This window comes from Pseudomonas sp. BRG-100, from assembly GCF_000737955.1.
GTDB classification, from domain to species: domain Bacteria; phylum Pseudomonadota; class Gammaproteobacteria; order Pseudomonadales; family Pseudomonadaceae; genus Aquipseudomonas; species Aquipseudomonas synxantha_A.
The window spans coordinates 5118268-5175049 of the sequence record NZ_JPRX01000001.1; the positions used below are offsets into that span (position 1 = coordinate 5118268).

The following is a 56782-nucleotide window of genomic DNA, read 5'->3' on the forward strand; positions in this document are numbered from 1 at the left end:
AGTCGCGGTTTTTTTTATTGGCGCCAGAAAAGCCAATGAAACCGGGCTTCTGTGCCTGCATAAGCCCTTGAAATACAAGGGCTGGCACAGGGCTACTAAAAAAAATCAAAAAAATCCTCAAGCAACCGGCTGCCACGACGATAACTATTACGTAGGTTCTCTAGGCCACACCCGGCGGTCGCCAGGGCCGGAAGCCGCAGTATCCAAACCACGAGGATTTCGTCATGGCATTATCAGTAAACACCAACATCACCTCCCTGGGTGTCCAGAAGAACCTGAACAAAGCTTCCGACGCCCTGAGCCAGTCGATGAACCGTCTGTCCTCCGGCCTGAAAATCAACAGCGCCAAAGACGACGCTGCCGGCATGCAGATCGCCAACCGTCTGAACAACCAGGTCAAAGGCCTGAACGTTGCCATCGCCAACGCCAACAACGGCGTGTCGATCGCCCAGACCGCTGAAGGCGCGATGCAAGAATCCACCAACACCCTGCAGCGTCTGCGTGAACTCGCCCTGCAAGCGTCCAACGGTGACAAAAGCGACGCTGACCGTGTTTCCCTGCAGCAGGAATTCACCGCTAAAGTGGGCGAGCTGAACCGTATCGCCAGCACCACCACCTTCGGTGGTCGTAACCTGCTCGACGGCTCGTTCAGCAACGTAGCCTTCCAGATCGGTGCCAACGCCAACGAGACTATCTCGTTCGGTATGACCGACATCAGCTCGACTGCGCTGAAGGGTAACTACAGAGAAGCTGCTGTAAACGGTACTGCTATGACTGGCCTGGCTGCTACTGCCACTGGTTCGGTTGTGACTGATAAAGCTGTTACTACGGGTACCGCTGCTGCCGGTGTTCTGGCTGGTGAAGCCATCAACATCAACGGCATCGATATTACTCTCGGTACTGCTGCTGCTGGTACCGCTGCCGCTACCTCTGCTGTCACTGCCATCAACGCACAAACTGCAACCACCGGCGTAACCGCCAGTGCCGATGCTACCGGTAAAGTCAGCCTGGTCTCCGACAAGGCTATCGTTCTGGCGGCACCGACTGCCGGTACTGACGGTCTGAGCGCTCTTGGTTTGACTGCTGGTTCTAAGGCTGTCTCCACTGACATGACCGCTGCCGGTTCGATCACTGTAAACGGCAACGCTGTAGCTTGGGGTGTCGGTGATACCAAGGCTTCCCTGCTGACCAAGCTCGAAACCGCAGCAGGTGGTACCGCCACGGGTGCTTCCGCCACTTTCGGTGCAGACGGTCGCTTCAAAGTAACTTCGGGTAACGGTGCTGACATCAAGCTGGCCAACACCTCCGCCGGTTCCCTGTCCCAACTGGGCCTGTCGGCTGGTACTACCCAAGCCAAACTGACCGCTGACACCTCCATCGATGTGAACGGTGTTGAAGTCAAGTTCAAGAAGGGTGACACCGCTGACGCGATCGTTTCTTCGATCAACAGCGCCAGCACCGGTGTTCAAGCCAGCAAAAACGCTGACGGCACCCTGAACCTGTTCGCTGACAAAGACATCACTATCAAAGACGGCAGCGCCGGCACTGGTCTGGCTGCACTGGGCCTGACCACCGTTGCTGCCGCCGGTACCAAAACCGCCGTCACTATGGAAACCAGCGTTTCCGACCTGAACATCCTGACTGCCGCTGCTTCGCAGCAGGCTACCCAGGCTCTGGACGATGCCATGCAGCAGATCGACAGCCAGCGTTCGCAGCTGGGTGCCGTACAAAACCGCTTCACCAGCACCGTGGCCAACCTGCAGAGCATTTCGCAGAACTCCTCCGCTGCCAAAGGCCGCGTAGAAGACGCTGACTTCGCTTCTGAAGCCGCTGAGCTGACCAAGCAACAAACCCTGCAACAGGCTTCCACTGCGATCCTGTCCCAGGCCAACCAACTGCCATCCGCTGTACTGAAGCTGCTTCAGTAATAGCGCTAGCGGTTAAATAACGGGAGGGTGCGTTTAACGACGTGCCCTTCCGTTTTTTCAGTTTGGAGGTGGTGACATGGACATGAGCATCAAGCTGACCTCGTCTTACCCCGCAGGCACGGCCCCGGCCAACCTTGGCGCAGTGGTGACCCAGGCCAAGCCTGTGGCCAGCAATGAGCCGATCAAGAGTGAAGAGCCTCAGCGCGTGGCGCTGGAGAAGGCTGTTACCGATATGCGTGAGTTTGTGCAGGCTTCACAGCGCAACCTGGATTTTTCCATCGATGACTCTACCGGCAAGGTAGTGGTCAAGGTGATCGCCACCGACAGTGGTGAAGTGATTCGACAGATTCCATCGGAGACCGCGCTGAAACTGGCGCAGAACCTGAGCGATGCCGGCAGCCTGTTGTTTGATAGCAAGGCTTGAGTTGGCACGAAACATGTTTCTGATTGCGGTCTAGGCGTTTAAGCGCCAAAAAAACGGCCGCCGCAGGACAAGGAGAATGAAAAATGGCTAGTTCAACGATTTCCGGCCCTGGTTCGGGCTACGACACGCAAGCTATCGTCAAGGCGTTGGTGGGGGCTGAACAAGCGCCTAAACAACAGCAGATCACCAACGAGCAGAAAACTGCCACCGTCCAGTTGTCGGCAGTTGGTTCGATCAAGACGGCGTTGGAGGCCTATCAGGCGGCGATCACCAAGTTGAATAACCCCTCCGCGTTCAATGGGCTGGCGGCAAGTTCTTCGGAAGAGAAAAACGCCAAGGTGACGTTGGGTGACGGAGCATCCAGTGGCAAGTACGTGTTGCAAGTCGATAACCTGGCAACCGCTTCAAAAGTTACCACTGCGGTGAATGCTGAGGGTGCCTCGGGCAAGGCCAACACTACAGACGAAGACCAAACGCTGACCATCAACCAGTCGGGTAAAAGCTTCGATGTGGTGATTCCAGGTGGCGCGACCCTGCAACAGGTGCGAGAGTCAATCAATACCCAGCTCTCGTCGCAGGGTATCAGTGCCAACGTATTGAGCGACTCCAATGGTGCGCGACTGGTACTGACCTCGACCAATATGGGCGAAGGCACCGACATCACCCTCAGCGGTGATTCGCAACTGGCCAGCGGGTATGACAAAGGCACGCCGCCGACCAACGCCAAGTACTCCATCGACGGCATTGCAATGTCATCCAGCAGCAACAAAATCACGTCGGCGATCAGTGGCGTCACGTTGGAGCTGTTGGACACCATTGATGTGAAAAAACCGACGACCATTACCGTGGCCAGTAACACTGACACGTTGAAAACCTCGGTACAGTCCTTCGTCAGTGCGTACAACACGCTGATGACCGCCATCAATACCCAGACCAAAGTTACTGCAACCGGTGACGCGTCGACTACCACTGCCGGTGCGTTGACCGGCGATGCATCAATGCGTCAATTGGTGAACAGCCTACGCTCCGAACTGGTCAACGGCTCCGGCGCGGGCACCATGACCAGCCTGGCCCAGATGGGTATCACCACCGATCAGAAAACCGGCCTGCTGAGCCTGGATGACAAGACGTGGGACAAGGCGGTAGTCAAAGGCGCTGGCGATATTGCCAAGCTGTTCACCGGCGACACTGGTTTGATCACGCGCATGAACAAGGCGACGAAGAGCTACGTGGGCACCACCGGCACCCTGGCAACCCGGGCGACGGATCTCAACAACAAGTTGACCGACTTGACCAAAGAGACGGCCGACCTGACACGACGTATGGACGCCTTGCAAAAATCCCTGACCGCCAAGTACACGGCCATGGACACCATGATCGCGCAGATCAACGCCAGCAGCTCCAGCATCCTGACCACCCTCAACTCGCTGAACAATCCGAAATCGAACTGATGGGCGGCGCGCTTTCAGGCCCTGATTCAGGGCCTTGGCGCATGGTTGGGAATTAAAGTTTTCGTCGCCACGGTCGAAAAACTGGTTAAGCAAACCTATTCGATTGTCGCCAGTAACGAGGTAGCAACATGAACCCGATGAGAGCCCTTCGCCAATACCAGAAGGTCAGTTCCCATGCCCAGGTCTCCGAAGCCAGCCCGCACCGCCTGGTGCAGATGCTGATGGAAGGAGGCCTTGATCGCATGGCGCAGGCCAAGGGCGCATTGAACCGTGGGGATATTGCCCAGAAAGGGCTGATGCTGGGCAAGGCGATTGAAATTATCTCTGGCCTGCGTGACGGCCTGGAGCCAGAAAAGGCCGAAGATCCGGCAGCAGTGCACCAGTTGGACGCCTTGTATGGCTATATGAGCAATCGTTTGGTCGAGGCCAACCAGGTGAATGACGCCGAGATAATCGACGAAGTCGCCCGCCTGCTGATCACCGTCAAGACCGGCTGGGATGCCATCGCTCCACAATAAGGCCGATCGCCTTGAGGGACACATCATGAGCCATGCACTGCAACGCATCGACGAAACCCGCGAAGCCCTTCTCGGCGCGCTGGCTGAGCGCAATTGGGAAGCCGTGGGCGAGTTGGACCTGGGTTGCCGCGCGGTGATTGATGAGGTGCTCAGCGAAGCGCCGGTGGACGAGGGCGCCTTGCGCGAGAAACTGGAAAGCCTGTTGGTGGTGTATCAGCAGTTGCTGGAGGTCACGACCGGCGAGCGCCAGGCGATTTTCGAAGAGATGTCGCAGATCAACCAAGCGAAAAATGCGTCAAAGGTTTACCATCTCTTCGGTTGAACGGGCGCAGTTAATCCGCACGGCGCGTCATATATTTGACTGTGCCAGCATTTTTGACTTAACTAGTGCTGTTTTCAGATTTCAGACGTCTAGTAGGTAACAAATCTTACAGGCGTCTTGATTGCCCTCATTCCGGGGCAGGAAGTTTTACTAGGGAAGTTGCTATTGCATGTGGCGTGAAACCAAAATTCTGCTGATCGATGACGATAGCGTCCGCCGCCGCGATTTAGCGGTGATTTTAAATTTTCTTGGTGAAGAAAATTTACCCTGCGGCAGCCACGATTGGCAGCAGGCGGTCAGCTCGTTGGCGTCGAGCCGTGAAGTCATCTGTGTATTGATCGGGACGGTAAACGCTCCTGGCGCAGTTCTGGGCCTGTTAAAGACACTGTCAACCTGGGATGAGTTCCTTCCGGTGTTGCTGATGGGCGATATTTCTTCTGTGGACCTGCCGGAAGACCAGCGCCGCCGCGTGCTTTCCACCCTGGAAATGCCGCCCAGCTACAGCAAATTGCTCGATTCGCTGCACCGCGCCCAGGTCTATCGCGAGATGTACGACCAGGCCCGCGAACGTGGCCGTCACCGTGAACCCAACCTGTTTCGCAGCCTCGTCGGCACCAGCCGGGCGATCCAGCACGTGCGTCAGATGATGCAGCAAGTGGCCGACACCGACGCCAGCGTGCTGATCCTCGGCGAGTCGGGCACCGGCAAGGAAGTGGTCGCACGTAACCTGCACTATCACTCCAAGCGTCGCGACGGGCCTTTTGTGCCGGTCAACTGCGGGGCGATCCCGGCAGAGCTGCTGGAAAGCGAGCTGTTCGGCCACGAGAAGGGCGCCTTTACCGGGGCGATCACCAGCCGTGCCGGGCGTTTCGAGCTGGCCAATGGCGGCACGCTGTTCCTTGACGAAATTGGCGACATGCCACTGCCGATGCAGGTCAAGTTGCTGCGTGTGTTGCAGGAGCGCACCTTCGAGCGCGTGGGCAGCAACAAGACCCAGAGCGTGGACGTGCGCATCATTGCCGCCACCCACAAGAACCTCGAAAGCATGATCGAGGTCGGCAGCTTCCGCGAAGACCTGTACTACCGCCTCAACGTATTCCCCATCGAGATGGCCCCGCTGCGCGAGCGCGTGGAAGACATCCCGTTGCTGATGAACGAGCTGATCTCGCGCATGGAGCACGAAAAACGCGGCTCCATTCGTTTCAACTCCGCTGCGATCATGTCCCTGTGCCGCCACGGCTGGCCGGGTAACGTGCGTGAGCTGGCCAACCTGGTGGAGCGCATGGCGATCATGCATCCGTACGGGGTGATCGGCGTGGTCGAGTTGCCGAAGAAATTCCGCTACGTCGATGATGAAGACGAGCAGATGGACAGCCTGCGCAGTGACATGGAAGAGCGCGTGGCCATCAACGGTCATACCCCGGACTTCGGTGCCACCGCCATGCTGCCGCCCGAAGGTCTTGACCTCAAGGACTACCTCGGCAACCTGGAACAAGGGTTGATCCAGCAGGCCCTGGACGATGCGCATGGCATCGTTGCCCGCGCCGCCGAGCGTCTGCGCATCCGCCGCACCACCCTGGTGGAGAAGATGCGCAAGTACGGTATGAGCCGCAAAGAAGGTGATGAACAGGCGGATGATTGACGCCTGTTTTTCAACTAGCTGATTTATAGGTAGATTTTTTTCGGCACGGGTATTGCTACAGCCCTCGCAACGTTCCGTTTAACTGACGGTCAGCCAAGCGAGAGAGCATCATGCCCCACGCCGCCCAACTATCTTCGGCCCCTGCCATCCAGGGGCTGGTTTCGCCTGTAGAACCGCCGACCCGCCAGGGCCTGGAACAAGCGTTCTCGCAGTTCAACCAGATGTCGAGCCAACTGACCGACTCCTACAGTCTGCTTGAGGCGCGGGTGTCCGAGCTTAAAGGCGAGCTGGCGGTGGTCAGCGCCCAGCGCATGCAAGAGCTGGCGGAAAAGGAACGCCTGGCCAACCGTCTGCAAAATCTTCTGGACCTGTTGCCCGGTGGCGTAATCGTCATCGACGACCAGGGCCGTGTGCGCGAAGCCAACCCGGCGGCCTGCGACCTGCTGGGCCTGCCGCTGGAAGGCGAGCTGTGGCGCCATGTCATCACCCGCTGCTTTGCGCCGCGAGAAGATGACGGTCACGAAGTCTCCCTCAAGGACGGACGCCGCCTGTCTATCGCCACTCGCTCCCTGGATGCCGAGCCAGGCCAATTGGTGCTGCTCAATGACCTGACGCAAACCCGTCACCTGCAAGACCAGTTGGCCCGTCATGAGCGGCTGTCGTCGTTGGGCAGGATGGTCGCCTCGTTGGCGCATCAGATCCGCACGCCCTTGTCGGCGGCGTTGATCTACGCCAGTCATTTGACTGATGAGCAATTGCCTGTAGCCACTCAGCAACGATTTGCCGGGCGCCTCAAGGAGCGCTTGCATGAATTGGAGCACCAGGTGCGCGACATGCTGGTGTTTGCCCGCGGCGAATTGCCGCTGACCGACCGTGTCACGCCTGCCGGGTTGATGCAGGCCTTGCAAGCAGCGGCGGCGACCCATGTACAGGGCGCCAACCTGCGTTGGCAATGTGATAGCCACCAAGGCGAGTTGCTGTGCAACCGCGACACCCTGGTCGGCGCCTTGCTCAACCTGATCGAAAACGCCACTCAGGCCAGCGGCCCGGATGCACGTCTCAAAGTGCACCTCTACGCCCGCGAACAAACCCTGCGCCTGTGTATCAGCGACAGCGGCAGCGGCATCGACCCCCAGGTGCTGCAACGCCTGGGCGAGCCGTTTTTTACCACCAAGACCAACGGCACTGGCCTGGGCCTGACCGTGGTCAAGGCAGTGGCACGCGCCCATCAGGGAGAATTGCAGTTGCGCTCCCGGTTGGGGCGCGGCACCTGTGCATTGATGACCTTGCCGCTGTTTTCCAGCGCGGCGAGCGCGGAGTAAAAAAATTATGGCTATCAAGGTTTTATTGGTGGAAGACGATCGCGCCCTGCGTGAAGCATTGGCTGACACGCTGCTGTTGGCGGGCCATGACTACCGGGCGGTCGGCTCTGCCGAGGAGGCCTTGGCGGCGGTCGAGCAGGAAGCCTTCAGCCTGGTGGTCAGCGATGTGAACATGCCCGGCATGGACGGCCACCAGTTGCTCGGCCTGCTGCGTGCGCGCCAGCCGCAGCTGCCGGTGCTGCTGATGACTGCCCATGGCGCCGTGGAGCGGGCGGTGGACGCCATGCGCCAGGGTGCGGCGGATTACCTGGTCAAACCGTTCGAGCCCAAGGCGTTGATCGAGCTGGTCGCCCGACATGCCCTGGGTGTGATGTCGGCGGGCGAGGGTGACGGCCCGATAGCCTTTGAACCGGCCAGCGCGCAATTGCTGGAACTGGCAGCGCGGGTGGCGCGCAGTGATTCCACTGTGCTGATTTCCGGCGAATCCGGCACCGGTAAAGAAGTGTTGGCACGCTACATCCACCAGCAGTCCAGCCGTGCCCAGCAACCGTTCATTGCGATCAACTGTGCGGCGATCCCCGACAACATGCTCGAAGCGACGTTGTTCGGCCATGAAAAGGGCTCGTTCACCGGCGCCATCGCGGCCCAGGCCGGCAAGTTCGAACAGGCCGACGGCGGCACCATCCTGCTCGACGAAATCTCGGAAATGCCCCTGGGCCTGCAAGCCAAGTTGCTGCGTGTGTTGCAGGAGCGTGAAGTGGAGCGCGTGGGGGCACGCAAGCCGATCCAGCTGGATATCCGCGTGGTTGCCACCACCAACCGCGATCTGGCGGGCGAAGTGGCAGCGGGGCGCTTCCGTGAAGACCTGTTCTACCGGCTGTCGGTGTTCCCGCTGGCCTGGCGCCCTTTGCGCGAGCGCCCGGCGGATATCATCCCCTTGGCTGAGCGCCTGCTGAACAACCACGTCAAAAAAATGAAGCATGCCCAGGCGCGGTTATCGCCGCAGGCTCAGGCGTGCCTGGTCAGCTATCCGTGGCCGGGCAACGTGCGCGAGCTGGACAATGCCATCCAGCGCGCGCTGATTTTGCAGCAGGGCGGGTTGATCCAGCCCCAGGATTTTTGCCTGGCCATGGGCAATGGTGCTGCGCCGTTGCCCAGCCTGGCGCCAGCGCCGGTGGTTGCCGAGGCAGAATCGGCCGGTGCCCTGGGCGATGACCTGCGCCGCCGTGAATTCCAGATGATCATCGACACCTTGCGCGCCGAGCGTGGCCGCCGCAAAGAAGCGGCCGAGCGCCTCGGCATCAGCCCGCGCACCTTGCGCTACAAGCTGGCGCAGATGCGCGATGCTGGTATGGATGTGGAAGCTTATCTTTTCGCCACATGACCGGTAACAAGTTCTACAAGCTTTGTCGCCTTTTCTTACGAGTTGCTCCAGAGCTGGCACCCTTGTTGCTACCACCCCTAGTAACCGCTGCGTAGTGTCAAAAAATTGCGGGTCGTCGGAGAGAGAAGGTCATGAGCCAGGGTATTGAGTTCAATCGGTTGATGTTGGATATGCGCGCCATGCAAATGGATGCCATGGCTCAACCGAAATCCGTCGCGCCAGCGCCGGAATTGGGCCAAAGCAGTTTTGCCGACATGCTCGGTCAGGCAATCAATAAAGTCAGTGATACCCAACAGGCCTCCAGCCAGTTGGCAACGGCGTTCGAGATCGGTAAAAGCGGCGTGGACCTCACCGATGTGATGGTCGCCTCGCAAAAGGCCAGTGTGTCCTTCCAGGCCTTGACTCAAGTGCGTAACAAGCTGGTTCAGGCTTATCAAGACATCATGCAGATGCCGGTTTAAGGACGAGATTTAAGTCATGGCAGAAGCACTCTCCGACAACCTCCCCGCCAAGGCAGACGGCAAGCCGCCGTTGTTTGGCCTGTCGTTCCTGGAAAACCTCTCGCAAATGACCATGCTGCGTCAGGTGGGCCTGATGGTCGGCCTGGCGGCCAGCGTGGCGATTGGTTTTGCCGTGGTGTTGTGGTCGCAACAACCCGATTACCGCCCACTGTACGGCAGCCTGTCGGGCATGGATTCCAAGCAGATCATGGAAACCCTCGCCGCTGCCGACATCGCTTACACCGTGGAGCCCAACTCCGGCGCCTTGCTGGTCAAGTCTGATGACGTGGCCCGTGCACGGATGAAACTGGCCGCCGCTGGTGTCGCGCCGTCCGACAGCAATATCGGTTTCGAGATTCTCGACAAGGACCAGGGCCTGGGCACCAGCCAGTTCATGGAAGCCACCCGTTATCGCCGTGGCCTGGAAGGCGAACTGGCGCGCACCATCTCCAGCCTGAATAACGTCAAGGGTGCCCGTGTGCACCTGGCGATTCCGAAAAGCTCGGTGTTCGTGCGTGATGAACGCAAACCCAGCGCTTCGGTACTGGTCGAACTGTTTGCCGGCCGCTCCCTGGAGCCTGGCCAGGTGCTGGCGATCGTCAACCTGGTGGCCACCAGCGTTCCCGAATTGAGCAAGTCGCAAATCACCGTGGTCGATCAGAAGGGCAACCTGCTCTCCGACATGGCCGAAAACTCCGCGCTGACCCAGGCCGGCAAGCAATTCGACTACAGCCGCCGCATGGAAAGCATGCTCACCCAGCGCGTGCACAACATCCTGCAACCGGTGCTGGGCAACGACCGCTACAAGGCTGAAGTGTCCGCCGACGTAGACTTCAGCGCTGTCGAATCGACCTCAGAGCAGTTCAACCCTGACCAGCCGGCCCTGCGCAGCGAGCAGTCCACCAGCGAGCAGCGCACCGCCGCCAATGGCCCGCAAGGTGTGCCGGGGGCCTTGAGCAACCAGCCACCGTCGGCCGCCTCGGCACCGCAGACCACTGGCGGCGCCGCTGCCACTGCTGGCGCGATCCAGCCTGGCCAGCCGCTGCTGGATGCCAACGGCCAGCAGATCATGGACCCGGCCACCGGCCAGCCGATGCTCGCACCGTACCCGGCGGACAAGCGTAACCAGTCCACCAAGAACTTCGAACTCGATCGCTCTATCAGCCACACCAAGCAGCAACAGGGCAAGATCAATCGCCTGTCGGTGTCGGTGGTGGTCGATGACCAGGTCAAGGTCAACCCAGCCGATGGCGCCGTGACCCGTGCGCCCTGGACCGCCGACGAATTGGCGCGCTTCACCCGCCTGGTACAGGACGCCGTCGGTTTCGACGCCAGCCGTGGCGACAGCGTCAGTGTGATCAACATGCCGTTCTCCGCCGAGCGCGCTGAAGTGATCAGCGACCCTGCGTTCTACACCCAGCCGTGGTTCTGGGACATCGTCAAGCAAGTGCTGGGGGTGTTGTTCATCCTGGTGCTGGTGTTCGGCGTGCTGCGCCCGGTGCTCAACAACATCACCGGCGGCGGCAAGAAACAGCTTGCGCTCGCAGGTGGCGACGTCGAGTTGGGTGGCATGGGCGGCCTGGATGGCGAACTGGCCAACGACCGCGTCAGCCTTGGCGGCCCGCAAAGCATCCTGTTGCCAAGCCCGAGCGAAGGCTATGACGCTCAGTTGAACGCAATCAAGAGTCTGGTGGCAGAAGACCCGGGCCGTGTGGCCCAGGTCGTGAAAGAGTGGATTAACGCTGATGAATGATCGAGCCGCTGTGGCCAAGCTCTCCCGGGTCGACAAAGCCGCCGTGTTGCTGCTGTCCCTGGGTGAAACCGACGCTGCCCAAGTGCTGCGCCACATGGGCCCCAAAGAGGTCCAGCGTGTCGGCGTGGCGATGGCGCAGATGCGCAACGTGCACCGCGAGCAAGTCGAGCAGGTGATGAGCGAGTTCGTCGAGATCGTCGGCGACCAGACCAGCCTGGGCGTCGGCTCCGACAGCTACATTCGCAAGATGCTCACCTCGGCGCTGGGCGAAGACAAGGCCAACGGCCTGATCGACCGCATCCTGCTGGGCGGCAACACCAGCGGCCTGGACAGCCTCAAGTGGATGGAACCACGTGCGGTCGCCGACGTGATCCGCTACGAACACCCGCAGATCCAGGCGATCGTTGTGGCTTACCTGGACCCGGACCAGGCCGGTGAAGTGCTTGGCCACTTCGACCACAAAGTGCGCCTGGACATCATCCTGCGCGTGTCGTCGCTCAACACCGTACAACCGGCGGCCCTCAAGGAACTCAACACGATTCTGGAGAAGCAGTTCTCCGGCAACTCGAATGCCTCGCGCACCACCCTGGGTGGCATCAAGCGCGCGGCCGACATCATGAACTTCCTCGACAGCTCGGTCGAAGGCCAGTTGATGGACTCGATCCGCGAGATCGACGACACCCTGTCCGGTCAGATCGAAGACCTGATGTTCGTCTTCAACAACCTTGCCGATGTCGACGACCGTGGCATCCAGGCGCTGTTGCGTGAAGTCTCCTCCGACGTGTTGGTGCTGGCCCTCAAGGGCTCGGACGAAAACGTCAAAGAGAAAATCTTCAAGAACATGTCCAAGCGCGCATCCGAACTGTTGCGTGACGACCTGGAAGCCAAGGGCCCGGTGCGCGTCAGCGATGTGGAAACCGCGCAGAAGGAAATCCTCACCATTGCCCGCCGTATGGCCGAAGCCGGAGAAATCGTTCTCGGCGGGAAGGGCGGCGAAGAAATGATCTAAGGCGCCTTGCATGTCGAACAAAGATGAGACGCCCAGCGATCTGATTCGCGCGCGGGATGTCGGCGGGTTCGACATCTGGTCGTTGCCCAGCTTCGACCCCCATGTGCCGGAGCCCGAGCCTGAGCCGGTCGAAGAGCTTCCGGTGGAAATGGAAGAAGTGCCGCTGGATGAAGTCCAGCCACTGACCCTCGAAGAGCTTGAAGCCATCCGCCAGGAAGCCTACAACGAAGGCTTTGCGGCGGGTGAGAAAGACGGTTTTCGCAGCACCACCCTCAAGGTCCGCCAGGAAGCCGAGGCAGCGCTGGGCACCCAGCTGGCCAGCCTGGAACGCCTGATGGGCAACCTGTTCGACCCGATTGCCGAGCAGGACACCCAACTGGAAAAATCCATGGTCGACCTGGTGCAGCACATTGCCCGCCAGGTGATCCAGCGTGAACTGGTGCTGGACTCCAGCCAGATCGAAAGCGTGATGCGTGAAGCTCTCAAGTTGCTGCCCCTGGGCGTCGGCAATGTGCGGCTGTACATCAACCCCCAGGATTTCGAGCAGGTCAAAGCCTTGCGCGAGCGCCATGAAGAAACCTGGCGCATCGTCGAGGACGCTTCGTTGCAACCCGGTGGGTGCCGTGTCGAAACCGAACACAGCCGCATCGATGCCACGGTGGAAACCCGCATCAGCCAGATCATGGCCAAATTGTTGGATCAACTGCATGAGCAAGCCCTGCATCCGGCAGCGCCTGACGTGAGCGTTGACCTGGACGCTCCCGATGCGCCTTGATCGCACCAGCTTTGCCAAGCGCCTGAGCAGCTACGCCGAGGCAACCGAATTGCCCGGCCAGCCGATCCTTGAAGGGCGCTTGTTGCGCATGGTTGGCCTGACCCTTGAAGCCGAGGGCTTGCGCGCCGCCATGGGCAGCCGCTGCCTGGTGATCAATGACGACAGCTACCACCCGGTGCAGGTCGAAGCCGAGGTGATGGGTTTTTCCGGCAACAAGATTTTCCTGATGCCGGTGGGCAGCCTGGCCGGTATTGCCCCGGGTGCTCGCGTGGTGCCGCTGGCCGACACGGGCCGCCTGCCCATGGGCATGAGTATGCTCGGCCGCGTACTCGACGGCGCCGGGCGTGCGCTGGATGGCAAGGGCGGCATGAAGGCCGAAGACTGGGTGCCGATGGACGGCCCCACCATCAATCCGCTCAACCGCAATCCCATCAGCGTGCCGCTGGACGTGGGCATTCGCAGCATCAACGGTTTATTGACGGTCGGCCGCGGCCAGCGCCTGGGCCTGTTCGCCGGTACCGGCGTGGGTAAGTCGGTGTTGCTGGGCATGATGACGCGCTTTACCGAGGCCGACATCATCGTGGTCGGGCTGATCGGTGAGCGGGGCCGTGAGGTCAAGGAGTTCATTGAGCACAGTCTCGGTGAAGAAGGGCTCAAGCGCTCGGTGGTGGTAGCGTCGCCTGCGGACGATGCGCCACTGATGCGCCTGCGCGCAGCCATGTACTGCACACGCATCGCCGAGTATTTCCGTGACAAGGGCAAGAATGTGCTGCTGCTGATGGATTCGCTCACGCGTTTCGCCCAGGCCCAGCGGGAAATCGCCTTGGCCATTGGTGAGCCACCGGCCACCAAAGGCTATCCGCCGTCGGTGTTCGCCAAACTGCCCAAGCTGGTGGAGCGCGCCGGTAATGCCGAGGCCGGCGGTGGTTCGATCACTGCGTTTTATACCGTGTTGTCCGAAGGCGACGACCAGCAAGATCCGATTGCCGACTCGGCGCGGGGCGTGCTCGACGGCCACATTGTGCTGTCGCGACGCCTGGCAGAAGAAGGGCACTACCCGGCCATCGACATCGAAGCGTCCATCAGCCGGGTGATGCCGGCGGTGGTCACCCCTGAGCATATGGCCCGTGCGCAGCAGTTCAAGCAACTGTGGTCGCGTTACCAGCAGAGCCGCGACCTGATCAGCGTCGGGGCCTATGTGGCCGGCGGCGATCGCGACACCGACCTGGCCATTGCCTTGCAACCACAGCTGGTGAACTACCTGCGCCAGGGCCTCAATGACAAGATCAGCATGGGCGAAAGCGAAGCGCATCTGCAGTCCATCTTCGCCCCCGCGCCAGGCGGTTAAGCCATGGCCAACAGCCGCGCCGCGCGCCTGGCCCCGGTGGTGGAAATGGCCGAAAAGGCCGAGAAAACCGCCGTGCAACGCCTGGGTTACTTTCAAGGCCAGGTGCGCCTGGCAGAGAGCAAGCTGGGCGACCTGGAGCGCTTTCGCCTGGAATACCAACAACAGTGGATCGAGCGCGGCAGCAAGGGCGTGTCGGGCCAGTGGTTGATGGGGTATCAGGGCTTTCTCAATCAGCTTGAAACAGCCGTCGGCCAGCAGCGCCAGAGCCTGGCCTGGCACCAGAACAACCTCGATAAAGCCCGGGAAAGCTGGCAGCAGGCGTTTGCCCGCGTGGAAGGTTTGCGCAAGCTGGTGCAGCGCTATATCGACGAAGCGCGGGCGATTGAAGATAAGCGCGAGCAAAAGCTGCTTGATGAATTGTCCCAACGCCTGCCCCGCCAGGAACAATTCTAACTAACGACGCAGGGGAAATGTGGGAGGGGGCTTGCTCCCGATAGCGGTGTGTCAGCCAGCAAATCCATTGCTGACACATCGCTATCGGGAGCAAGCCCCCTCCCACATTTGATTCGATGTGTTGCTCAGATCCGGTTCGCCTGCTAAACCTTGTTGCACAGTGCCAATGACAAGGAAGCAGTCACATGTCAATCGAGTCCGATGTATCCCTGGATGGGAAGAAGTTGACGATCGCAATCAAGGGCCGGTTCGATTTCGGCAGCCACCAAGACTTTCGCAATGTCTACGAGCATGTTTACCCCAAGCCGGAGACTGTTGTGGTGGACTTGAGGGGGACCACCTACATGGACAGTTCGGCCCTGGGCATGCTCTTGTTGCTGCGTGACCACACGGGTGGCGATACGTCCGATATTCGCGTGGTTAATAGCAACCCCGACGTGCGCAAGATCCTCGCCATTTCCAACTTCGACAAACTGTTCGATATCAGTTGAGCGCCTTGGCCCCGGTCCTTGAGGCGCTGACTATCCTGATCGCCGAAGACAGCGCCGCCGATCGGCTGTTGCTGTCGACCATCATCCGCCGCCAGGGCCATCAGGTGCTGACTGCCAGCAACGGTGCCGAGGCGGTGGAGATCTTCCGTCATGAGCGCCCGCAACTGGTGCTGATGGATGCGCTGATGCCGGTGATGGACGGCTTTGAAGCCGCCCGGCAGATCAAGCAGTTGGCGGGGGAGGCGCTGGTGCCGATCATCTTCCTCACCTCCCTGCGCGAAAGCGAAGCGCTGGCCCAATGCCTGGACGCCGGCGGCGATGACTTCTTGCCCAAACCTTACAACCCCCTGATATTGGCAGCGAAGATCAACGCCATGGATCGCCTGCGCCGCCTGCAGGCCACGGTCTTGCAACAACGCGACCTGATCGCCAGGCACCACGAGCACCTGATGCATGAGCAGCGGGCAGCCAAGGCGGTGTTCGACAAGGTTGCCCACTCCGGCTGTATCAATGCCGCACCCAATATCCGCTACCTGCAATCGCCCTATGCCTTGTTCAACGGTGATTTGCTGCTGGCGGCCTACACGCCGTCCGGTGACATGCACGTGCTGCTCGGCGATTTCACCGGCCATGGCTTGCCGGCCGCCATTGGCGCCATGCCGTTGGCCGAAGTGTTCTACGGCATGACTGCCAAGGGCTACGGCCTTACGCAGACCTTGCGGGAGATGAACGCCAAGCTCAAGCGCATCCTGCCGGTGGACATGTTCTGTTGCGCCACCTTGTTGTGCCTGAGCGCCCAGCGGCGTGCGGTCGAGGTGTGGAACGGCGGTATGCCCGAAGGCTATGTGCATGAAGTCGCCACTGGCAAGCGCACGCCGCTGATGTCGCGGCATCTGCCCCTGGGCGTGCTGTCGGCGGAAAGCTTTGATGACAGCACCGAGGTCTGGCCCATGGCCTTGGGCGACCGGGTGTTTCTGCTCTCCGATGGCGTGCTGGATACGGCTGACGCCAATGATCAACTGTTCGGCGCCGAGCGGTTGCAACAGGTGTTCGCTGCCAACCGCGAGCCTGACCGCCTGTTTGAGGATATCGAGCACGCCCTGGCTACGTTTCGGGGGCTGGCGCGCGATGACGTCAGCATGGTCGAGATCACTCTGCTCTCCGGCCAGGCGCTGCGAGTGGCCGAGCCGATGTATGCCGACAGCGGCCAGTCGTGCCCGCTGGATTGGTCGGTGGGTTTCGAGTTTCGCGCCCAGACGCTGCAGCGCTACAACCCGCTGCCGTACCTGCTGCAACTGCTGCTGGAGATCCATGGGTTGCGCGAGCAGAGCGGCGCGCTGTACAGCGTGATGGCGGAGTTGTATTCCAATGCCCTGGAACATGGTGTGCTGGGCCTGGACTCACGGCTCAAGCGCGATGCGCAAGGTTTTGCGCAGTATTATCATCAGCGCAATGAGCGTCTGGCGCAGCTGAGCAGTGGCTACGTGCGCGTGGATGTGCAGGTGGTACCGACCGACAAGGGCGGCAAGATGACCCTGTGCATCGAAGACAGCGGGCCGGGTTTTGATGTCGAACAGGAGCTGGCGCGGCCCTTGGAAGTTGACCGTCTGTCTGGCCGAGGGCTGAACCTGGTGCGTCAACTGAGCAGCGCTGTACGCTGGTCCGAGGGCGGGCGCCGTGTCTGCGTGGAGTTTTGCTGGGAAGCTCTGGCATAATCCGCTGATTCTTGATCAAGGAGCGAGCAAGTGGCTGAGATTCATCTGGACCCCGACGTGTTGTCGGGTTTGCAGGACGTCATGGAGGGTGAGTATCCCAAACTGCTCGACACCTTCCTCGATGACTCGCAAAAGCGCATCGAAGCGCTGCGCGACGCGCGCGACGATGCCAAGGCATTGGGACAGATTGCGCACAGTTTCAAAGGCAGCAGTGGCCACCTTGGGGCGGTGCGGCTGGCGCAGCTGTGTCAGCGCCTGGAGGCTGAGTCCGTCAAGCCATCATCGGATCTGGGCGAATTGGTTGACCAGATCGATCATGAGTTCGCGTTGGTCCGGCCGCTGTATGAGTCGGAGCGCCAACGTTCAGTTTCTGAATCATCGCGCTAAACCTGGCCCGACTCTTGCTCTATCTCCACAGACTGCATCCCCGACCCCATGCAGTGGAGAACCTTACCCATGCCAGTCGCCCCCAATTCGCTCCTTCAGGCTGCCCCTGCGGCCAAGCCGTCAGCGCCTGCCGCTAACCCGCCGGTAGCGGTTGCGGCCCCGCGAGACAAGGGCGCAGGCTTTGCTCAAGTGTTTGCCAGCCAGGGCTCCAAGCCGACGCTGAAGGGCGACGACACCCCCAATAAGGTCACGCGTGACAAGCCTTCCGATACCGGCGCCAAACCGGTTGCCGGCAGCGACAAGCCTGCCGCCAGCAAGCCGGCGGTTGCCGATAGCGGCAATCCCTTGCCTGCCAAGCCGTCGGCCAAGCCCGATGACAGCGCCGGCACCGAGGGCGATAAACCCAGCGATCCAGTTCTGGCGCAGTCACCTACGGTAGACCCTGTTGTCGACCCTGCGGTAATCGCCGCCGCGACGCCGGTGGCGGTGCCTGTACAAGTGTCGGCGGTTGACGAGGACGCCAAGGCCCAGCCGGTGGTCGCCGTGGTCGAGGAGGCCTTCGACCCGCAGGCTGATCCCCTGGATGCGATGCCGGCCGTACGCCTGGCGATGGAGCAGGGCGGTCATGTGTCGGCCAGCAGCCAGACGCCGCAGAAAAGCGCAGCCGCTCCTACGGATCAACCGACCGCCGCGCAGAGCTTTGCCGCTGGCCTGGCCACGATGGTCGACCAGCAAGCCACCAAGGACAGCACCGACCAGGGTGGCGACAAGGCGTTTGGCGCGTTGATCGATGACGGCCTCAAGGACCTCAAGAACGCCAGCAGCGACACCCGCGTGGACGATTTCGCCAACCGCCTCGCCGCGCTGACCCAGGCCGCCACGCCCAAAACCGCCAACGCCTTGCCGCCGGTTGCCAATGCACCGCTGGCCATGCACCAGAGCGGCTGGACCGAAGAGGTCGTCAACCGCGTGATGTACCTCTCCAGCGCCAACCTCAAGTCGGCCGAGATCCAGTTGCAGCCGGCCGAGCTTGGGCGTCTGGATATCAAGGTCAACATGACGGCGGACCAGCAGGCCCAGGTCAATTTCATGAGCGGCCATGCGGTGGTGCGTGAAGCGCTGGAAAGCCAGTCTGGCCGCTTGCGTGAGATGTTTGCCCAGCAGGGGATGGGGCAGGTGGATGTGAATGTGTCCGACCAGTCCCGTGGGCAGGACCAGCAGCAACAGCAGGGCCAGGCGCGGGGGGTGAGCGGCAGCGGCAGGCGTGCTGACAGCGGCGACGCTGGTGGCCCTGTGGACGTGGCCGAAGTGGCGGGGCCCGTGAGCCAGAGCGTGATCGGCTCCAGCGCGGTCGACTACTACGCCTGACTTCCTGTCCAAACCCGGTCAGTGTGGGAGCTGGCTTGCCTGCGATGGCGGTGTATCAGTGACACATATGTGAACTGACCCACCGCCATCGCAGGCAAGCCAGCTCCCACATTTGATTTGGGTTGCCTTCGCGCCAGACAACTCTGGCATAACACTTGCTCTTGCCTTCCCGTAGATCTATGAATCCCCGAATAGTGACGGATTATTGGCATGGCGAAGAGCGACGACGCAGCAACTCCCCCCGCAGCAGGCAAAGGCAAGCTCAAGCTGATCCTGTTGATTGTGCTGGGCCTGCTTTTGGCTATCGGTGCCTCGATTGGCGGCACCTGGTACATCATGCACAGCAGTGCAAGCAAGCCGGCACCCGCCGCCGATGCCGCCACCAACGTCAAGCAACCGGCAATCTTCGAGCAGATGCTCCCGGCGTTTGTTGCCAATTACAACGTCAACGGTCGCCAGCGCTACCTGCAAGTGAGCATTACCTTGCTGGCGCGCAACCAGGCGGACCTGGATGCCCTCAAGGTGCATATGCCGGTGATCCGCAACAACCTGGTGATGCTGTTCTCCGGGCAGGCCTTCGACAGCCTGGCCACCCCGGTCGGCCAGGAAATGCTACGCCAGAAGGTCACTGCCAGCGTGCAGGAAGTGGCCCAGAAAGAACTCGGCAAAGTCGTGGTCGAGCAGGCGCTCTTCACTAACTTCGTATTGCAGTAGGATCACGACATGGCCGTGCAAGACCTGCTGTCCCAGGATGAAATCGACGCGCTGTTGCACGGCGTGGACGATGGTCTGGTACAGACCGAAATGGCTGCCGAACCCGGCAGCGTCAAAAGTTATGACCTGACCAGCCAGGATCGCATCGTCCGTGGACGTATGCCGACCCTGGAAATGATCAATGAACGTTTCGCCCGCTACACCCGTATCAGCATGTTCAACATGCTGCGCCGTTCGGCGGACGTGGCGGTGGGCGGCGTGCAGGTGATGAAGTTCGGTGAATACGTGCACTCGCTGTACGTGCCCACCAGCCTCAACCTGGTCAAGATCAAGCCGCTGCGCGGCACCGCGCTGTTCATCCTCGACGCCAAACTGGTGTTCAAGCTGGTGGACAACTTCTTCGGCGGCGACGGCCGTCACGCCAAGATCGAAGGGCGTGAATTCACCCCCACCGAACTGCGTGTCGTGCGCATGGTGCTGGAGCAAGCCTTCATCGACTTGAAGGAAGCCTGGCAGGCGATCATGGAAGTCAATTTCGAGTACATCAATTCGGAAGTGAACCCGGCCATGGCCAACATCGTCGGCCCCAGCGAGGCGATTGTGGTGTCGACCTTCCACATCGAACTCGATGGCGGTGGCGGTGACCTGCACGTGACCATGCCGTACTCGATGATCGAGCCGGTGCGCGAAATGCTCGACGCCGGTTTCCAGTCCGACCTCGACGATCAGGACGAGCGCTGGGTCAAGGCCCTGCGCGAAGACCTGCTGGATGTCGACGTGCCCCTGAGCGCCACCGTGGCCCGTCGGCAGTTGCGCCTGCGCGATATTTTGCACATGCAGCCCGGGGATGTGATCCCTGTCGACCTGCCGGAAGAACTGATCATGCGCGCCAATGGCGTGCCGTCGTTCAAGGTCAAGCTCGGTTCCCACAAAGGCAACCTGGCGTTGCAAGTGGTTGAGCCGATCAACCGACGCTGATTCAACCCTAATTCATGATTGTTTGCTGCGCCGAGGACATGTAATGGCTACCGAACACGAAAACACTTCCGCCGAAGACCAGGCCCTGGCTGACGAGTGGGCCGCGGCCCTGGAAGAAACCGGCGATGTTGGCCAGGACGACATCGACGCACTGCTGGCCGCCGACGCCGCCACTGCGCCTGCCGGCAAGCGCCTGCCGATGGAAGAATTTGGCAGCGTGCCGAAGAACAACGAGCCGGTGACCCTCGACGGTCCGAACCTGGATGTGATTCTTGACATCCCCGTGTCGATTTCCATGGAAGTGGGCAGCACCGAAATCAATATCCGCAACCTGCTGCAACTCAACCAAGGCTCGGTGATCGAGTTGGACCGCCTGGCCGGTGAGCCACTGGACGTGCTGGTCAACGGCACGCTGATCGCCCACGGCGAAGTGGTGGTGGTCAATGAGAAGTTCGGCATCCGCCTGACGGACGTGATCAGCCCGAGCGAACGCATCAAGAAGTTGCGCTGAGATGAAGTACTCGATGGCGGGACTGTTGCTGGCGCTGCCATTGAGCGCCTGGGCGGTGGAGCCGGTCGCGCAAGCGGCTGCGGCACCGGTGGTCGGCAGCGTCGGCGGGCAATTGACGCAGCTGGTGCTGGGCCTGTTGCTGGTGATCGGCTTGATCTTTGTGCTGGCCTGGCTGATGCGCCGCGTACAGCGCATCGGCCCGGGCAATGGCCAGGTGATCGAGCTGGTCGGTTCGCGCGCCCTCGGCCCGCGTGATCGGCTGGTGCTGGTGCAAGTCGGCGAGGAGCAGATCCTGCTTGGCATCACCCCCGGACGCATCACCCCGCTGCATGTACTCAAGACTCCGGTGGACGCGGCCAAGACCGAGACCGCCACGCCAGAATTCGCCCAGCGCCTGATGGAGTTGCTGGGCAAGGATCAGAAGGATAAGAAGTAATGCGCGTTTTGCTGACGCTCATGCTGTTGCTGGCCGCGCCGCTGGCCCTGGGCGCCGACCCGTTGTCGATCCCGGCGATCACCCTGGGCACCAACGCGGCCGGCGCGCAGGAATATTCGGTCAGTTTGCAGATCCTGCTGATCATGACCGCGCTGAGTTTTATCCCGGCGTTCGTGATGTTGATGACCAGCTTTACGCGGATCATCATCGTGTTCTCGATCCTGCGCCAGGCCCTGGGCCTGCAACAGACGCCGTCGAACCAGATCCTCACCGGCATGGCCTTGTTCCTGACGCTGTTCATCATGGCGCCGGTGTTCGACAAGGTGAACCAGCAAGCCCTGCAACCTTACCTCGCGGAAAAACTCAACGCCCAGGACGCCATCGACAAAGCCCAGGGCCCGATCAAGGACTTCATGTTGTCGCAAACCCGCTCCAGCGACCTTGAGCTGTTCATGCGCCTGTCCAAGCGTACTGACATCGCCACTCCGGACCAGGCACCCTTGACCATTCTGGTGCCGGCGTTCGTCACCTCCGAATTGAAGACCGCGTTTCAGATCGGCTTCATGATCTTTATCCCGTTTTTGATCATCGACCTGGTGGTGGCGAGCGTGCTGATGGCCATGGGTATGATGATGCTGTCGCCGTTGATCATCTCGTTACCGTTCAAGATCATGCTGTTTGTGCTGGTGGACGGCTGGGCGCTGATTATTGGCACCCTGGCCGGCAGTTTCGGAGGGGTATAGGGCCATGACCCCAGAAGTCGCCGTCGACCTGTTCCGCGAAGCGCTGTGGCTGACCACCCTGATGGTCGCCGTGCTGGTGGTGCCGAGCCTGTTGGTCGGCCTGCTGGTGGCGATGTTCCAGGCGGCCACCCAGATCAACGAACAAACCCTGAGCTTTCTGCCGCGCCTGTTGGTGATGCTGGTGACCCTGATCGTCGCCGGCCCGTGGCTGGTGCAAACCTTCATGGAATACATCCTGCAGTTGTACGGCAGTATTCCGCAGTTGATCGGCTGAGCCGATGCAGTCCTTGCTGGCGTTGACCGACACCCAGATCAGCACCTGGGTGGCCTCGTTTATCCTGCCGTTGTTCCGCGTCACGGCGATGTTGATGGCCATGCCGGTGTTCGGCACCACCCTGGTTCCGCGTCGCGTGCGTTTGTACTTTGCCGTGGCGATCACCGTGGTGATTGTGCCGGGCCTGCCACCGATGCCGCCGGTCAACGCGCTGGACCTCAGCGCCTTGCTGTTGATCGCCGAACAGATCCTGATCGGCGCCATGCTCGGGTTTTCCCTGACCCTGTTTTTCCAGGCTTTCGTGGTGGCCGGGCAAATCATCTCGATCCAGATGGGCATGGGTTTCGCCTCCATGGTCGACCCCACCAACGGCGTGTCGGCGGCAGTGATCGGGCAATTTCTGACCATGCTGGTGACCTTGCTGTTCCTGGCCATGAACGGACACCTGGTGGCGTTCGAGGTGCTGACCGAGAGTTTCACCACCTTGCCGGTGGGCGCAGGCTTGGTGGTCAACCACTTCTGGGAACTGGTGGGGCGCCTCGGTTGGGTACTCGGCGCGGCGCTGTTGCTGGTGTTGCCGGCGATCACGGCGCTGCTGGTGGTCAATATCGCGTTTGGCGTGATGACCCGTGCGGCGCCGCAACTGAACATCTTCTCGATTGGTTTCCCGCTGACCCTGGTGTTGGGCATGGGGATTTTCTGGGTCGGCCTGGCCGACATTCTCAATCAGTATCAACCGCTGGCCACCGATGCCCTGCAGTTCTTACGTGATCTGGCACGGGCGCGCTGAGCCATGGCCGAAAGCGAGAGTGGTCAGGACAAAACAGAAGACCCCACGGAGAAACGTAAAAAGGACTCCAGGGAAAAGGGCGAGATTGCACGCTCCAAAGAGCTCAACACCTTTGCCACCATGATCGCCGGTGCCGGTGCCTTGCTGATCTACGGCGGGGGCCTGGCGCTGGACTTGCTGGAGATGATGAAACACAACTTCAGCTTGCCGCGCGAAGTGTTGCTCAACCCCGACGCCATGGGCCAGTACCTGCTGCACTCAGGCAAAATCGCCCTATTGGCGGTGCAACCGATCTTGATCACCTTGCTGCTCGCCGCGCTGATCGGCCCCGTTGCCCTCGGCGGCTGGTTGTTTGCCGCGGGCAGCATGGCGCCCAAGTTCAGCCGCATGAACCCGGGCGCTGGGCTCAAGCGCATGTTCTCCGCCAAGGCCCTGATTGAATTGCTCAAGGCCCTGGCCAAGTTTTTCCTGATTCTGTTCGTGGCGTTGGCGGTGTTGTCCTCCGACATCGACGACTTGTTGCGTATCGCCCATGAGCCGCTGGAGTCGGCGATCATCCACAGCGTGCAGGTGGTGGGCTGGAGCGCGCTGTGGATGGCCCTCGGGCTGATCCTGATCGCCGCCGTGGATGCGCCGATCCAGCTGTGGGAAAGCCACAAGAAACTGCTGATGACCAAGCAGGAAGTGCGTGACGAACACAAGGACCAGGAAGGCCGGCCCGAGGTCAAGCAACGCATTCGCCAGCTGCAGCGCGAAATGTCCCAGCGCAAGATGATGGCTTCGGTACCCGACGCCGACGTGATCATCACCAACCCGACCCACTACGCCGTGGCCCTCAAGTACGACCCGGAGAAGGGTGGCGCACCGATGCTGTTGGCCAAGGGCAGCGACTTCACCGCCCTGAAAATCCGCGAAATCGCCGTGGCCAACGACATTCTGCTGCTGGAATCGCCGGCGCTGGCGCGCTCGATTTTCTATTCCACCGACCTCGACCAGGAAATCCCTGCCGGGTTGTACCTGGCCGTTGCACAGGTACTGGCCTACGTTTACCAAATCCGCCAATACCGCGCCGGCAAGGGCAAGCGGCCTGATCCGCTCAAGGATTTGCCGATACCACCGGATTTGCGTCGCGACACCTGATTCTTCTCTGACCTGTCAACTTTGACAGTAGCCATTACGCCGCCTTCACTGTTTGATACAGCTATGAGGCGCGCAGCCATGCGCGGCTCGGGAGGCGGTGATGGATAGGGGCACGGTCAGGTGGTTCGATGCGGTCAAGGGCATTGGTTTTATTGCTCGGGATCGCGATGGCAATGCGGTTGCCGTCCAATCGACGAATGTCAAATGCGCCGAACCCCCGCAAGCGCCTGCCGAGCAGCGCAAACCCCGCAAACGCAAAAAGTCAGGGGATGCATGATCCGCAACATTGCCATGCCTACACTCACTGGAAGCCCGCGTCTACCTGTCAACTTTGACAGTAGCCAAAGGGCGTTGCCCGCTGTTTTATTACCCTCCATGCACTGCGCGTATGTAGTAAACGAGATGCAGGGAGAGCGGTTGTGAAGGTGGTTACGGGTACGGTCAGGTATTACGTCTGGCTCAGAGGCGATTGGTTGATCAAGCCAGATGGCGGGGGAGAGGATGTGTTTATCAATGGCAGAGACTGGCGTTGCACTGCGCTGTGGTTTGGCAAGCGCATGGAGTTCCAAATGGTCCATCGACCCGAGGGTATTTATGCGTTGCCCGTCAAACTGTGCAACCCAGGTGAACCGGGTCTCAAGTGAAGTGTAGGGAGAATGGCAATGGCAACTGGCACGGTGAAGTGGTTTAACGCGGAGAAGGGGTTTGGTTTTATTACCCAAGATGATGGAGGGCCCGATGTGTTTGCCCATTACTCGGCAATTGCGACGGCTGGGTACAAAAGCCTGGAGGAGAATCAAAAAGTAGAGTTTGACATCACGCAAGGTCCAAAAGGCCCACAGGCTGAGAATATACGGCCAGTTTAGAAACTGAATCACAGGTGGGAGCTGGCTTGCCTGCGATGGCTGACTCACAGCCAATATCCCAGTGGCTGACACACCGCAATCGCAGGCAAGCCAGCTCCCACCCTTGTCCGTATTATCCGCTGCTTGCTTTGCCCGCCACTGTGGCGCCAAGGTGCAGGCGATCAGCCAGTAATTGCGCCAGTTCGATCAACTGCGCAACGCCAGTGGTGTACGGAGACTAGAGAGCCGGTTTCCTAGGGGCAACCCCAAATCCTTGTCAGAAATTTCCTCGATAGCCCCGGCTGTACACAGATCAAATGTGGGAGGGGGCTTGCTCCCGATAGCGGTGAATCAGCCAAACATCAGTGCCTGACACTCAGCAATCGGGAGCAAGCCCCTCCCACATTTGGATTGATTTACACCCGGTGGCCCGGGGTGTTTGTGAGGTTCTCCGGGCCCAAAAGCAAAGTTGGAAGGCTTCTTGCAACCCCGCCTCCAAGTCGCCTCCCAGCGTCAAAACTTTGCTTCAAGGACACGAGGAATACCGGTGGTAGATCGCTCTCAAATGCTCAACACGGCCCGTGGCACCCTGACTGACCTGTCGCGGGGCAATCTGGGTGTGCCGTTGTTGTTGCTGGTGATGCTGGCAATGATGATGTTGCCGATGCCGCCGTTCCTGCTCGATGTGTTCTTCACCTTCAACATTGCCCTGTCTGTCGTCGTGCTGCTGGTCTGCGTGTACGCGCTGCGGCCGCTGGATTTCGCGGTATTCCCGACCATTCTGCTGGTGGCGACCCTGCTGCGCCTGGCGCTGAACGTGGCGTCCACGCGGGTGGTGATGCTTCACGGCCAGGACGGCCATGCCGCTGCCGGCAAGGTGATCCAGGCGTTCGGCGAGGTGGTGATCGGCGGCAACTACGTGGTCGGTATCGTCGTGTTCGCGATCCTGATGATCATCAACTTCGTGGTGGTAACCAAGGGCGCCGGGCGGATTTCCGAGGTGAGCGCGCGGTTTACCCTCGACGCTATGCCCGGTAAGCAGATGGCCATCGACGCCGACCTCAACGCCGGCCTGATCGACCAGAACCAGGCCAAGTCGCGCCGGGCGGAAGTCGCCCAGGAAGCCGAGTTCTACGGCTCCATGGACGGTGCCAGCAAATTTGTGCGCGGTGACGCCATCGCCGGCCTGCTGATTCTGTTTATCAACCTGATCGGCGGCATGGCCGTCGGTATCTTCCAGCACGGCATGACCTTCGGTGATGCGGGCAAGGTGTACGCCTTGCTGACCATCGGTGACGGTTTAGTGGCGCAATTGCCATCACTGTTGTTATCGACAGCTGCGGCCATCATGGTTACCCGCGCTTCGGGCTCCGAAGACATGGGCAAGCAGATCAGCCGCCAGATGTTCGCCTCGCCCAAGGCCCTGGCCGTGGCGGCGGGCATCATGGCGATCATGGGCATCGTGCCGGGTATGCCCCACTTCTCGTTCCTGAGCATGGCGGCCCTGGCCGGCGGCGCAGCTTACCTGTTCTGGAAAAAGCAGAACGCGGTCAAGGTCCAGGCCCAGCAAGAGATTGCCCGCCAGCAGGATCTGCTGCCATCCCCGGCCCGCGCCCAGGAAACCAAGGAGCTGGGCTGGGACGATGTGACCCCGATCGACATGATCGGCCTGGAGGTCGGCTACCGCCTGATCCCGCTGGTGGACCGCAACCAGGGCGGGCAATTGCTGGCGCGGATCAAGGGCGTGCGCAAGAAGCTGTCCCAGGACCTGGGCTTTTTGATGCCCACCGTGCATATCCGCGACAACCTCGACCTGGCCCCCAGTGCCTACCGCCTGACCCTGATGGGCGTGATCCTGGCCGAAGCCGAGATCTACCCGGATCGCGAGCTGGCGATCAACCCCGGGCAGGTGTTCGGCACGCTCAACGGCATTACCGCCAAAGATCCGGCTTTTGGCCTGGAAGCGGTGTGGATCGAAGTCAGCCAGCGCAGCCAGGCGCAATCGCTGGGTTACACCGTGGTGGATGCCAGCACCGTGGTTGCCACGCACCTCAACCAGATTCTCTACAAGCACTCCCACGAGCTGATCGGTCATGAGGAAGTCCAGCAATTGATGGGCTTGCTGGCCAAATCCTCACCGAAACTGGCCGAAGAGCTGGTGCCGGGTGTCCTGACACTGTCGCAGTTGCTCAAGGTGCTGCAAGCGCTGTTGGCCGAGCAGGTGCCGGTACGTGACATTCGCAGCATTGCCGAGGCCATCGCCAACAATGCCGCCAAGAGTCAAGATACTGCCGCTCTGGTGGCGGCGGTGCGCGTCGGATTGTCCCGTGCAATCGTGCAAAGCATTGTAGGCATTGAGTCCGAGCTGCCTGTGATCACCCTGGAACCCAGGTTGGAACAAATATTGCTCAATAGTATTCAGAAGGCAGGGCAAGGCCAGGAAGAGGGCGTTTTGCTGGAGCCGAGCATGGCTGAAAAGCTGCAGCGTTCGTTGATCGACGCCGCACAGCGCCAGGAAATGCAAGGCAACCCGGTGATCCTGCTGGTGGCCGGCCCGGTTCGGGCGATGTTGTCGCGGTTTGGACGCCTGGCTGTACCGAATTTGCACGTGTTGGCTTACCAGGAAATTCCTGACAATAAGCAAGTGACTATCGTCGCGACAGTTGGGCCCAATGGCTGAGGTAGTGGGTTATGCAAGTTAAGCGTTTTTTCGCCGCCGATATGCGTCAGGCCATGAAACTGGTCCGTGATGAGCTGGGCGCCGATGCCGCGATTATCGGTAACCGTCGGATTGCCGGCGGTGTCGAGCTGACGGCTGCCCTGGATTACACCCCCCAGGCGCTGGCCCCGCGCGTGCCGAACATGGAACTCGAAGACGAGCTGCGCAAGACCGCCTCGCGCATTGTGTCGGCCCAGGCTGAACTGAGTATGCGTGGCGACAGCGATGCCAGCACCAATCGCCAATTGTTCGCCGGCCTGCCGTTGACCGCCGCCGAGCCGCTGGTAGAGCCGACATTTGTCGAACCGCCGCGTCCAGCCGCGCCCGCCCCGGCTGCTGCTGTCGACCAGCGTGTGTTCGATTCGATGCGCTTTGAACTCAATGGCCTGCGTGAACTGCTGGAAGTGCAGCTGGGCTCGTTGGCCTGGACGCAACTGCAAGGCAGCAAGCCCCAGCAAGCCAACCTGTGGCGCCGCCTGCAACGCATCGGCTTGTCCGGCCCTTTGTCCCGCGACCTGCTGGCCTTGACCGCCGAAGTCGAAGAGCCGCGTCAGGCCTGGCGCATGTTGCTGGCGCACTTGGCGCGCATGATCGCCACCCCGGAAATCGAACCCCTGGAAGAGGGCGGTGTGATTGCCATGGTCGGCCCCGCCGGCATGGGCAAGACCACTACCCTGGCCAAGCTGGCCGCACGCTACGTACTCAAGTACGGCGCACAGAATATCGCCCTGGTGAGCATGGACAGCTACCGCATCGGCGCCCAGGAGCAGCTCAAGACCCTGGGCCGCATCCTCAATGTGCCGGTGACGCACGTCGATCCGGGCCAGTCCCTGGCCAATGCCCTCGACCCGCTGCTGCGCAAGCGCGTGGTGCTGATCGATACCGCCGGCCTGCAAGCCAGCGACCCGGCCCTGCGTATGCAGCTCGAAAGCCTGGCCGGGCGTGGCATCAAGTCGAAAAATTACCTGGTGCTTGCAACCACCAGCCAGAAACAGGTTCTTACCGCCGCGTACCATAGTTACAAACGCTGCGGTCTGGCCGGCTGCATCCTCACCAAGCTCGACGAAACCGCGAGCTTGGGCGAAGTGTTGAGCCTGGCCATCAGTCATGAATTACCGGTCGCCTACCTGACCGACGGGCCGCGGATCCCTGATGATCTGCATCTGCCGCGCCGTCATCAGTTGGTCAGCCGTGCCGTCAGTGTGCAAATGCAAGAAGAGCCTAGCGAGGAAGCGATGGCCGATATGTTCGCCGACCTTTACCACCACCCGGCAAAACGGGTCGGTTGAGGCAGGATGAACACCGTGAAATGTACCTACATCGATGGTCTGCAAGCGTTTCAAGCGGCCAAGCCATGTAGCCTGCGTCTAAGCAAGACAAGGTAAAGAAATAAAATGGGCAGCATGCATCCCGTACAGGTGATCGCGGTGACCGGCGGCAAAGGTGGCGTCGGCAAAACTAACGTGTCAGTGAATTTGTCCCTGGCCCTGGCAGAGCTTGGCCGTCGCGTCATGCTGCTGGATGCTGATTTGGGCTTGGCGAACGTGGACGTTCTGCTGGGGCTGACACCCAAACATACCCTTGCCGATGTGATCGAGGGCCGCTGTGAGCTGCGCGATGTGCTGCTCCAGGGGCCCGGTGGCATTCGTATCGTGCCGGCTGCCTCGGGCACCCAGAGCATGGTGCACCTGAGCCCCGCGCAACATGCCGGGCTGATCCAGGCCTTCAGTGATATCGGCGACAACCTCGACGTGCTGGTGATCGACACCGCCGCCGGGATCGGCGAATCGGTGGTCAGCTTTGTGCGCGCCGCGCAGGAGGTGCTGCTGGTGGTGTGCGACGAACCTACTTCCATCACCGACGCCTATGCGCTGATCAAACTGCTTAACCGTGACTACGGCATGAACCGCTTTCGCGTGCTGGCCAACATGGCCCAGAGCCCGCAGGAAGGGCGCAACCTGTTCGCCAAGTTGACCAAGGTCACGGATCGCTTCCTCGATGTGGCTTTACAATACGTCGGCGCAGTTCCCTATGACGAGTGTGTGCGCAAGGCCGTGCAAAAGCAGCGTGCGGTCTACGAAGCGTTCCCTCGTTCGAAATGCGCACTGGCGTTCAAGGCCATTGCCCAGAAGGTCGATACCTGGCCGTTGCCCGCCAATCCGCGTGGGCATCTGGAGTTTTTCGTCGAGCGTTTGGTGCATCAGACGAGTGCGGGACCGGTGCTATGACATCCAGCGGCTACAACCTTTACAAAAAGTCGGCACGTGACAGCCAGGGCGAATTGATCGAGCGCTATGCGCCTCTGGTCAAGCGCATTGCCTATCACCTGTTGGCGCGCCTGCCGGCGAGCGTGCAGGTCGAGGACTTGATCCAGGCTGGCATGATCGGCCTGCTTGAAGTGTCGACCAAATACGACGCGAGCAAGGGTGCGAGTTTCGAGACGTATGCGGGTATCCGTATTCGTGGCGCAATGCTCGACGAGGTGCGTAAAGGCGATTGGGCGCCGCGTTCGGTACACCGCAATACCCGCATGGTCAGTGATGCAATTCGTGCAATTGAAGCAAAAACCGGTCGTGACGCTAAAGATCATGAAGTTGCGGCCGAACTCCAATTGAGTCTCGACGATTACTACGGGATTTTGAACGATACCTTGGGCAGCCGCCTGTTCAGTTTCGACGACCTTTTACAGGACGGCGAACACGAAGGGCTGCACGAGGACGGCGCGAGTGCACATCTTGAACCGTCGCGCGATCTGGAAGATGAACGTTTCCAGAAAGCGTTGGCGGACGCGATTGCCAACTTGCCGGAGCGTGAGCGCCTGGTGCTGGCGCTGTACTACGACGAAGAGCTGAACCTCAAGGAAATCGGTGAGGTCCTGGGGGTCAGCGAGTCGCGTGTCAGCCAATTGCATAGCCAGTGCGCAGCCCGCTTGCGGGGGCGATTGGGAGAGTGGCGCGCGCGCTGACAGGCAGTGTGGGGACACTGCAGACGCTACCGCGAAACCGCAGGGTTTTGCGGGTGAGTACCGTGGTGCCCTGGGCAGTCCTTTTTGTGTAACGCCTGTTGATTGAAATGGCGCGTCCAGGTGCTGGGCGCGTTTAAGACTGCTTGGAGGTCGAATTGAACAAGAACATGAAAATCCTCATCGTTGATGACTTCTCAACGATGCGGCGGATCATTAAAAATCTGTTGCGTGACCTTGGGTTCACCAACACGGTCGAGGCGGATGACGGCATTACGGCGATTCCGATCCTCAACAGCGGGAGCATCGACTTTCTGGTAACCGACTGGAACATGCCGGGTATGACCGGTATCGACCTGCTGCGCCATGTGCGTGCCGATGAAAAACTGCGCAGTCTGCCTGTGCTGATGGTGACCGCCGAAGCCAAGCGTGAACAGATCATCGAAGCCGCCCAAGCCGGGGTCAACGGTTACGTGGTCAAGCCATTCACGGCACAGGCCTTGAAAGAGAAGATCGAGAAAATCTTCGAACGCATCCACGGCTAATGCCATCGCGGGGGAGCTATGGAGCATAACGAAACGTCACAGGGCGACTTTGAGTCGACCCTGAAAAAACATGCTCACCAGTTGGTCGACAGCCTGGAAAAAGGCCAGTTCGCCGATGCGGTGCAGTTGATCCATGAGCTTAACCAGACCCGTGACCGCGGCCTGTACCAGGAAGTGGGCAAGCTCACACGCGAGCTGCACAGTGCAATCGTCAATTTCCAGATTGACCCGCGCATGCCCCAGGCCGAAGAAATTTCACAGATCACCGACGCCACTGAACGCCTGTCGTATGTGGTCAGGCTGACCGAGGCCGCGGCCAACCGCACCATGGACCTGGTGGAAAACGCCACGCCTCTGGTCAACGGCATGGCCAGCGAAGCCCAGGCCCTGAGCCTTGACTGGGGCCGCTTCATGCGCCGTGAAGTGGGCGCTGAGGAATTTCGTGAGTTGGCGCGTCGGGTCGACGGTTTCCTGTCGCGCAGCGAGCAAGAGAACCGCACAGTGGCCAGCAACCTCAACGACATCCTGCTGGCCCAGGATTACCAGGACCTCACCGGCCAGGTGATCAAGCGCGTGACCCAGTTGGTCACCGAAGTGGAAAGCAACTTGCTCAAATTGGTGCTGATGGCCGGCCAGGTCGACCGTTTTGCCGGCATCGAACACGACCGCGAAGCGATCCTCTCGGAAAAAGATCCACAAAAACATCTCGCCAAGGGTGAAGGTCCGCAGATTCATGCCGATAAACGTGAAGACGTTATGTCAGGTCAGGATGACGTAGATGACCTGTTATCCAGTTTAGGCTTCTAAGGAGCACACCCATGAGCTTCGGCGCCGATGAAGAAATCCTTCAGGATTTCCTTGTAGAGGCCGGCGAAATTCTAGAGCAACTGTCCGAGCAACTGGTCGAGCTGGAAAGCCGACCGGATGATGCGAACCTGCTCAATGCAATTTTTCGCGGTTTTCACACTGTAAAAGGGGGCGCCGGCTTCCTCCAGCTCCATGAACTGGTGGAGTGCTGCCACATCGCCGAGAACGTGTTCGACATCCTGCGCAAGGGTGAGCGTCACGTTGATTCGGAATTGATGGACGTGATTCTCGAAGCACTGGATGCGGTCAACGGCATGTTCAGCCAGGTGCGTGAACGTGCGCCGATCACGGCGGCTACCCCGGAACTGCTGGCCGCCCTGGCGCGCCTGGCTGAACCGGCTGCCGCTGCGCCGGTTGCGCAAGCGGCGCCTGAGCCGGTGGTAGAAGCCGAGCCGGACGTGACCGACAGCGAGTTCGAACAGTTGCTCGACTCGCTCAATGCGGTCAAGGCCGAAGCCGAAGGCCCGGCGGCGCCTGTCGCCACGCCGACCAGCGAAGACATTACCGACGCAGAATTCGAATCCCTGCTCGACCAGTTGCATGGCAAAGGCCAGTTCGCGGCCGATGCCGTGGCCCCTGTGGCGCCGCCGCAAGTGCCGGATGCCAATGCCAGCACCGACATTACCGACGATGAGTTCGAAGCACTGCTCGACCAACTGCATGGCAAAGGCACCTTTGTGGCCGAAGCCCTGCCGGAAGTCGCGGCCACGGCTGCCGCCCCGACCACCAAGGCCGGGCCTGCCGACGACGGGCTGATCTCCGATCACGAGTTCGAAGCCCTGCTGGACGAGCTGCACGGTAAAGGCAAGTTCACCGAAGTCGCGCCGGCTGCCGCCGCAGCGGTCGCCACTGCCGCACCGGCGGCCGCCAAAGCGCCTGCGCCAGTCGCCAAACCGGCACCGGCACCCGCGCCGGCACCTGCCCGTGCAGCGGCACCGGCCGCGGCGGAAAAGCCCGCCAGTGAAGCCGAAACCACCGTGCGCGTCGATACCGCACGCCTGGACGACATCATGAACATGGTCGGCGAACTGGTGCTGGTGCGTAACCGCCTGGTGCGCCTGGGCCTGAACAGCGGCGACGAAGCCATGCAAAAGGCCGTGTCGAACCTCGATGTGGTCACCGCCGACTTGCAAACCGCCGTGATGAAAACGCGGATGCAGCCGATCAAGAAAGTCTTTGGCCGCTTCCCGCGCCTGGTCCGCGATCTGGCGCGCCAGCTCAAGAAAGAAATCAACCTGGAACTGGTGGGCGAAGAAACCGACCTGGATAAAAACCTGGTCGAGGCCCTCGCCGACCCGCTGGTCCACTTGGTGCGCAACGCTGTCGACCACGGGGTAGAAACCCCGGAAGAACGCGAAGCCGCCGGCAAGTCGCGTAACGGCAAGGTGATCCTGGCTGCAGAGCAAGAGGGCGACCACATCCTGCTGTCGATCACCGATGACGGCAAAGGCATGGACCCGACCATCTTGCGCAATATCGCGGTCAAGCGCGGCGTGATGGACAAGGACGCCGCCGACCGCCTGACCGACACCGAGTGCTACAACCTGATCTTCGCCCCGGGCTTCTCGACCAAGACCGAGATTTCCGACGTGTCCGGCCGTGGCGTCGGCATGGACGTGGTGAAAACCAAGATCAGCCAGCTCAACGGCTCGATCAACATCTACTCGACCAAGGGCCAGGGCTCCAAGATCGTCATCAAGGTGCCGTTGACCCTGGCGATCATGCCGACCCTGATGGTGATGCTGGGCAACCAGGCGTTCGCTTTCCCGCTGGTCAACGTCAACGAAATTTTCCACCTCGACCTGTCGCGCACCAACGTGGTGGACGGCCAGGAAGTGGTGATCGTGCGCGACAAGGCATTGCCATTGTTCTACCTCAAGCGTTGGCTGGTGGCGTCGGCCAAGCATGAAGAGCAGCGTGAAGGCCATGTGGTGATTCTGTCCGTGGGCACCCAGCGCATCGGCTTTGTGGTCGATCAACTGGTGGGCCAGGAAGAAGTGGTGATCAAGCCTTTGGGCAAGATGCTGCAGGGCACCCCGGGCATGTCGGGCGCGACCATTACCGGTGACGGTCGGATCGCGTTGATTCTCGATGTTCCAAGCATGCTCAAGCGTTACGCCGCACGGCGTATTTGATTCTGGTGGGGCAGGGCGGTCATGCCCGCCCCACCTAACGGAGTGTTTATGGCAGTCAAGGTCCTGGTGGTGGACGATTCGGGTTTCTTCCGCCGCCGCGTCTCGGAAATTCTTTCCGCCGATCCAACGATCCAGGTGGTCGGCACGGCCACCAACGGTAAAGAGGCGATCGATCAGGCCATCGCGTTGAAGCCGGACGTGATCACCATGGACTACGAGATGCCAATGATGGACGGCATTACCGCCGTGCGTCACATCATGCAGCGCTGCCCCACCCCGGTATTGATGTTCTCGTCGCTGACTCACGAAGGCGCACGGGTGACCCTCGACGCGCTGGATGCCGGCGCGGTGGACTTTCTGCCGAAGAATTTCGAAGACATCTCGCGCAACCCCGACAAGGTCAAGCAGATGCTGTGCGAGAAGGTGCACAGCATTTCCCGCAGTAATCGTCGTAGCCTGTTCAGTGCACCTGCGCCTGCGCCCGTAGCGGCTGCACCGACCTCATCGTTTGCACGCCCGGCCCCTGCGCCGGTGGCTCGGCCTGCGGTGGCGCCGGTACGTGCCGCCGCTGCACCGAGTGCCCATTCGCCAGCGCCCAAGCGCAAGGCTTACAAGCTGGTTGCCATTGGTACCTCCACCGGCGGCCCGGTGGCCTTGCAGCGGGTGTTGACCCAGCTGCCGGCCAACTTCCCGGCGCCGATTGTGCTGGTGCAGCACATGCCCGCGGCGTTCACCAAGGCGTTCGCCGAGCGCCTGGACAAGCTGTGCCGGATCACCGTCAAGGAAGCCGAGGATGGCGACATCCTGCGTCCTGGCCTGGCGCTGCTGGCGCCGGGTGGCAAGCAGATGATGGTGGACGGCCGTGGTGCGATCAAAATCCTGCCGGGCGACGAGCGCTTGAACTACAAGCCGTGTGTGGATATCACCTTCGGTTCGGCGGCCAAGTCCTACGGTGACAAAGTTCTGGCGGTGGTGCTCACCGGCATGGGCGCCGATGGCCGTGAAGGCGCACGCCTGCTCAAGCAAGGTGGCAGCGCCATCTGGGCCCAGGACGAAGCCAGCTGTGTGATCTATGGCATGCCCATGGCCATCGTCAAGGCTGACCTGGCTGACGCGGTCTACAGCCTGGACGACATCGGCAAGCATCTGGTGGAGGCCTGCCTCTGATGGATGTCTTGAGCCTGATCGGGATCACCATGGCGTTTGTCGCCATCATCGGCGGCAACTACCTCGAAGGCGGCCACCTCGGCGCCCTGGCCAATGGCCCGGCAGCGCTGATCGTGATTGGTGGCACCGTGGGCGCGGCGCTGTTGCAGTCGCCGCTGAGCTCGTTCAAGCGGGCCATGCAGATCCTGGTGTGGATCATTTTCCCGCCACGAGTCGACCTGCCCGGCGGCATCGACCGCGTGGTCAACTGGAGCCTCACTGCCCGCAAGGAAGGTTTGCTGGGCCTGGAAGGCGTGGCCGATGCCGAGCCCGACAGCTACGCACGCAAGGGCCTGCAATTGCTGGTGGACGGCGCTGAGCCGGAAGCGATCCGCAGCATCCTGGAGGTGGATTTCTACACCCAGGAAAGCCGTGACATCAATGCGGCCAAAGTCTTTGAAAGCATGGGCGGCTACGCGCCGACCATCGGCATCATCGGCGCGGTGATGGGCCTGATCCACGTGATGGGTAACCTGGCTGATCCTTCGCAACTGGGCAGCGGTATTGCCGTGGCGTTTGTGGCGACCATCTACGGCGTGGCCAGTGCCAACCTGGTGCTGTTGCCGGTGGCCAGCAAGCTCAAGTCAATTGCCATGCGCCAGTCGCGTTATCGCGAAATGCTGCTCGAAGGCATCCTCTCGATTGCCGAGGGCGAGAACCCGCGCTCCATCGAATTGAAGCTCCAGGGCTTCATGGATTGATGGGGAGGAACCGCCTGTGAGCCGTCGCCGTCGCGAGCCTGAAGAACATGTCAACCACGAGCGCTGGCTGGTGTCCTACGCGGACTTCATCACCTTGTTGTTTGCGTTTTTCGTGGTGATGTATTCGATTTCGTCGGTCAACGAAGGCAAGTACAAGATCATTTCCCAGGCGCTGGTGGGCGTGTTCAACGATACCGAGCGTGCGCTCAAGCCGATTCCCATCGGTGACGAGCGGCCCAAGACCGTCACCCCGGCCAAGCCGCTGGTTAACGACAGCGATGAGATCGCTGCCGGTGTCGGCGGCACCAGTGACCCGCTCAAAAGCATCGCCGATGACATCAGTGCCGCCTTTGGTGACCTGATCAGTTCCAATCAGATGACCGTACGCGGCAACGAGTTGTGGGTGGAGATCGAACTCAACTCCAGCCTGTTGTTTGCCAGTGCCGATGCGTTGCCCAGTGACCAGGCGTTCACCATCATCGACAAGGTGGCGGCAATCCTCAAACCGTTTGAAAACCCGATCCATGTGGAAGGCTTCACCGACAATTTTCCCATCAGCACCGCGCAGTACCCGACCAACTGGGAACTGTCATCGGCCCGTGCATCGAGCATCGTGCGCATGTTGGCCATGCAGGGTGTGAACCCCCAGCGGCTGGCGTCGGTGGGCTATGGTGAATTCCAGCCGGTGGCCAATAACGCCACGGTGGAAGGGCGGGCACGCAACCGCCGGGTGGTGCTGGTGGTGTCGCGCAACCTGGATGTACGTCGCAGCCTGACCGGCACCGGCACGGCCAATGCAACACCGGATGCGGCGTTGAAGCGCGCTGGCACACAAACTGCACCGGCCCCTGTAAAGTCGCCGGTTCGGGCAAGCGCCGTCAATTCTCCGTCACCGGCTCAATAACCTTATGCCATGTCTCGGTCGCGCCTGTGCCCACCGGGAGGAACCAACCGAATGAGAGTCTGGGCAGTTGCCAATCAAAAGGGTGGAGTCGGCAAGACCACCACCTCCATCGCCTTAGCCGGCTTGCTGGCCGAAGCGGGCAAGCGTGTGGTCGTGGTCGACCTCGACCCCCACGGTTCCATGACCAGCTATTTCGGTTACGACCCGGATGCGCTGGAACACAGCTGCTATGACCTGTTCCTGCACAAGGGCAGCGTGCCGGCGGATTTGCCCGGGCAATTGCTGCTGCCCACCAGCAACGAGAGCATTTCGCTGTTGCCGTCGAGCACCGCGCTGGCCACCCTTGAGCGCCAGTCGCCGGGGCAGAGCGGCCTGGGCCTGGTGATCGCCAAGACCCTGGCGCAGCTGTGGCAGGATTTCGACTACGCGATCATCGACAGCCCGCCGTTGCTGGGCGTGCTGATGGTCAACGCCCTGGCGGCCAGCCAACAATTGGTGATCCCGGTACAAACCGAGCACCTGGCGGTCAAGGGCCTGGAACGCATGGTCAGCACCCTGGCGATGATCAACCGTTCGCGCAAACAGGCGCTGCCGTTCAGCATCGTGCCGACCTTGTTCGACCGCCGTACCCAGGCATCCCTCAGCACTTTGCGTGTATTGCGCGATGCCTATCCGGACACCATCTGGAACGGCTACATCCCCGTGGATACGCGCCTGCGTGATGCCAGTCGTGCGGGGCTCACGCCGTCGCAGTTCGATGGCAAGAGCCGTGGTGTGCTGGCCTACCGTGCGTTGCTCAAGCATCTGCTGTCGCAGCAGCTTGTGGCGCAGGTGGCGTGATGAACCGTCCTGTTGAATACAAGACCCGGCCGCAGCTGGCGCTGGAATCCTACCTGGACGCGCTGCTGCAGGATGCGACTGACGAAGCGCTGCCGGAGCCGATTCTGGTACTTGAGCCTGCTGTCGAGCCTGACACTACGCTGGACGATTTCCAGCAGGCCGTCATGGAAGAGCAGGCGCGCGATGCGCAGGTGGTGGAGGCTCCAGTCGTGGTGCCGATCACCCCTGCGGTGGTGGCGCCGATGGTGGTCGAACCGGTGGTGGACGTGCACCTGCCGCCCAGTATCACGCCACCGCCGGTAACCGGTGACGGCCGCCCGGCGTGGGCGGCCGAGCCGTTCGAGTGCCTGCTGTTCGACGTCGCCGGCTTGACCCTGGCAGTGCCGCTGGTGTGCCTGGGCTCGATCTATTCTTTGGAAGGCCAGGAGCTGACACCGCTGTTTGGTCAGCCGGAGTGGTTTCTCGGCATCCTGCCCAGCCAGGCCGGCAACCTCAAGGTGCTGGACACCGCGCGCTGGGTGATGCCCGACCGCTACCGCGACGATTTCCGCCAGGGCCTGCAATACGTGATTTCGGTGCAGGGCTACGAATGGGGGCTGGCGGTGCATCAAGTCAGCCGCTCGTTGCGCCTGGACCCCAATGAAATCAAATGGCGCAGCCACCGTGGGCAGCGCCCCTGGCTGGCGGGCACCGTGATTGAACACATGTGCGCATTGCTGGATGTCGCTGAACTGGCCGAGTTGATTGCCAGCGGTGCGGTCAAGGCGATGCCACAGAACAAACGTAGTTGATTGAACAATAAGGGCCGTGCGGTTGCGCGGCGCAATAGCATACACGCCGTCGATAGCGGCATTTGAAGGGGTTACACGAATGAACAAGTCAGCGTCCGCACAAGGTTTGGATGATCCGATCCTGCAATGGGTTACCTTCAAACTCGACAACGAGACCTACGGCATCAACGTGATGCGCGTGCAGGAAGTGCTGCGCTACACCGAGATCGCTCCGGTACCGGGTGCACCGAGCTATGTGCTGGGCATCATCAATCTGCGTGGCAATGTGGTGACAGTCATCGACACCCGCCAGCGTTTTGGCCTGGACACGGTTGAAGTCAGCGACAACACCCGTATTGTGATCATCGAAGCCGACAAGCAAGTGGTCGGGATCATGGTCGACAGCGTGGCCGAAGTGGTTTACCTGCGCCAATCGGAAGTGGAAACCGCACCGAATGTCGGTAACGAAGAATCGGCCAAGTTCATCCAGGGCGTGTGCAACAAGAACAACGAACTGCTGATCCTGGTTGAGCTGGACAAGATGATGAGCGAAGAAGAGTGGTCGGAACTGGAGAGCATCTGATTGTTCCTTGAGGCAGCGGTGATTGTCCTGGCCCTGTTGTGGGCCGGGACCTTGGCGTTTGTACTGCGCTATATGCGTCAGCAACGGGAGTTGGCCTTGCAACAGGCCGAACGCGATGCCGTGCGTGATCGGCGCATTCTGGAGCTGGTCAAGCGCGTGGATCATTACCAGCAGAGTGCGGTGCGGGTCGGCGATGAAGTGCATGAACTGCGCGCGATTCTCGGGCCTTTGCCGGATAAGTTGGTGCAATTGGAACAGCGCGACCCTTCGAACCTGTCCTTTGCCCAGGCGGCCAAGCTGGTGGGGATGGGGGCGACGGTGGACGAACTGACCCAGTCGTGCGGCTTGACCCAGGCCGAGGCGCAGTTGATGAGCAAATTGCACAAGAGCTGATTCGGCTGCGCTTGCTGGGTTCATGTGGGAGGGGCTTGCCCTCGATAGCGGCCTGGCAACCGACGCTTCTCTGCCTGACACCCTGCGACCAAACTGTGGGAGCTGGCTTGCCTGCGATGGCGGCCTGATAGCCGACATTTATCTACCTGACACCCCTCAGTCCAAATGTGGGAGCTGGCTTGCCTGCGATGACGGCCTTACAGCTGACACAGTTATACCGAGTACATATCCATTCCTGCGGTAACGGCCACTTAGGGTTCCGCTTTTACAGCGGGTCACTTTTGGAAAAGAGCCCGGAATGCCGGCCCAGCCAAATTCCAGCCAGCGTGGTTTAACGGGGCGCCTAAGATCAAAAGCAGATCAAGATCAAGGGCGTCTCGCTTCGCATCGTGGTTACCTTTGGGCGGCAGATTGGACATCTCTGTCGATTGAGCCGCCGCCATCGCAGGCAAGCCAGCTCCCACAGTTTGATCTGCGTACATCAATCAATTTTCTCCATCCACAGACTTTTCCCGTTCTCCAAGGGTCAACATCCTTCAAGCACCTTGACCCAGGAGATACCCTCAAATGACTACCCCCAAAGCCCTGTTGATCCTTCACGGCAAACAAGCCCTGAACGAGGACGTGCGTGCCGCCGTGCTGGCCCGACGTGAGCAGGGTTGGGAGTTGGCGGTGCGGGTGACGTGGGAGGGTGGTGATGCCCAGCGGCTGGTCGATGAAGCCCTGGCTGACGGCTACACCCATATCATCGCCGGCGGCGGCGACGGTACGCTGCGCGATGTGGCCGAGGCCATGGCGCTGGCCAAGGCCGACGCCAGCCTGGTGTTGATGCCCCTGGGCACCGCCAATGACTTTGCCAAGGCCGCGGGCGTGCCGTTGGAACCGGCCGGCGCCCTGGCGTTGCTTGACGTCGAGCCCAAGGCCATCGACCTCGGCCAGGTGGGCGGGCAGATCTTCCTGAACATGGCCACCGGCGGTTTCGGTAGCCAGGTCACGGCCAACACCTCCGAAGACCTGAAGAAAGTCCTAGGCGGCGCCGCCTACCTGTTCACCGGTTTGTCGCGCTTCAGTGAATTGAAGGCCGCCTACGGGGAGCTGGAAGGCCCGGATTTCCATTGGAAAGGCGAGCTGCTCGCGCTGGGTATCGGCAACGGTCGCCAGGCCGGTGGCGGGCATGTCCTGTGCCCCGGCGCATTGGCCGATGATGGATTGCTCGACGTCAGCATCCTGCCAGCCCCCCAGGAAGTGGTCGGCACCCTGCGTGAATTGATGAACAATGGCTGGGGGCTGGACACCATGTTCGTTCGCGCACGTCTGCCATGGGTCAATATCAAGGTCGCCCAAGGCTTGTACATCAACCTCGATGGCGAGCCGCTGGAAGGCGACGACCTGCATTTCGAAGCGTTGCCCAAGGCGCTTCGCGTGCATCTGCCGCTGGGTTCGCCGTTAGTCGTCCAGGCTGATGATTTGCTCACGCACGGCGAATAACACCAGGCCCGCCACGTCGAAAATCTGCAAGCGCTTCATGATCTGCGAGCGATGTGCCTCCACTGTCTTGATGCTCAAGCCCAGGCCATGGGCAATTTCCCGGGTGGACTTGCCACGTACGATCAAACGCAAAATCTCCAGTTGCCGCGCCGTCAGATTATGGCTGTGGGCAACGGGGGTGCTGGGGCTCTGGCTGCGGATCAGCGCCTGGTTGATCACCGTGTGGGCGATGGCGGGGCTCAGGTAGCGTTCGTTGTTACGCAGGGCCAGCAGGGCATGTTCCAGCTCGTTGGCGGTGGTGTCCTTGAGCAGGTAGCCGTGGGCTCCGGACTCCAGCGCGCGCATGATCAGGTCTGGTTCAGTGTGCATCGACAGAATCAGCACCTTGCAGTTGGGGTAAAAGCGCTTGAGTTGCTGCAAGGCATCCAGCCCACCGGTGTGCCGCATCGACAGATCGAGCAGCACGATATCCGGCTGCAAGGCGCTGTATTGCGCCAGCAGTTGTGCGCCATCGCTGGCTTCGCCGATGACGCTGTAGCCGGGAATATCCAGAATCAGCGCACGCACACCGGCGCGAATCAGTGCGTGGTCATCCACCAGGAGTAAATTGCAGGTCACTCGAGAACCTTAGGGGCGCTGGCCCGTTCGAGAGCGCGGGGCGCCCAGGGGAAAAGTGCGTTGATACGGGTGCCGTTGCCAGGCTGGCTGCTGATGGAAAAGGTGCCCCCCAGCTGGTGTGTCCGTTCGCACATACCGGCCATGCCCCGTTGGCCTTCCCGGCCCGGGTCGGGGGCAGGCGAGAACCCCTGGCCGTCATCGCAGATCATCAGCGACAGGCCTTCAGGCAGGCGTTGCAGGCGCACCAGCAGGTTGCGCGCCTTTGCATGGCGAAGCATGTTGGTCACCGCTTCCTGGGTGATGCGAAAGGCCGCCACGGCCACTTCTTCGGGGATGCCGGTGAGCCGTTGCTGACACTCCAGGCTCCAGCACACCTGGGTGTTTTCCAGGGTCTTGAGCAGGTGCGCGCGCAGGCTGGCTTCCAGGCCCAGGCTGGTCAGTTGGCGGGGGTTGAGGATGGCGCAGACGTCGCGCACCTTGGCCAGGGTTTCATTGAGCGTATTGCACAGCACCGTGCAATGGGTGTTCAGGTCCGGGGGCAGGCGGCGCTGCAACCATTCGCTTTGCAGTTTGGCGGCGGTCAGCAGTTGGCCGATATCGTCATGCAGTTCGCGGCTGAGCCGGTGGCGTTCGTTCTCCTGCACTTGCAGCAAGCGGTCGGCCAGCTCCTGGGGCTCGAACTTGATGGCTTTGCGCGAATTCCACTGTTGCAGCCCCACCACCACCAGCGTGGCGAAGTTGAGCAGCAGGATCGGCAACGGCAGCGGCGCGTCCTGCAGATAGGCCCACAGGCTGCCCAGCAATGAGCACAGGCACAGCGCAAGGGTGAGTCGGCGCACATGGCTGCGGGACACGGACCTGGCGATAAGTGACTTGAAACTCGCGTACATAGCGGATGGAGCCAATGAGGGTTCACTGCGGTGAGGCCGGTTGACCGGGCTCTGTTTGGAGTGCGCTGCCAAATCGTCTTTAAGCATGTTGAAGTTAAATCACTTCGAGCGGGGCATAGTACCACCCCGCTTACCGTTGGTCGCCTGATTGGTTTATGGCCCACACAAATACTCTGGCCGTTAATCCCAGAGTTGAAAGCGGAAAGTTGTATTAACGAAGTTGGTTTGTATAATTATTACATTGATGGCTAATTGATATTTTCCCATTGCGTCCAAGCCGGTCGTTTTTAGATAACTCGGCAGTTAAATACGACCTGCACGACGCTCACGACCCATGATGCAGATGCTGCGGCGGTGTACGGCTCAAATCCTTTTGCGGGATCTGCAAGGCAACCGTTGCGATCAATGAAGTTTGCTCGCTGTCATCCAGGCTCAGTTCACCGGTGCGGGTGTCGATCAGTTCCAGTTGCCAGGCCAGCAGGGTCAGGCAGTCATGCAGCGCGTCCAGCGCCTCGTCATGCAACTGCAGAGGGCTTTGGGCATTGGCGATCAGATTTTGCAGATGCCCCGAGAACTCGCTGATTGCCTGCAGCGCCAGGCCATCGGCTTTTTCAGCCAGTTTGGCCAAGCTGGCTTTCATGCAGTCGATGGCGTCGCTGTCGTTGCGGATCAAATGCAGATGGCTCAAACACTCTTCGGATTTGCCCAGAAGCAGTTGAGCCTCGCCCAGAAACGCGAGAAGTGCTGTTTGCCATTCGTTTGCGCTATTCATCATGCAAGTCTCCGCAACGTAAGGTCGGGTGATGAGATGTCGCACCGGGTGAATGGCTTAAAACTAGCGCTGAAATACGACTTGGACTTGTAGGTCGCTTCCGATGTTTCAGTAGGACGTTTATTGAAATGCTCACGAAAGTCGTATGTAGCCCCTGGGGTGCGGGATGACACGACTTCAGTTGCCGATACGTGAGTGCCTGAAAGGCCCGTGGGCCAAGGGCTGGGGATGGCAAACAAAAGCCTGACTCCATTCATGCAATGAGAATGGCGTCACATTAATGGCTATTAGATATCGCGAATATCAGGTTGGGCCTGATTGCGTATAGGGGAACCCCCTATATGGTGGAACTGCACGTCGGTTCGACTGTCGCGCACGGCGCCTTGAAACAGTATTAAGGGCCGAAGCAGTAAAGCATGATGTCAGTGTGACATCAATGGATTTACATGGCATTTTATTGGGGTCAAGGTCCGGCGCTTGCCGCCGATAATGTACCTATACGACTGCACACCCTCTCAACGCGCCTGCGGCGTGTACACCAGGAGCTTTTAATGGCCGGCATTCTCGACACGGTAGATCAACGCACGCAATTGGTGGGTGAGAATCGCCTGGAAATTCTCATGTTCCGCCTCTTCGGTCGGCAGTTGTTCGCGATCAACGTGTTCAAAGTGCAGGAAGTGCTGCAGTTACCCAAGCTGACCCTGATGCCCCAGCGCCACCCATTCGTGTGCGGGGTGGTCAACCTGCGGGGCCAGACCTTGCCGGTGATCGACTTGTCCCAGGCCATCGGTATGCGCCCTTTGGTGCCGGGGCCCAACAGCACCATCATCGTCACCGAATACAACCGTTCGGTGCAGGCGTTTCTGGTGGGCGGCGTTGACCGCATCGTCAACATGAACTGGGAAGCCATCCTGCCGCCGCCGACCAGCGCCGGTCGCCAGCACTACCTTACTGCCATCAGCAAGGTCGATGACCAGTTGGTGGAAATCATCGACGTGGAAAAAGTCCTCGCCGAGATCGTGCCCTATAACGCCAAGGTCTCGCGGGAAAAACTCGAAGACCCGGTGCTCGAACGTGCCCGTGGTCGCGAAGTGCTGCTGGTGGACGACTCCAACGTGGCCCTGTCGCAGTTGCGCGATACCCTGGGACAGTTGGGGGTGAAGATGCACATCGCCAGCGACGGTCTCAAGGCGTTGAACATGCTCAAAGCCTGGGCCGACAGCGGCCAGGTGATGACCGACAAGCTGCTGATGATCTTCACCGACGCCGAAATGCCCGAGATGGACGGCTACCGCCTCACCACCGAAATCCGCAACGACCCGCGCCTGCGCGGCCTCTATGTGGTGCTGCACACCTCGCTGTCGGGCAGCTTCAATGAGTCAATGGTGAAAAAGGTCGGCTGCGACAATTTCCTCTCCAAATTCCAGCCGGACAAGCTGGTGGATGTGGTGCGCGAGCGACTGATGTTGGACGAAGTGCCCGCCTGACTTTAGGATGACACTTTGTTTCCCAGGAAGGCAGGCCCATGCTTCGTCTCAGCGCGTTGTACCGTTACCCCCTCAAATCCGGCAAGGCCGAAGCCTTGCAGCACATCGGCCTGGATAAACTCGGCCTGCAAGGGGATCGACGTTGGATGCTGGTGGACGAAGCCAGTGGGCGGTTCCTGACGCAGCGGGCGGTGGCGAAGATGAGCCAACTGTCGGCGCTGTGGAACGACGCGGGCGGCCTGACCTTGAGTTCGCCGGGCTACTCATCGTTGGAGGTGGCGTTGCCGGAGGGTGCCAGTGAACTGCGCGGCGTGACCATCTGGCGCGACACCCTGCGCGTACCCGATGCTGGCGATGAGGCGGCCGCCTGGGTCAGCGAGTTTATCGGCAAGCCTACGCGCCTGGTGCAGCTTCCCCTGGAACGTGCGCGCACCACCGAAGCCGGCTACGGCAAGGATGACGACAAGGTCGGCTTTGCCGACGGCTACCCGCTGTTACTGATCGGCCAAGGCTCCCTGGATGACTTGTGTGAGAAGATCGGCCGCCCGATGGAGATGCTGCGTTTTCGTCCCAACCTGGTGATCGAAGGCGCCCAAGCCTTTGCCGAGGATGGCTGGAAGCGCTTGCGCATCGGCGATGTGGAGTTCCGGGTGGTCAAGCCGTGCTCGCGTTGCATCCTCACCACCATTGATCCCCGCACCGGCGAGCGCAGCCCCGACCGCGAACCCTTCGCGACGCTGGAGACCTATCGCAAGACCGAGAAGGGCGCGATGTTCGGCCAGAACCTGGTCAACGATGGCATCGGCCACTTGGAAGTCGGGATGCCGGTGACGGTCCTGGAATAAAAAATGCCCGTCTCGCTGGAGACGGGCATTTTTGTTTACCTGTGATACTTAGCCGCGGTATTCACACAGGTAAGCGGTGTCTACGGCGACCTTCAACTGGAACTTGCTGTTGGCCGGTACGTTGAACTGGCTGCCGGCGGCGAAGGTTTCCCACTCGGCGTCGGGCAGTTTGACAATCAGTGCGCCGCAGACCACATGCATGATTTCACGCTGGGCGGTACCGAATTCGTATTCACCCGGAGCCATCACGCCGATGGTCGCCGGACCTTCTGCAGTGCCGAAAGCGATCGACTTGACGGTGCCGTCGAAGTACTCGTTGACTTTGAACATGGGTGAATCCTCGGAAAAAGGGTCTGGAAAGGTCGGCCAGTATGCCCAAGCCCACGGGAGCTGCCTAGACCGGCAAAATCAACGGTAACAGGCGTGCGGTGTTACGCGCGTCTTCCAGGGCGCGATGCTGTTGGCCATTGAACTGCATCCCCGCCAATTGCAGCGCACCATTGAGCCCCAGTGGTTTGTCCAGGCGCCGGGCCTTGGCAAAGCGTTGCTTGAGGTTCACATGGGGCGTTTGCCCCAGGGCGCTGGACAGGCCATGGCGCTGCCATTCGAGTTCAAGTTGCACGCGATCGTAATCACCCCAGCTGGCCCAGCCTTCCAGGCGTGCCTGGTGCTGGCCCAGCCAGCGCTCGAACAGCGGCCACACCTCGGTGATCGGTGTGGCTGCGTCGATATTGGCTTGGGTGATATGGGTCAGCTTGCGGCAAAAGGGCGTCAGCAACGGCCGTCGCAGTGGCCGCACAAAGCGCTGAAAGTGATCCAGTTCGCGGCCCTGGCGGTTGACCAGGCTGGCGCCGATCTCGATGACTTCCATCTCCGTCACGGGCCAACCGCCGTCATCCGTTGTGGCTTCAAGGTCAATAATCAGCCAATGAGGCATGGTGCAGGTTCCCGTACTCGTCCCTTTCTGATGGGGATAGAGCGTAGCCCGGCCCTGTAGTTCCGCCTAGGGCGTTATTCGATCTGTAGCAAAACCTGACGATTGCGCACCTGATCGCCCGCCATGACCTGCACCGCCTTGACGATGCCGTCGATCCCGGCCTTCAGCGGGTGCTCCATTTTCATCGCTTCGAGCACCAGCAACAGTTGGCCTTTGGTGACTGTGTCGCCGACGCTGACCTGGATATCGACAATGGCGCCATCCATCGGCGCCTTGATCGTGCCACTGCTGGCATCCACCTGGCGGCTGGCGACCTGCTGGGTGCGGTTGGTCACCTTCACGCCGGGCAGCCACAGTTGGGTATCGTCGATGTAGTAGGCGGTACGCCGCCGGATGCCGTTGAGCACCCAGGTGGCCCAGCGACCGTCGATGGTGAGTTGCAGGTCGTCGGCACTCACGGTGTGGGTTTGGCCATTGACCTCCAGGCGGTAGGTGCACGGCACATTGGCGGTGTTGCGCCATCCCGCCAGGCCTTGGGGATGCTGGTCGGCGCTGTGCCGGTAAAACAGCGCTGCGGCCAGGCTGAGCTGTTCAGTCGATGGCGCTTGGGGCAGTAGCTGGCCGAAGCGTTCGGCGATAAAGGCGGTGCTGAACTCGCCGGCGATAAAATCCGGCTGCTTGAGCAAATCAACCAAAAACCGCTGATTGGTGGTGACACCCAGTAGCACGGTGTCTTCCACTGCCCGCAGCAACTTTCGGCGAGCTTCTTCGCGAGTGGCGCCGTGGGCGATGATCTTGCCCAGCATCGGGTCGTAGAACGGGCTGATGGTTTCGCCTTCGCGTAGGCCATGGTCGATGCGCACGCAGGCGGCAGGCTCCCAGCGCAGCACGTCACCGGTTTGCGGCAGGAAGCCCTGGGCCGGGTCTTCGGCGTACAGGCGCACTTCCATGGCGTGGCCGCTCAGCACCACATCGGCTTGTGCCAGCGGCAGCGGCTGGCCGGCGGCGATGTGCAGTTGCCAGGCCACCAGATCGAGGCCGGTGATCAGCTCGGTCACCGGGTGTTCGACTTGTAGGCGCGTGTTCATTTCCAGGAAATAAAACCGACCATTGCGATCGAGCAGAAACTCCACGGTACCGGCGCCGACGTAGCTCACCGCCCGCCCGGCCTTGAGCGCCGCGTCGCCCATGGCCTGGCGCAGTTCGGGCGTCATCACGGGGCAGGGCGCTTCTTCGATGACTTTCTGATGGCGGCGCTGGATCGAACAGTCGCGCTCGCCCAGGTAGATCAGGTTGCCATGGCGATCGCCGAACACTTGCACCTCAACGTGGCGCGGGTCGATCAGGGCCTGCTCAAGAATCAGTTCGTCGCTGCCAAAAGCGTTCATTGCCTCGGAGCGCGCAGTGCGCAGTTGCTCCAGCAGCTGTTCAGGTTGGTGTACCAGGCGCATGCCACGCCCGCCGCCACCGGCACTGGCCTTGATCATCAGCGGGAAGCCGATGCGCTCGGCTTCCTGTTGCAGCGTGGCGTCGTCCTGGGCGCTGCCTTGGTAACCGGCGATACAGGGCACACCGGCGTCGAGCATGGCGATCTTCGACAGGCGCTTGCTGCCCATCAGCTCGATGGCTTCGCTGCTGGGGCCGATGAAAACGATATGGGCGTTCTGGCAGGCGCGGGCGAAGTCGGGGTTTTCCGAAAGGAAGCCGTAGCCTGGGTGGATGGCGTCGGCGCCGGTGCGTCGGGCGGCGTCGAGGATGGCGGCGATGTTCAGGTATGACTGTTGTACGGAAGCCGGGCCGATATTCACGGCTTCGTCGGCCATCTGCACGTGCAGGGCATGGGCGTCGGCGTCGCTGTACACGGCCACGGTGCGGTAGCCCAGGGCTTGGGCAGTGCGCTGGATACGACAGGCGATTTCGCCGCGGTTGGCGATCAGGATTTTGGTGAAGGCGGGCATTGGGTTATCCCTTACTGGATGTGGCGTGTGTTGGGGCCTCTTCGCAGGCCAGCTCCCACATTTGAAATGTGTTCCCCTGTGGGAGCTGGCTTGCCTGCGATGGCGTCATCGAGACCAACCCGGCTTTCGCTTCTGCACAAACGCCTGCGTCCCCTCAATCCCTTCCTCGCCTCTCACCGCCTCGGCAAACCACTGCGCCCCGCGGTCCAGTACAGCATCAAGCGGCTCATCCACGCTTGCCAGCAACAGGGATTTGGTTCGCGCATTGGCCCCCGGCGCGCACTGCAATACCTGCCCCAACACTTCATCCAGCCGCTGCGCCAGTGCCTGGGCATCGTGCTCGACAAAATGCACCACGCCCAAACGGCCAGCCTCGACCCCATCAAACCGCGCCGCCGTCAGCGCCAGCCGCCGTGCCTGGGTCAAGCCGATGCGCTTGACCACAAACGGCGCTATCTGCGCCGGCAACAACCCCAGGGTGGTCTCCGGCAAGCCGAACTGCGCCTTGTGTTCGGCGATCGCAATATCGCTCACACAGGCCAACCCAAACCCACCGCCCAGCACCGCGCCCTGCAGCACTACGATTACCACCTGCGGCAGCGCTTGCACCTCTTGCAGCAAGGTGCCAAACGCGCGGTTCAACGCGTGTAACTGATCCCCCGCGCCGACCAGGTCCTTCACATCGGCCCCCGCGCAGAAATGCCCCCCCGCACCGCTGATCACCACGGCGCGTACCTGTCTGTCCAATTGCGCCAGTACTGCACGCAGTTCCCTGACCATGGCCAGGCTCATTGCATTGCGGCATTCGGGCCGGTTGAGGGTGATATGCAGCACGCCGTTATGGGCTTCCAGCAGCAGGGTACTCATGGTTTTTTACCGGGCAGGGTGCCCATCAGTTTGCAGATGATGCCCAGCATGATTTCGTCGGCACCGCCGCCAATCGATACCAGGCGCACGTCGCGGTAGGCGCGGGCCACCGGGTTGTCCCACATGAAGCCCATGCCGCCCCAATATTGCAGGCAACTGTCGCTGACCTCACGGCCCAGGCGTCCGGCCTTGAGCTTGGCCATGGACGCCAGGCGAGTCACGTCCTGGCCCTTGATGTACTGCTCGGTAGCCTGGTAGACCAACGCACGCAGACACTCGATTTCGGTGGCCAGTTCGGCCAGGCGGAAGTGGATCACCTGGTTGTCGATCAGCGCCTTGCCGAAGGTCTGGCGCTCTTTGCAGTATTCGATGGTGCTGTCGATGCAGTACTCCAGGCCCTTGATCATATTGGCCGCGCCAAATAGGCGTTCTTCCTGGAACTGCAGCATCTGCATCATGAAGCCTGCGCCTTCATGGCCGATGCGGTTGCGCTGCGGCACACGCACGTCGTCGAAGAACACCTGGGCGGTTTCGGAGCTGTGCATGCCGAGCTTTTCCAGGGGCGGGCTGACGCTGATGCCCGGCGTGTTCATCGGCACCATGATCAGCGACTTGTTGATATGCGGCTTGTCATCGGAGGTGTTGGCGAGCAGGCAGATAAAGTCGGCGCTGGGCGAGTTGGTGATCCACATCTTGCTGCCGTTGATCACATAGTCTTCGCCGTCTTTACGCGCATGGGTCTTGAGCCCGGCCACGTCGGAGCCGGCGCCGGTTTCCGACACGCCGATGCAGCCGACCTGTTCACCGCTGATGGCCGGGCGCAGGAACTCCTCGCGCAATTCATCGGAGCCGAAGCGGGCCAGGGCCGGGGTGCACATGTCGGTCTGCACGCCGATGGACATGGGGATGCCGCCACAGCGGATGCTGCCGAACGCTTCGGCGGCGACGATGGAGTAGCTGTAGTCCAGGCCCATGCCGCCGAACTGCTGCGGCTTGGAAATGCCCAGCAGGCCCAGGTCGCCGGCCTTGCGGAAGATCTCGTGGATGGGAAAGCGCCCGGCTTTTTCCCACTCGTCGACATGGGGGTTGATCTCGCGGTCGACGAAGGCGCGCACGGTGCGGCGCAGTTCCTGGTGTTCCTGGGTGAAGATCATTTTTATTGTTCTCCTGATTAGAATCGCGCCACACCAAAGCTGTTCGGTTGCAGTTGCCTTAGTTCAGCCTCATGGCAGATATCCAGCAGGAACCCAAGCAAGGTGCGGGTATCCCGTGGATCGATCAACCCGTCATCCCACAGATTGGCGCTGCCGTAGAGCGCCGTGGACTGGCTGTCGAGCTTCTGCGCGGTGACCTGTTCGAGCATGTCCAGCACCTTTGGGTCGGGCACCAGGCCGTCCTTCAACTGCTTGGCCTCGGTGACGATGCGCAGCACCTTGCCGGCTTGCGCGCCGCCCATGACCGCTGTGCGGCTGTTGGGCCAGGCGAATATAAAGCGGGGGTCAAGGCCGCGCCCGCACATCGCATAGTTACCGGCACCGTAGGAGCCACCGACCACCACCGTGAGCTTGGGCACGCGGGCGTTGGCCACCGCCTGAATCATCTTTGCACCGTGCTTGATCACCCCTTGCTGTTCGGACTCGGTGCCAACCATGAAGCCGGTGGTGTTGTGCAGGAACAGCAGCGGCGTACGGCTCTGATCACACAGCTGGATAAACTGCGCGGCCTTGCTCGCGCCTTTCGGCGTGATAGGGCCGTTGTTGCCGATCACACCAACGGCGCGGCCCTGGATATGCAGATGGCCGCAGACGGTATGGGCGTCGAACTCGCTTTTGAACTCCAGGAAATGAGAGGCGTCGGCCAGGCGCGCGAGGATTTCGCGCACGTCGTAGGGCTTTTTCGGATCATCGGGGATCAGCCCCAGTAACTCGTCGATGGGGTACAGCGGCTCGGCATAGGTGTTTTTTACCGCTGGCGGCTGCCGGTCATTCCACGGCAGCAGGCCGACAATTTCTCGCACGATACGCACGCCATCGGCATCATTTTCCGCCAGGTATTCAGCGGTGCCGGCGGTTTGCGCGTGCATCTGCGCACCGCCCAAATCTTCGTCGCTGGCGACTTCGCCGGTGGCGGCCTTGAGCAGTGGTGGCCCGGCAAGGAACAGCTTGGCCTTGCCGCGCACCACCACCACGTAATCCGACAAGCCCGGCTGATAGGCACCGCCTGCCGTGGCCGAGCCATGCACCACGGTGATCTGCGGCAGGCCCATCGCCGACATGCGCGCCTGGTTGGCAAAGCTGCGCGCGCCTTCGACGAAAATATCGGCGGCATAATTGAGGTTGGCGCCGCCGCTTTCGGCGAGGGTCACCACCGGCAGTTTGTTCTCCATGGCGATCTGTTGCAGGCGCAGGGATTTCTTCAGGCCCGAGGGGGAAATGGTGCCGCCCTTGATCGCGCTGTTGTTGGCCACCACCAACATACGCACGCCGCTGACATAGCCGATGCCGGCGATCAGCCCGCCACCGGCGGCGCTGCCGTCCTTGTCGTCGTGGAGTTTGTAGCCGGCCAGGCTGGCCAGTTCCAGAAACGGCGCGCCCGGGTCGAGCAGCAGGTTGAGGCGCTCGCGGGGCAGCAATTGGCCGCGCTTGTCGAACTTGGGCCTGGCCTCCTCAGCCTTGGCCAGCAGGTTGTGTTCCAGTTGGTGCAACTGGGCAATGGCGGCCAGCATGGCGGCGCGATTCTGTGCGAACTGTGGGCTGTGGGGATCGACCAGGGTTTCAATCGTCGGCATCGTGTTATTGCTCCGTCTTGAGCACATCCGGCAGATAGGCGCGGTGGAACCCATTGAAGGGTTGGCTCGGCGCCTGCGCCTTGTGCAGCGGCCATGCCCGACTGCCCAGGCTGGCGGCACCGTCGATGCGCAGCGTGCTGCCGCTGACAAAGGCCGCGGCCGGGCTGAGTAGAAAAACGATGGCCGCGCTGACTTCCGACTCGGTGCCGATGCGTTTGAGCGGCACATGCTCGCGCAAGGTGGGGATCACGGCCTTGAACGCGCCTTCATAGGTGTCCATGCCGCTGGAGGCAATCCAGCCGGGCGCCACGGCGTTGACGCGCACCCCGGCATAGCCCCATTCAAACGCGGCGGTCTTGGTGAAATTATCCATGCCCGCGCGCGCTGCGCCGGAATGGCCCATGCCGGGCATACCGCCCCACATGTCGGCGAGCATGTTGACGATTGATCCACCGTGCTTGCTCATCGACTGGTTGAACACTTCCCGCGCCACCAGGAAACCACCCACCAGGTTGGTGCGCAGTACGGTTTCAAAGCCCTTTTGGTTGATGGCGGCCAGGGGCGAGGGGTATTGGCCGCCGGCGTTATTGACCAGGCCATGGATGGGGCCATGGTCGTGCAGGATCTGCGTGACCAGCGCCTTCACCGCCTCTTCATCACGAATATCACAGACATGCCAATGGGCGACGCCGTCATCTTCGACAATTTCCGCTGCGACCTTCTGCAGTTTTTCCGGCTTGCGACCCACCAGGATCACGCGAGCGCCCAAGGCCGCCAGCTCATGGGCGGTGCAGCGGCCAATGCCACTGCCGCCTCCGGTGACAATCACGGTTTGCCCCTGGAACAGGTCGGCTTTGAAGATCGAGTCGAAGGCCACGGCGACGGTCCTTTAGGTGAGTTGGTCGGCAATGTGTTGCGGCACGGCGATGGGGATTTCCAGCAGTTGCTGGGCAAAGGCTTTGCCTTGCGGGTCGATGCGCAGGCTGGCGATACCACCGCCGCCCAGGGCATTTTCCAGCAGGAAATTCAGGCTGTGGCTGCCGGGTAGATACCAGCGCTCGACGCGGCCGTGAAGGGGGTCGAGCACGTGGCTCATCCAGTCGACGATCACCTCCCGGGTCAGCGTTTCGGCGATCCATGGCAGGTAGTCGGGGTGGCGGGCGATCACGCCGATATTGCTGTGGTTGCCCTTGTCACCGGAGCGCGCCACGGCGAGTTTCACCAGGGGCACGCTGGCGTCGGCGCGGCCTTGGGGTTTGGGCGGTTCGATGGGGGCAGCGGGCGTGCGTAGGGGGAGCGCGGCGGGCAGTTCGACGGCATGGCGTTGGCCTTGATAATCGATGCTCAGTGCACAGGCCGCCTTGTCGATCAGAAACGAAAACAGCCGAATCAACGGGTAGACCGTAGGCCGCCCGCCGACGATGCCGGTGAGCCCCGGCGCCATGCCGGTGGCCGCTTGCGCGATCTCGCGGGCGAACAGCACCAGGGCCTGTTTGCTCGGGTGCCTCACGGCCAGTTTCATCACCACTTCGCGGCAATCCTCACGCCGGGCATGGGCGCCGTAGGTGGCTTCGCTGCCCAGCAGCTCAATGTTCACGTCGGTGTAGGGCGCCCAACCGCGTTGGCTGAACAGTTGCTCGGTCTTGTTGATGATCGCCTGGCTGACCCGCTCGGCCTTGGCCACCGCGTCGATCCCGGCAAGCAGGCAACTGGCGGTACAGCGGAAACCATCAGGATAGGTGGCGCTGACCTTGTACTGATCGGTGGGTGGCAGCCCCTTGGCGCCGTGCACGCGCACTGAATGCTTGCCTTGCTGCTGCAACTTGACCTGGCTGAAATCGCAGATCACATCCGGCAGCAGATAGGCGCGCGGATCAGCGATTTCATACAGCAGTTGTTCGGCCACGCTGAGTTCACTGATCAGGCCGCCGCTGCCTTCGACTTTGTTGACGGTGAACTGGCCGTCGGCGCTGACTTCGACGATGGGGAAGCCGATGTGCTCGTAGTCCGGTACGTCGCGCCAATCGGTGAAATTGCCGCCGGTGCACTGGGCACCGCATTCGATGATATGCCCGGCCAGGGCGGCCTGGGCCAGATGATCGTAGTTTTGCCATGACCAGTTGAACTCGTGCACCAAGGCCGCGCTGACCACCGCGCTGTCGACCACTCGGCCGGTGATGACGATATCGGCGCCAAGCCCCAGGGCCTGGGCAATCCCCGGCGCGCCAAGGTAGGCATTGGCGGACACGCACAAAGGTGGCAGCGGGGCGCCATTGAACATGTCGGTGACGTTGGGCAGGTGTTTGAGTTGGGGGTGCAGGTCATCGCCGAGCAGCACCGCGATTTTCAGCGCAATGCCGGCCTGGTCGCAGGCCGCTTGCAGGGCGGCGGCGCAGGCCTGGGGATTGATGCCGCCGGCATTGCTGATCACGCGGATGCCCTGGCGTTGGAGATCCGCCAGCAAGGGCGTGAGGACCTCGACAAAGTCCGTGGCGTAACCGGCCTTGGGGTCTTTCATGCGTGCTCCGGCGAGAATCGACATGGTGACTTCCGCCAGGTAGTCGAACACCAGGTAATCCAGGGCGCCGCCTTGCACCAATTGAGCGGCCGCCGTGCAGGTGTCGCCCCAGAAGGCGCTGGCGCAGCCGATACGAACCGTTTTGCTCATGAGAAATCCTTCCTCCAGGGGGTGGTGTCGAGACTACCAAGCAAGCGCTTGGTTTGTAAACTGTGCGCACAAGTTTTACCCAAGCGCTTGCTTGGGTGGCGGCCACGGCCTAAATTGCCGCCCAAGATGTCAGCACAAGTGAAGGAGAGCAGCATGGATGAGCACAAAGCCCTGGGGGTGATGCGCGCCATGGTCGCCGGTGGCCGATTGACCGACCCCGAGAGCGCCCGGGGCAAATTGCTGCAAACCGCGGCTCACCTGTTTCGCAACAAGGGTTTTGAGCGCACTACCGTGCGTGACCTTGCCAGCGCCGTGGGCATACAGTCGGGCAGCATCTTTCATCATTTCAAGAGCAAGGACGAGATTCTGCGGGCGGTGATGGAAGAAACCATCCACTACAACACCGCAATGATGCGCGCCGCGCTGGAAGAGGCGAGCACTGTGCGCGAGCGTGTGCTGGCGCTGATTCGCTGCGAGTTGCAGTCGATCATGGGCGGCAGCGGCGAGGCCATGGCGGTGCTGGTCTACGAATGGCGTTCGCTGTCGGCCGAGGGCCAGGCCCAGGTGCTGGCCTTGCGCGACGTTTATGAAGATATCTGGTTGCAGGTATTGGGTGAGGCCAAGACCGCCGGGTATATCCGCGGTGACGTGTTTATTACTCGGCGCTTCCTGACGGGCGCGTTGTCCTGGACCACTACCTGGTTCCGTACCCAGGGCAGCCTGACCCTTGAAGAATTGGCCGAAGAGGCCCTGCTGATGGTGTTAAAGGCGGATTGAGGTGCACGTTATTAATTTGAGGGCGAACGTTGTCTCCCCCGATAAAAACGCCTAGCTTAGCGCCATCAGAATATTCAACGGTGTGTGCCTCGATGTTTTCGCCATGGCGGCTGGCTGCAGGACTTGCATTATGGGCACTGGGCAGCGCCGCGTGGACGCAGGCGGGCGCTGCGCAATTGGTGAGGATCGGCGCGGCGCACTTTCCGCCTTACACCGTACGTCCTGAACAAGGTGCCGATACCGGTTTGCTGCCGCAATTGATCGAGGCCCTGAACGCTGCGCAAACCGACTACCAGTTTGTCTTGGTACCCACATCTATTCCCCGGCGTTTCCGCGATTTCGAGCAAGGCCGGGTCGACATGGCGATTTTCGAGAATCCGTCCTGGGGCTGGCGGGATATTGCCCATACCAGCGTCGACATGGGCCTGGAAGACGCAGAAATCTTCGTCGCCCAACGTCAGCCCGGTCGCGACGAAAGCTATTTTGCCGACCTTGCCGGCAAGCGCCTGGCAGTCTTCAGCGGCTATCACTATGCCTTTGCGGGTTTCAACCCGGATCCCAGGAACATGGCCCAGCACTTCAACGCCACCTTGACTTATTCCCATGACAGCAACCTGTTGATGGTCGCGCGTGGGCGGGCTGATATTGCCTTGGTGACGCGTTCGTACCTGAGTGATTTTCTGGTGCGCAATGTGGACATGGCCAGGCAATTTCTGGTGTCCGAGCGCATTGACCAGGTGTATCACCATTACGCGTTGCTGCGGCCCAAGGCACCGATCACGGCAGAGGCGTTTTCCGCATTGCTCAAGGGCTTGCGGGACAATGGGCAGATGCTGAAGAT

The 56782-nt window shown here is 61.0% G+C and carries 58 protein-coding genes (1 of these 58 cut by a window edge); 47 read left to right on the top strand and 11 right to left on the bottom strand.

All coding sequences use genetic code 11. The annotated features are described in order from the left end of the window. The first annotated feature begins 224 nt into the window (after positions 1-224). The 43 genes from JH25_RS04725 to yegS all read left to right on the top strand — a co-directional run bounded on the left by JH25_RS04725 (position 225) and on the right by yegS (position 41334). On the top strand, positions 225-1928 hold the full coding sequence (locus tag JH25_RS04725) for a flagellin N-terminal helical domain-containing protein (RefSeq protein WP_032880056.1): 1704 nt from the start codon (positions 225-227) through the stop codon (positions 1926-1928). Between the two features lie 76 nt (positions 1929-2004). Then, positions 2005-2352: a flagellar protein FlaG gene (locus tag JH25_RS04720; RefSeq protein WP_032880057.1), complete on the top strand. Its 348-nt coding sequence runs from the start codon at positions 2005-2007 to the stop codon at positions 2350-2352. Between the two features lie 83 nt (positions 2353-2435). After that, positions 2436-3803 carry a flagellar filament capping protein FliD gene (fliD, locus tag JH25_RS04715; protein ID WP_032880058.1) on the top strand — a complete coding sequence of 456 codons (1368 nt, stop codon included), beginning with the start codon at positions 2436-2438 and terminating at the stop codon, positions 3801-3803. Between the two features lie 128 nt (positions 3804-3931). Next, entirely contained in the window at positions 3932-4321 is a 390-nt protein-coding gene (gene fliS, locus JH25_RS04710; RefSeq protein ID WP_005790090.1) for a flagellar export chaperone FliS, read from the top strand. A gap of 25 nt (positions 4322-4346) precedes the next feature. After that, a complete protein-coding gene (locus tag JH25_RS04705) occupies positions 4347-4643 on the top strand; it encodes a hypothetical protein (RefSeq protein WP_014719354.1) in 297 nt (98 codons plus the stop codon). Positions 4644-4812: 169 nt separating this feature from the next. After that, positions 4813-6285, top strand: a complete 1473-nt coding sequence (locus JH25_RS04700) for a sigma-54 dependent transcriptional regulator (protein ID WP_032880059.1) — start codon at positions 4813-4815, stop codon at positions 6283-6285. A gap of 110 nt (positions 6286-6395) precedes the next feature. Further along, the gene (locus JH25_RS04695) at positions 6396-7607 is read left to right on the top strand and encodes a sensor histidine kinase (RefSeq protein ID WP_005790086.1); all 1212 of its coding nucleotides are present in this window, start codon (positions 6396-6398) and stop codon (positions 7605-7607) included. A gap of 7 nt (positions 7608-7614) precedes the next feature. Then, positions 7615-8991 (top strand): sigma-54-dependent transcriptional regulator, encoded by a 1377-nt coding sequence (locus JH25_RS04690; protein ID WP_032880060.1) that lies wholly within the window; start codon positions 7615-7617, stop codon positions 8989-8991. Between the two features lie 131 nt (positions 8992-9122). After that, entirely contained in the window at positions 9123-9452 is a 330-nt protein-coding gene (gene fliE / locus JH25_RS04685; protein ID WP_005790083.1) for a flagellar hook-basal body complex protein FliE, read from the top strand. 16 nt (positions 9453-9468) lie between these two features. Further along, on the top strand, positions 9469-11244 hold the full coding sequence (gene fliF / locus JH25_RS04680; protein WP_032880061.1) for a flagellar basal-body MS-ring/collar protein FliF: 1776 nt from the start codon (positions 9469-9471) through the stop codon (positions 11242-11244). After that, complete coding sequence (fliG, locus tag JH25_RS04675; RefSeq protein ID WP_003192957.1) at positions 11237-12253, top strand: flagellar motor switch protein FliG; 1017 nt, start codon at positions 11237-11239, stop codon at positions 12251-12253. The genes fliF and fliG overlap by 8 nt, the downstream gene beginning before the upstream one ends. A 10-nt stretch (positions 12254-12263) precedes the next feature. Beyond that, positions 12264-13028 (top strand): flagellar assembly protein FliH, encoded by a 765-nt coding sequence (gene fliH / locus JH25_RS04670; protein WP_032880062.1) that lies wholly within the window; start codon positions 12264-12266, stop codon positions 13026-13028. Continuing rightward, entirely contained in the window at positions 13018-14376 is a 1359-nt protein-coding gene (gene fliI / locus JH25_RS04665) for a flagellar protein export ATPase FliI (protein ID WP_005790078.1), read from the top strand. Before fliH ends, fliI begins: the two co-directional genes overlap by 11 nt. Before the next feature lie 3 nt (positions 14377-14379). After that, complete coding sequence (gene fliJ / locus JH25_RS04660) at positions 14380-14829, top strand: flagellar export protein FliJ (RefSeq protein ID WP_005790077.1); 450 nt, start codon at positions 14380-14382, stop codon at positions 14827-14829. A 185-nt stretch (positions 14830-15014) separates the two neighbouring features. Then, the gene (locus JH25_RS04655) at positions 15015-15320 is read left to right on the top strand and encodes an STAS domain-containing protein (RefSeq protein WP_032880063.1); all 306 of its coding nucleotides are present in this window, start codon (positions 15015-15017) and stop codon (positions 15318-15320) included. Beyond that, entirely contained in the window at positions 15317-17035 is a 1719-nt protein-coding gene (locus JH25_RS04650; RefSeq protein WP_032880064.1) for a fused response regulator/phosphatase, read from the top strand. The genes JH25_RS04655 and JH25_RS04650 overlap by 4 nt, the downstream gene beginning before the upstream one ends. 30 nt (positions 17036-17065) lie before the next feature. After that, the gene (locus JH25_RS04645) at positions 17066-17422 is read left to right on the top strand and encodes an Hpt domain-containing protein (protein WP_032880065.1); all 357 of its coding nucleotides are present in this window, start codon (positions 17066-17068) and stop codon (positions 17420-17422) included. Positions 17423-17491: 69 nt separating this feature from the next. Continuing rightward, positions 17492-18790 (top strand): flagellar hook-length control protein FliK, encoded by a 1299-nt coding sequence (locus tag JH25_RS04640; RefSeq protein WP_032880066.1) that lies wholly within the window; start codon positions 17492-17494, stop codon positions 18788-18790. Positions 18791-19000: 210 nt separating this feature from the next. Beyond that, positions 19001-19504 carry a flagellar basal body-associated protein FliL gene (gene fliL / locus JH25_RS04635; protein ID WP_005790069.1) on the top strand — a complete coding sequence of 168 codons (504 nt, stop codon included), beginning with the start codon at positions 19001-19003 and terminating at the stop codon, positions 19502-19504. 9 nt (positions 19505-19513) lie between these two features. Next, positions 19514-20482, top strand: a complete 969-nt coding sequence (gene fliM / locus JH25_RS04630; RefSeq protein ID WP_005790068.1) for a flagellar motor switch protein FliM — start codon at positions 19514-19516, stop codon at positions 20480-20482. Between the two features lie 43 nt (positions 20483-20525). After that, complete coding sequence (gene fliN / locus JH25_RS04625) at positions 20526-20993, top strand: flagellar motor switch protein FliN (protein WP_005790067.1); 468 nt, start codon at positions 20526-20528, stop codon at positions 20991-20993. Position 20994: 1 nt separating this feature from the next. Then, positions 20995-21429, top strand: a complete 435-nt coding sequence (fliO, locus tag JH25_RS04620; RefSeq protein ID WP_005790065.1) for a flagellar biosynthetic protein FliO — start codon at positions 20995-20997, stop codon at positions 21427-21429. Beyond that, the gene (fliP, locus tag JH25_RS04615) at positions 21429-22172 is read left to right on the top strand and encodes a flagellar type III secretion system pore protein FliP (RefSeq protein WP_005790064.1); all 744 of its coding nucleotides are present in this window, start codon (positions 21429-21431) and stop codon (positions 22170-22172) included. The genes fliO and fliP overlap by 1 nt, the downstream gene beginning before the upstream one ends. 4 nt (positions 22173-22176) lie before the next feature. After that, entirely contained in the window at positions 22177-22446 is a 270-nt protein-coding gene (gene fliQ, locus JH25_RS04610; RefSeq protein WP_003192936.1) for a flagellar biosynthesis protein FliQ, read from the top strand. Between the two features lie 4 nt (positions 22447-22450). Then, positions 22451-23236: a flagellar biosynthetic protein FliR gene (fliR, locus tag JH25_RS04605; RefSeq protein WP_005790062.1), complete on the top strand. Its 786-nt coding sequence runs from the start codon at positions 22451-22453 to the stop codon at positions 23234-23236. Between the two features lie 3 nt (positions 23237-23239). Further along, complete coding sequence (gene flhB / locus JH25_RS04600; RefSeq protein ID WP_005790061.1) at positions 23240-24376, top strand: flagellar biosynthesis protein FlhB; 1137 nt, start codon at positions 23240-23242, stop codon at positions 24374-24376. Between the two features lie 419 nt (positions 24377-24795). Beyond that, positions 24796-25020, top strand: coding sequence for a hypothetical protein (locus JH25_RS04595; RefSeq protein WP_032880067.1), 225 nt, complete (start codon positions 24796-24798; stop codon positions 25018-25020). Between the two features lie 18 nt (positions 25021-25038). After that, positions 25039-25242: a cold-shock protein gene (locus JH25_RS04590; protein WP_032880068.1), complete on the top strand. Its 204-nt coding sequence runs from the start codon at positions 25039-25041 to the stop codon at positions 25240-25242. 544 nt (positions 25243-25786) lie between these two features. Further along, a complete protein-coding gene (gene flhA / locus JH25_RS04585; RefSeq protein ID WP_032880069.1) occupies positions 25787-27901 on the top strand; it encodes a flagellar biosynthesis protein FlhA in 2115 nt (704 codons plus the stop codon). A gap of 11 nt (positions 27902-27912) precedes the next feature. Continuing rightward, complete coding sequence (flhF, locus tag JH25_RS04580; protein ID WP_005790047.1) at positions 27913-29229, top strand: flagellar biosynthesis protein FlhF; 1317 nt, start codon at positions 27913-27915, stop codon at positions 29227-29229. Between the two features lie 105 nt (positions 29230-29334). Continuing rightward, on the top strand, positions 29335-30168 hold the full coding sequence (fleN, locus tag JH25_RS04575) for a flagellar synthesis regulator FleN (protein WP_003192912.1): 834 nt from the start codon (positions 29335-29337) through the stop codon (positions 30166-30168). Then, entirely contained in the window at positions 30165-30905 is a 741-nt protein-coding gene (fliA, locus tag JH25_RS04570) for an RNA polymerase sigma factor FliA (RefSeq protein ID WP_005790042.1), read from the top strand. Before fleN ends, fliA begins: the two co-directional genes overlap by 4 nt. A gap of 167 nt (positions 30906-31072) precedes the next feature. Further along, positions 31073-31447, top strand: coding sequence for a chemotaxis response regulator CheY (locus tag JH25_RS04565; protein ID WP_164699535.1), 375 nt, complete (start codon positions 31073-31075; stop codon positions 31445-31447). A gap of 18 nt (positions 31448-31465) precedes the next feature. Next, complete coding sequence (locus JH25_RS04560) at positions 31466-32254, top strand: protein phosphatase CheZ (protein ID WP_032880071.1); 789 nt, start codon at positions 31466-31468, stop codon at positions 32252-32254. An 11-nt stretch (positions 32255-32265) separates the two neighbouring features. Next, entirely contained in the window at positions 32266-34449 is a 2184-nt protein-coding gene (locus tag JH25_RS04555) for a chemotaxis protein CheA (RefSeq protein WP_032880072.1), read from the top strand. Positions 34450-34497: 48 nt separating this feature from the next. After that, on the top strand, positions 34498-35616 hold the full coding sequence (locus tag JH25_RS04550; protein ID WP_032880073.1) for a protein-glutamate methylesterase/protein-glutamine glutaminase: 1119 nt from the start codon (positions 34498-34500) through the stop codon (positions 35614-35616). After that, positions 35616-36356: a flagellar motor protein gene (locus JH25_RS04545; protein WP_005790033.1), complete on the top strand. Its 741-nt coding sequence runs from the start codon at positions 35616-35618 to the stop codon at positions 36354-36356. Before JH25_RS04550 ends, JH25_RS04545 begins: the two co-directional genes overlap by 1 nt. Before the next feature lie 16 nt (positions 36357-36372). Continuing rightward, the gene (gene motD / locus JH25_RS04540) at positions 36373-37260 is read left to right on the top strand and encodes a flagellar motor protein MotD (protein ID WP_032880074.1); all 888 of its coding nucleotides are present in this window, start codon (positions 36373-36375) and stop codon (positions 37258-37260) included. Between the two features lie 51 nt (positions 37261-37311). Then, positions 37312-38100, top strand: coding sequence for a ParA family protein (locus JH25_RS04535; RefSeq protein ID WP_005790028.1), 789 nt, complete (start codon positions 37312-37314; stop codon positions 38098-38100). Further along, positions 38100-38891, top strand: a complete 792-nt coding sequence (locus JH25_RS04530; protein ID WP_032880075.1) for a CheW domain-containing protein — start codon at positions 38100-38102, stop codon at positions 38889-38891. The genes JH25_RS04535 and JH25_RS04530 overlap by 1 nt, the downstream gene beginning before the upstream one ends. A gap of 79 nt (positions 38892-38970) precedes the next feature. Next, positions 38971-39453, top strand: coding sequence for a chemotaxis protein CheW (locus JH25_RS04525; RefSeq protein ID WP_005790025.1), 483 nt, complete (start codon positions 38971-38973; stop codon positions 39451-39453). Further along, on the top strand, positions 39454-39846 hold the full coding sequence (locus tag JH25_RS04520; protein WP_005790023.1) for a DUF2802 domain-containing protein: 393 nt from the start codon (positions 39454-39456) through the stop codon (positions 39844-39846). 567 nt (positions 39847-40413) lie between these two features. Next, positions 40414-41334, top strand: coding sequence for a lipid kinase YegS (gene yegS / locus JH25_RS04510; RefSeq protein WP_032880078.1), 921 nt, complete (start codon positions 40414-40416; stop codon positions 41332-41334). Here yegS and JH25_RS04505 read toward each other — a convergent pair. The 3 genes from JH25_RS04505 to JH25_RS04495 form a co-directional block, all read right to left on the bottom strand. Further along, positions 41293-41952, bottom strand: a complete 660-nt coding sequence (locus tag JH25_RS04505; protein WP_032880079.1) for a response regulator — start codon at positions 41950-41952, stop codon at positions 41293-41295. The genes yegS and JH25_RS04505 overlap by 42 nt on opposite strands. Further along, positions 41949-42842 carry a sensor histidine kinase gene (locus JH25_RS04500; RefSeq protein ID WP_032880081.1) on the bottom strand — a complete coding sequence of 298 codons (894 nt, stop codon included), beginning with the start codon at positions 42840-42842 and terminating at the stop codon, positions 41949-41951. Before JH25_RS04500 ends, JH25_RS04505 begins: the two co-directional genes overlap by 4 nt. A 325-nt stretch (positions 42843-43167) precedes the next feature. Next, positions 43168-43617, bottom strand: coding sequence for a hypothetical protein (locus JH25_RS04495; RefSeq protein WP_103733692.1), 450 nt, complete (start codon positions 43615-43617; stop codon positions 43168-43170). 548 nt (positions 43618-44165) lie between these two features. Here JH25_RS04495 and JH25_RS04490 point away from each other — a divergent pair. Together JH25_RS04490 and JH25_RS04485 are read left to right on the top strand one after the other, a co-directional pair. Then, positions 44166-45101 (top strand): chemotaxis protein CheV, encoded by a 936-nt coding sequence (locus JH25_RS04490; protein WP_005790014.1) that lies wholly within the window; start codon positions 44166-44168, stop codon positions 45099-45101. A 38-nt stretch (positions 45102-45139) separates the two neighbouring features. Further along, a complete protein-coding gene (locus JH25_RS04485; RefSeq protein ID WP_005790011.1) occupies positions 45140-45946 on the top strand; it encodes an MOSC domain-containing protein in 807 nt (268 codons plus the stop codon). A gap of 48 nt (positions 45947-45994) precedes the next feature. Here JH25_RS04485 and ppnP read toward each other — a convergent pair whose 3' ends face one another. The 8 genes from ppnP to JH25_RS04445 all read right to left on the bottom strand — a co-directional run bounded on the left by ppnP (position 45995) and on the right by JH25_RS04445 (position 55164). Next, positions 45995-46276 carry a pyrimidine/purine nucleoside phosphorylase gene (gene ppnP, locus JH25_RS04480; RefSeq protein WP_032880083.1) on the bottom strand — a complete coding sequence of 94 codons (282 nt, stop codon included), beginning with the start codon at positions 46274-46276 and terminating at the stop codon, positions 45995-45997. Positions 46277-46340: 64 nt separating this feature from the next. Continuing rightward, the gene (locus JH25_RS04475; protein ID WP_005790007.1) at positions 46341-46883 is read right to left on the bottom strand and encodes an exonuclease domain-containing protein; all 543 of its coding nucleotides are present in this window, start codon (positions 46881-46883) and stop codon (positions 46341-46343) included. A gap of 74 nt (positions 46884-46957) precedes the next feature. Next, complete coding sequence (locus JH25_RS04470; RefSeq protein ID WP_032880085.1) at positions 46958-48841, bottom strand: acetyl-CoA carboxylase biotin carboxylase subunit; 1884 nt, start codon at positions 48839-48841, stop codon at positions 46958-46960. 105 nt (positions 48842-48946) lie between these two features. Then, complete coding sequence (locus JH25_RS04465) at positions 48947-49708, bottom strand: enoyl-CoA hydratase/isomerase family protein (protein WP_032880086.1); 762 nt, start codon at positions 49706-49708, stop codon at positions 48947-48949. Next, positions 49705-50862: a citronellyl-CoA dehydrogenase gene (gene atuD, locus JH25_RS04460; protein ID WP_032880087.1), complete on the bottom strand. Its 1158-nt coding sequence runs from the start codon at positions 50860-50862 to the stop codon at positions 49705-49707. Before atuD ends, JH25_RS04465 begins: the two co-directional genes overlap by 4 nt. Before the next feature lie 17 nt (positions 50863-50879). After that, positions 50880-52496 carry an acyl-CoA carboxylase subunit beta gene (locus JH25_RS04455; RefSeq protein WP_032880088.1) on the bottom strand — a complete coding sequence of 539 codons (1617 nt, stop codon included), beginning with the start codon at positions 52494-52496 and terminating at the stop codon, positions 50880-50882. A gap of 4 nt (positions 52497-52500) precedes the next feature. Further along, a complete protein-coding gene (locus JH25_RS04450) occupies positions 52501-53373 on the bottom strand; it encodes an SDR family oxidoreductase (RefSeq protein WP_032880089.1) in 873 nt (290 codons plus the stop codon). Between the two features lie 12 nt (positions 53374-53385). Then, entirely contained in the window at positions 53386-55164 is a 1779-nt protein-coding gene (locus JH25_RS04445) for an acyclic terpene utilization AtuA family protein (protein ID WP_032880091.1), read from the bottom strand. A 153-nt stretch (positions 55165-55317) separates the two neighbouring features. Here JH25_RS04445 and JH25_RS04440 point away from each other — a divergent pair, with 153 nt between their 5' ends. Together JH25_RS04440 and JH25_RS04435 are read left to right on the top strand one after the other, a co-directional pair. Next, positions 55318-55941 carry a TetR/AcrR family transcriptional regulator gene (locus tag JH25_RS04440; RefSeq protein WP_005789994.1) on the top strand — a complete coding sequence of 208 codons (624 nt, stop codon included), beginning with the start codon at positions 55318-55320 and terminating at the stop codon, positions 55939-55941. Positions 55942-56033: 92 nt separating this feature from the next. Next, positions 56034-56782: the 5' portion of a substrate-binding periplasmic protein gene (locus JH25_RS04435; protein ID WP_032880092.1), read on the top strand. 40 nt of this gene lie beyond the right edge of the window; 749 of the gene's 789 nt are visible here — the first part of the coding sequence; the start codon lies at positions 56034-56036; its stop codon lies off the right edge, out of view.

Bases quoted from the DNA above. Each gene is read 5' to 3' on its own strand.
- JH25_RS04470 (WP_032880085.1), bottom strand. From the start codon at position 48,841: ATGCCCGCCTTCACCAAAATCCTGATCGCCAACCGCGGCGAAATCGCC.
- JH25_RS04455 (WP_032880088.1), bottom strand. From the start codon at position 52,496: ATGCCGACGATTGAAACCCTGGTCGATCCCCACAGCCCACAGTTCGCA.
- JH25_RS04525 (WP_005790025.1), top strand. From the start codon at position 38,971: ATGAACAAGTCAGCGTCCGCACAAGGTTTGGATGATCCGATCCTGCAA.
- fliL (WP_005790069.1), top strand. From the start codon at position 19,001: ATGGCGAAGAGCGACGACGCAGCAACTCCCCCCGCAGCAGGCAAAGGC.
- fliH (WP_032880062.1), top strand. From the start codon at position 12,264: ATGTCGAACAAAGATGAGACGCCCAGCGATCTGATTCGCGCGCGGGAT.
- JH25_RS04440 (WP_005789994.1), top strand. From the start codon at position 55,318: ATGGATGAGCACAAAGCCCTGGGGGTGATGCGCGCCATGGTCGCCGGT.
- yegS (WP_032880078.1), top strand. From the start codon at position 40,414: ATGACTACCCCCAAAGCCCTGTTGATCCTTCACGGCAAACAAGCCCTG.
- JH25_RS04495 (WP_103733692.1), bottom strand. From the start codon at position 43,617: ATGATGAATAGCGCAAACGAATGGCAAACAGCACTTCTCGCGTTTCTG.
- JH25_RS04485 (WP_005790011.1), top strand. From the start codon at position 45,140: ATGCTTCGTCTCAGCGCGTTGTACCGTTACCCCCTCAAATCCGGCAAG.
- fliN (WP_005790067.1), top strand. From the start codon at position 20,526: ATGGCTACCGAACACGAAAACACTTCCGCCGAAGACCAGGCCCTGGCT.
- fliM (WP_005790068.1), top strand. From the start codon at position 19,514: ATGGCCGTGCAAGACCTGCTGTCCCAGGATGAAATCGACGCGCTGTTG.
- fliI (WP_005790078.1), top strand. From the start codon at position 13,018: ATGCGCCTTGATCGCACCAGCTTTGCCAAGCGCCTGAGCAGCTACGCC.
- fliJ (WP_005790077.1), top strand. From the start codon at position 14,380: ATGGCCAACAGCCGCGCCGCGCGCCTGGCCCCGGTGGTGGAAATGGCC.
- JH25_RS04560 (WP_032880071.1), top strand. From the start codon at position 31,466: ATGGAGCATAACGAAACGTCACAGGGCGACTTTGAGTCGACCCTGAAA.
- fliD (WP_032880058.1), top strand. From the start codon at position 2,436: ATGGCTAGTTCAACGATTTCCGGCCCTGGTTCGGGCTACGACACGCAA.
- fliP (WP_005790064.1), top strand. From the start codon at position 21,429: ATGCGCGTTTTGCTGACGCTCATGCTGTTGCTGGCCGCGCCGCTGGCC.
- JH25_RS04590 (WP_032880068.1), top strand. From the start codon at position 25,039: ATGGCAACTGGCACGGTGAAGTGGTTTAACGCGGAGAAGGGGTTTGGT.
- JH25_RS04705 (WP_014719354.1), top strand. From the start codon at position 4,347: ATGAGCCATGCACTGCAACGCATCGACGAAACCCGCGAAGCCCTTCTC.
- fliG (WP_003192957.1), top strand. From the start codon at position 11,237: ATGAATGATCGAGCCGCTGTGGCCAAGCTCTCCCGGGTCGACAAAGCC.
- JH25_RS04690 (WP_032880060.1), top strand. From the start codon at position 7,615: ATGGCTATCAAGGTTTTATTGGTGGAAGACGATCGCGCCCTGCGTGAA.
- fliA (WP_005790042.1), top strand. From the start codon at position 30,165: ATGACATCCAGCGGCTACAACCTTTACAAAAAGTCGGCACGTGACAGC.
- fliQ (WP_003192936.1), top strand. From the start codon at position 22,177: ATGACCCCAGAAGTCGCCGTCGACCTGTTCCGCGAAGCGCTGTGGCTG.
- flhF (WP_005790047.1), top strand. From the start codon at position 27,913: ATGCAAGTTAAGCGTTTTTTCGCCGCCGATATGCGTCAGGCCATGAAA.
- JH25_RS04490 (WP_005790014.1), top strand. From the start codon at position 44,166: ATGGCCGGCATTCTCGACACGGTAGATCAACGCACGCAATTGGTGGGT.
- fliE (WP_005790083.1), top strand. From the start codon at position 9,123: ATGAGCCAGGGTATTGAGTTCAATCGGTTGATGTTGGATATGCGCGCC.
- JH25_RS04565 (WP_164699535.1), top strand. From the start codon at position 31,073: ATGAAAATCCTCATCGTTGATGACTTCTCAACGATGCGGCGGATCATT.
- atuD (WP_032880087.1), bottom strand. From the start codon at position 50,862: ATGATCTTCACCCAGGAACACCAGGAACTGCGCCGCACCGTGCGCGCC.
- JH25_RS04535 (WP_005790028.1), top strand. From the start codon at position 37,312: ATGAGAGTCTGGGCAGTTGCCAATCAAAAGGGTGGAGTCGGCAAGACC.
- fleN (WP_003192912.1), top strand. From the start codon at position 29,335: ATGGGCAGCATGCATCCCGTACAGGTGATCGCGGTGACCGGCGGCAAA.
- flhB (WP_005790061.1), top strand. From the start codon at position 23,240: ATGGCCGAAAGCGAGAGTGGTCAGGACAAAACAGAAGACCCCACGGAG.
- JH25_RS04550 (WP_032880073.1), top strand. From the start codon at position 34,498: ATGGCAGTCAAGGTCCTGGTGGTGGACGATTCGGGTTTCTTCCGCCGC.
- JH25_RS04465 (WP_032880086.1), bottom strand. From the start codon at position 49,708: ATGAGTACCCTGCTGCTGGAAGCCCATAACGGCGTGCTGCATATCACC.
- JH25_RS04555 (WP_032880072.1), top strand. From the start codon at position 32,266: ATGAGCTTCGGCGCCGATGAAGAAATCCTTCAGGATTTCCTTGTAGAG.
- JH25_RS04725 (WP_032880056.1), top strand. From the start codon at position 225: ATGGCATTATCAGTAAACACCAACATCACCTCCCTGGGTGTCCAGAAG.
- flhA (WP_032880069.1), top strand. From the start codon at position 25,787: ATGCTCAACACGGCCCGTGGCACCCTGACTGACCTGTCGCGGGGCAAT.
- fliF (WP_032880061.1), top strand. From the start codon at position 9,469: ATGGCAGAAGCACTCTCCGACAACCTCCCCGCCAAGGCAGACGGCAAG.
- JH25_RS04695 (WP_005790086.1), top strand. From the start codon at position 6,396: ATGCCCCACGCCGCCCAACTATCTTCGGCCCCTGCCATCCAGGGGCTG.
- JH25_RS04545 (WP_005790033.1), top strand. From the start codon at position 35,616: ATGGATGTCTTGAGCCTGATCGGGATCACCATGGCGTTTGTCGCCATC.
- fliO (WP_005790065.1), top strand. From the start codon at position 20,995: ATGAAGTACTCGATGGCGGGACTGTTGCTGGCGCTGCCATTGAGCGCC.
- JH25_RS04475 (WP_005790007.1), bottom strand. From the start codon at position 46,883: ATGCCTCATTGGCTGATTATTGACCTTGAAGCCACAACGGATGACGGC.
- ppnP (WP_032880083.1), bottom strand. From the start codon at position 46,276: ATGTTCAAAGTCAACGAGTACTTCGACGGCACCGTCAAGTCGATCGCT.
- JH25_RS04720 (WP_032880057.1), top strand. From the start codon at position 2,005: ATGGACATGAGCATCAAGCTGACCTCGTCTTACCCCGCAGGCACGGCC.
- JH25_RS04655 (WP_032880063.1), top strand. From the start codon at position 15,015: ATGTCAATCGAGTCCGATGTATCCCTGGATGGGAAGAAGTTGACGATC.
- JH25_RS04500 (WP_032880081.1), bottom strand. From the start codon at position 42,842: ATGTACGCGAGTTTCAAGTCACTTATCGCCAGGTCCGTGTCCCGCAGC.
- fliR (WP_005790062.1), top strand. From the start codon at position 22,451: ATGCAGTCCTTGCTGGCGTTGACCGACACCCAGATCAGCACCTGGGTG.
- JH25_RS04700 (WP_032880059.1), top strand. From the start codon at position 4,813: ATGTGGCGTGAAACCAAAATTCTGCTGATCGATGACGATAGCGTCCGC.
- JH25_RS04445 (WP_032880091.1), bottom strand. From the start codon at position 55,164: ATGAGCAAAACGGTTCGTATCGGCTGCGCCAGCGCCTTCTGGGGCGAC.
- fliS (WP_005790090.1), top strand. From the start codon at position 3,932: ATGAACCCGATGAGAGCCCTTCGCCAATACCAGAAGGTCAGTTCCCAT.
- JH25_RS04530 (WP_032880075.1), top strand. From the start codon at position 38,100: ATGAACCGTCCTGTTGAATACAAGACCCGGCCGCAGCTGGCGCTGGAA.
- JH25_RS04640 (WP_032880066.1), top strand. From the start codon at position 17,492: ATGCCAGTCGCCCCCAATTCGCTCCTTCAGGCTGCCCCTGCGGCCAAG.